32 protein-coding genes, 1 tRNA gene and 1 pseudogene are annotated in these 43,045 nt (G+C 73.5%); 16 read left to right on the top strand and 18 right to left on the bottom strand.

The window, feature by feature from the left end; all coding sequences use genetic code 11:
* Positions 1-155 precede the first annotated feature (155 nt).
* Together ACFWXO_RS19100 and ACFWXO_RS19095 are read right to left on the bottom strand one after the other, a co-directional pair.
* Positions 156-1,031 (bottom strand): alpha/beta fold hydrolase, encoded by an 876-nt coding sequence (locus ACFWXO_RS19100; RefSeq protein ID WP_380398419.1) that lies wholly within the window; start codon positions 1,029-1,031, stop codon positions 156-158.
* Complete coding sequence (locus ACFWXO_RS19095; RefSeq protein WP_380525024.1) at positions 1,028-1,960, bottom strand: DUF998 domain-containing protein; 933 nt, start codon at positions 1,958-1,960, stop codon at positions 1,028-1,030. The genes ACFWXO_RS19100 and ACFWXO_RS19095 overlap by 4 nt, the downstream gene beginning before the upstream one ends.
* Before the next feature lie 124 nt (positions 1,961-2,084).
* Between ACFWXO_RS19095 and ACFWXO_RS19090 the strand changes: the two genes are divergently transcribed.
* From ACFWXO_RS19090 to ACFWXO_RS19080, 3 genes are all read left to right on the top strand, one after another.
* A tRNA-Lys gene (locus tag ACFWXO_RS19090) sits at positions 2,085-2,158 on the top strand.
* Positions 2,159-2,381: 223 nt separating this feature from the next.
* A complete protein-coding gene (locus ACFWXO_RS19085; protein ID WP_380525023.1) occupies positions 2,382-4,775 on the top strand; it encodes a transglycosylase domain-containing protein in 2,394 nt (797 codons plus the stop codon).
* 169 nt (positions 4,776-4,944) lie between these two features.
* Positions 4,945-5,964, top strand: coding sequence for a DMT family transporter (locus tag ACFWXO_RS19080; RefSeq protein WP_380525022.1), 1,020 nt, complete (start codon positions 4,945-4,947; stop codon positions 5,962-5,964).
* On the opposite strand, the gene lepB is transcribed toward ACFWXO_RS19080, so the two are convergent.
* Together lepB and ACFWXO_RS19070 are read right to left on the bottom strand one after the other, a co-directional pair.
* Entirely contained in the window at positions 5,927-6,739 is an 813-nt protein-coding gene (lepB, locus tag ACFWXO_RS19075; RefSeq protein WP_380525021.1) for a signal peptidase I, read from the bottom strand. The two genes, ACFWXO_RS19080 and lepB, sit on opposite strands and share 38 nt — an antisense overlap.
* A 149-nt stretch (positions 6,740-6,888) precedes the next feature.
* The gene (locus tag ACFWXO_RS19070) at positions 6,889-7,224 is read right to left on the bottom strand and encodes a chorismate mutase (RefSeq protein ID WP_375883284.1); all 336 of its coding nucleotides are present in this window, start codon (positions 7,222-7,224) and stop codon (positions 6,889-6,891) included.
* Between the two features lie 239 nt (positions 7,225-7,463).
* On the opposite strand from ACFWXO_RS19070, the gene ACFWXO_RS19065 reads away from it, so the two are divergent.
* Complete coding sequence (locus tag ACFWXO_RS19065; RefSeq protein WP_380525020.1) at positions 7,464-7,889, top strand: OsmC family protein; 426 nt, start codon at positions 7,464-7,466, stop codon at positions 7,887-7,889.
* Positions 7,890-8,443: 554 nt separating this feature from the next.
* Positions 8,444-10,414: a putative bifunctional diguanylate cyclase/phosphodiesterase gene (locus ACFWXO_RS19060; protein WP_380525027.1), complete on the top strand. Its 1,971-nt coding sequence runs from the start codon at positions 8,444-8,446 to the stop codon at positions 10,412-10,414.
* 20 nt (positions 10,415-10,434) lie between these two features.
* Here ACFWXO_RS19060 and ACFWXO_RS19055 read toward each other — a convergent pair whose 3' ends face one another.
* Positions 10,435-11,526, bottom strand: a complete 1,092-nt coding sequence (locus tag ACFWXO_RS19055) for an LLM class flavin-dependent oxidoreductase (protein ID WP_380525019.1) — start codon at positions 11,524-11,526, stop codon at positions 10,435-10,437.
* A 371-nt stretch (positions 11,527-11,897) separates the two neighbouring features.
* On the opposite strand from ACFWXO_RS19055, the gene ACFWXO_RS19050 reads away from it, so the two are divergent.
* Both ACFWXO_RS19050 and ACFWXO_RS19045 read left to right on the top strand, forming a co-directional pair.
* Positions 11,898-12,485 carry a DedA family protein gene (locus ACFWXO_RS19050; protein ID WP_375883467.1) on the top strand — a complete coding sequence of 196 codons (588 nt, stop codon included), beginning with the start codon at positions 11,898-11,900 and terminating at the stop codon, positions 12,483-12,485.
* A gap of 404 nt (positions 12,486-12,889) precedes the next feature.
* Positions 12,890-14,170: a hypothetical protein gene (locus ACFWXO_RS19045; RefSeq protein ID WP_380525018.1), complete on the top strand. Its 1,281-nt coding sequence runs from the start codon at positions 12,890-12,892 to the stop codon at positions 14,168-14,170.
* A 210-nt stretch (positions 14,171-14,380) separates the two neighbouring features.
* On the opposite strand, the gene ACFWXO_RS19040 is transcribed toward ACFWXO_RS19045, so the two are convergent.
* Positions 14,381-15,286 (bottom strand): alpha/beta fold hydrolase, encoded by a 906-nt coding sequence (locus ACFWXO_RS19040; RefSeq protein ID WP_375883276.1) that lies wholly within the window; start codon positions 15,284-15,286, stop codon positions 14,381-14,383.
* 610 nt (positions 15,287-15,896) lie between these two features.
* On the opposite strand from ACFWXO_RS19040, the gene ACFWXO_RS19035 reads away from it, so the two are divergent.
* Positions 15,897-18,113, top strand: a complete 2,217-nt coding sequence (locus tag ACFWXO_RS19035) for a glycosyltransferase family 2 protein (protein ID WP_380525017.1) — start codon at positions 15,897-15,899, stop codon at positions 18,111-18,113.
* A gap of 46 nt (positions 18,114-18,159) precedes the next feature.
* Positions 18,160-20,091 carry a galactose oxidase-like domain-containing protein gene (locus ACFWXO_RS19030; RefSeq protein WP_375883272.1) on the top strand — a complete coding sequence of 644 codons (1,932 nt, stop codon included), beginning with the start codon at positions 18,160-18,162 and terminating at the stop codon, positions 20,089-20,091.
* A gap of 52 nt (positions 20,092-20,143) precedes the next feature.
* On the opposite strand, the gene ACFWXO_RS19025 is transcribed toward ACFWXO_RS19030, so the two are convergent.
* From ACFWXO_RS19025 to ACFWXO_RS18995, 7 genes and pseudogenes are all read right to left on the bottom strand, one after another.
* On the bottom strand, positions 20,144-21,103 hold the full coding sequence (locus ACFWXO_RS19025) for a glycoside hydrolase family 6 protein (protein ID WP_375883269.1): 960 nt from the start codon (positions 21,101-21,103) through the stop codon (positions 20,144-20,146).
* A 295-nt stretch (positions 21,104-21,398) separates the two neighbouring features.
* A complete protein-coding gene (locus tag ACFWXO_RS19020; RefSeq protein WP_375883267.1) occupies positions 21,399-22,127 on the bottom strand; it encodes a uracil-DNA glycosylase in 729 nt (242 codons plus the stop codon).
* 78 nt (positions 22,128-22,205) lie between these two features.
* The gene (locus tag ACFWXO_RS19015; RefSeq protein WP_380525016.1) at positions 22,206-23,480 is read right to left on the bottom strand and encodes a low temperature requirement protein A; all 1,275 of its coding nucleotides are present in this window, start codon (positions 23,478-23,480) and stop codon (positions 22,206-22,208) included.
* Positions 23,481-23,529: 49 nt separating this feature from the next.
* A pseudogene (locus ACFWXO_RS19010) lies at positions 23,530-24,360 on the bottom strand (Wzz/FepE/Etk N-terminal domain-containing protein); the annotation flags it as partial.
* Entirely contained in the window at positions 24,357-25,616 is a 1,260-nt protein-coding gene (locus tag ACFWXO_RS19005) for a glycosyltransferase family 4 protein (RefSeq protein ID WP_380525014.1), read from the bottom strand. The gene ACFWXO_RS19005 and the pseudogene ACFWXO_RS19010, both read right to left, overlap by 4 nt.
* A 4-nt stretch (positions 25,617-25,620) precedes the next feature.
* Entirely contained in the window at positions 25,621-26,937 is a 1,317-nt protein-coding gene (locus ACFWXO_RS19000; RefSeq protein ID WP_380525013.1) for a nucleotide sugar dehydrogenase, read from the bottom strand.
* Positions 26,938-27,016: 79 nt separating this feature from the next.
* A complete protein-coding gene (locus ACFWXO_RS18995; RefSeq protein WP_380525012.1) occupies positions 27,017-28,456 on the bottom strand; it encodes a sugar transferase in 1,440 nt (479 codons plus the stop codon).
* A gap of 783 nt (positions 28,457-29,239) precedes the next feature.
* Between ACFWXO_RS18995 and ACFWXO_RS18990 the strand changes: the two genes are divergently transcribed.
* A complete protein-coding gene (locus ACFWXO_RS18990) occupies positions 29,240-30,934 on the top strand; it encodes an FAD-binding oxidoreductase (protein WP_380525011.1) in 1,695 nt (564 codons plus the stop codon).
* Positions 30,935-31,014: 80 nt separating this feature from the next.
* On the opposite strand, the gene ACFWXO_RS18985 is transcribed toward ACFWXO_RS18990, so the two are convergent.
* The 4 genes from ACFWXO_RS18985 to ACFWXO_RS18970 all read right to left on the bottom strand — a co-directional run bounded on the left by ACFWXO_RS18985 (position 31,015) and on the right by ACFWXO_RS18970 (position 34,571).
* The gene (locus tag ACFWXO_RS18985) at positions 31,015-31,740 is read right to left on the bottom strand and encodes a hypothetical protein (RefSeq protein ID WP_380525010.1); all 726 of its coding nucleotides are present in this window, start codon (positions 31,738-31,740) and stop codon (positions 31,015-31,017) included.
* A 121-nt stretch (positions 31,741-31,861) separates the two neighbouring features.
* Entirely contained in the window at positions 31,862-32,449 is a 588-nt protein-coding gene (locus ACFWXO_RS18980) for a cysteine dioxygenase (RefSeq protein WP_380525008.1), read from the bottom strand.
* A 2-nt stretch (positions 32,450-32,451) separates the two neighbouring features.
* Complete coding sequence (locus ACFWXO_RS18975) at positions 32,452-34,212, bottom strand: cation acetate symporter (protein WP_380525007.1); 1,761 nt, start codon at positions 34,210-34,212, stop codon at positions 32,452-32,454.
* Positions 34,209-34,571 (bottom strand): DUF485 domain-containing protein, encoded by a 363-nt coding sequence (locus tag ACFWXO_RS18970; RefSeq protein ID WP_380525006.1) that lies wholly within the window; start codon positions 34,569-34,571, stop codon positions 34,209-34,211. Before ACFWXO_RS18970 ends, ACFWXO_RS18975 begins: the two co-directional genes overlap by 4 nt.
* A gap of 102 nt (positions 34,572-34,673) precedes the next feature.
* Here ACFWXO_RS18970 and ACFWXO_RS18965 point away from each other — a divergent pair, with 102 nt between their 5' ends.
* Positions 34,674-35,594 (top strand): LysR family transcriptional regulator, encoded by a 921-nt coding sequence (locus tag ACFWXO_RS18965; protein ID WP_380525005.1) that lies wholly within the window; start codon positions 34,674-34,676, stop codon positions 35,592-35,594.
* Between the two features lie 28 nt (positions 35,595-35,622).
* On the opposite strand, the gene ACFWXO_RS18960 is transcribed toward ACFWXO_RS18965, so the two are convergent.
* Positions 35,623-36,690, bottom strand: coding sequence for a polyprenyl synthetase family protein (locus ACFWXO_RS18960; protein WP_380525025.1), 1,068 nt, complete (start codon positions 36,688-36,690; stop codon positions 35,623-35,625).
* Positions 36,691-37,000: 310 nt separating this feature from the next.
* Between ACFWXO_RS18960 and ACFWXO_RS18955 the strand changes: the two genes are divergently transcribed.
* From ACFWXO_RS18955 to ACFWXO_RS18935, 5 genes are all read left to right on the top strand, one after another.
* Positions 37,001-38,860 carry an alpha/beta hydrolase family protein gene (locus ACFWXO_RS18955; RefSeq protein ID WP_380525004.1) on the top strand — a complete coding sequence of 620 codons (1,860 nt, stop codon included), beginning with the start codon at positions 37,001-37,003 and terminating at the stop codon, positions 38,858-38,860.
* Positions 38,857-39,018, top strand: coding sequence for a hypothetical protein (locus ACFWXO_RS18950; RefSeq protein WP_380409779.1), 162 nt, complete (start codon positions 38,857-38,859; stop codon positions 39,016-39,018). Before ACFWXO_RS18955 ends, ACFWXO_RS18950 begins: the two co-directional genes overlap by 4 nt.
* A 106-nt stretch (positions 39,019-39,124) precedes the next feature.
* Complete coding sequence (locus ACFWXO_RS18945; protein ID WP_380525003.1) at positions 39,125-41,059, top strand: RiPP maturation radical SAM C-methyltransferase; 1,935 nt, start codon at positions 39,125-39,127, stop codon at positions 41,057-41,059.
* The gene (locus ACFWXO_RS18940) at positions 41,040-41,729 is read left to right on the top strand and encodes a DUF5825 family protein (protein WP_380525002.1); all 690 of its coding nucleotides are present in this window, start codon (positions 41,040-41,042) and stop codon (positions 41,727-41,729) included. The genes ACFWXO_RS18945 and ACFWXO_RS18940 overlap by 20 nt, the downstream gene beginning before the upstream one ends.
* A gap of 86 nt (positions 41,730-41,815) precedes the next feature.
* Positions 41,816-43,045 (top strand): cytochrome P450 (locus ACFWXO_RS18935; RefSeq protein WP_380525000.1); only part of this gene is annotated, 1,230 nt, incomplete at its 3' end.

Here is a 43,045-nt window from a genome sequence, read left to right as displayed (position 1 = left end):
GAGGTGCTGGGCCCCCCGGGCGGCCCGCGCGGCGGGGCGCGGGCGGGGGCCGCGGGGCGGGGGGGGCCACACGCCGCCGGACCGGCCGGCGCGACGGGCGGTCGCCCTCCGGGCGTTTCCAGGCGTTTCCAGGCGTTTCCGTGCTTCCGGCGCCGTCAGCGGGTGTCGAGGACGGCGGAGGCCACCGCGTCCGGACGGTCGAACATCACCAGGTGCCCGGCCGGCGCCGTGGTCCGGAAGTCCGCCCCGAGCAGCGTCGCGAGCCCCCGCTGGTCGGCCAGCCAGGACTCGGTCCGGCTGGTCCGGCAGCCGTCGTCGGCGGCCAGCACGGTGATCGGCAGGTCCTCGGGCAGCGGCCGGGCCCGGCGCAGCGCGTCCAACTCGGCGGCCATGTCGAGGTAGCGCCCGTTCTCCCGGAGCAGCGCGCGCAGTGCCCGTCCGGTGCGGTAGCAGTGCCGGACCAGCGGCGGCGGGGCCAGGTCCTCCCGGCGGACGGTGGACAACCGGGCGGTCACCCGGCGGGCGGTCGGTCCGAGCAGGTACGGGACGGCGAGGGCGGTCGCGGCACCCGCCACCGCCCGGGCCGCGAGGTCCCGTACGGCCGGTGCCGGGTACGGGCGGGCCGCCGCTTCGACGCTGCCGTCGACCAGGACCAGCCCGGCGGTCCGCTCGGGGTGCAGCCGGGCGAAGGCCTCCGCGTGGAAGCCCGCGAGCGAGTGGCCGACCACCGTGCAGGGCCCGCCCAGCCCGAGGCCGTCCAGCACCGCGCGGATCCGGTCGGCCTCGCCGGCCACCGTCGGGGCGGGCCGCCGCCCGGTGGCCGGTTCTGCGGCGCTGAGCCCGTAACCGGGCCGGTCGAAGCGGACCACGGTGCGGTACGGGGTGAGGAACGGGACGACGAGGTCCCAGTCGAACCAGCTGCTGCCGAGGCCGCCGGTGAGCAGGCAGAGCGGGCCGCTGCCCTCGGTACGGACGTGCAGCGGGACGCCGTCGACGCGCAGGAAGCGGGCGCGGACCGCCGGCGCGCTCACGTCCGTCTCCGGTCGGCGGCCTCCGGCGTGCCCGGCGTGCCCGGCGCGTCCTGGGTGTCCTGGGCCTCCGGGGCGTCCTGGGCCTCCGGGGTGTCCTGGGCCTGCGGGCCGGGCAGCGCCTGCGGGGCGGACGAACGGGCGACGGCCACGGCCAGGACGGCCAGCCAGAGTGCGACTAGCAGCACCTGCAACCGCTGCCCGGCACCGAGCGCCCAGGTGCCTCGACCGGCCTGGAAGGCGGCGATCGCGCCGAGGCTCCAGCCGGTGGCCAGCAGTTCGGCGCCGAGCAGCCAGGGCCCGAGCCGGCGCACCGCCGGCCAGCGGTGCCGGCGGCGGGCGAGGACGGTGAGCGCGACCAGTGCGGTGAGCGCGCCCAGCATGGCGAGGCTGCTGGTGACGGCGTGGGCGGTGTGGGTGGCGGGGACCAGTCCGGCGGTCTCCCGGGCCGCGCACATCTCGTCGCTGGTGGGGGCGCAGCTGAGCGGCAGCCGGGAGTCGGCGGCGGTGGCGGCGCCGAACAGGGCCAGGGCGGACCAGCCGACCAGCGCCCAGCGGTCCCGGCCGGGGGCCGAACGGTCCTGGCCGGGGGCCGCGGCGCGTCGACCGGGTGGCGCGGCGTTCCGGGCCTGCCCGGTGGCGAGGGCGGTGAGGGCGGCGGCGAGCACACTCAGCCCGGCCGCGAGGTCGGTGGCCCGGAAGAGGCCGCCGAGCGGCTGGTCCTCGGCGGCGAGTTCGCTGATGTACGCCTGCACCGGGTCGAGCCCGGTGCTGAGCACGACCTCCAGCACCCACGCGGTGTACGCCACCGCGCTGAGCAGCAGCAGGGCGGCGACCGCGGTCCGCGCGCGCCGGTCCGACGGCCGGCGGCGCCGGGAGGGCGGCCGCGGGTGGGTTCGGGGGCGGGGGTGTCCGGGCGGGGGGCTGGGCACGTTTCCACCCTAACCGGGCAAGAACTCCGCCCCAACCGGGAGGAAACGGTCATCCCGGAGCCCGGCGGAACCGCCGCGGTGCGAGGCACCCCCGGGAACCGTGTATTGTTTTCCAGGTCAGCAGGCGCCGCTAGCTCAGTTGGTTAGAGCAGCTGACTCTTAATCAGCGGGTCCGGGGTTCGAGTCCCTGGCGGCGCACAGACAGTTGGGGAGCCTCTCGCAGCAGCGAGGGGCTCCCCGATTTTTTGGCCCTCGATGTCCGTTTTATGTGTGATGTCGGTCTCGATTGCCGTTCCGGTGGAGCCATGAGGCCCGCCCGGCTCGTCCAGGGCAGTAAACCGGAATCGGGACAAAGGTCCCTAACCGCCGATGTCCCCGTCCGTGCAGGCTGGCCCGGTCCGCCCGCAGGAAAGGCCGCGCCTTGTTCCGAAACGCCCAGAGCGGCCGGCCGCCGATCGGCCTCCCGCCGGTCAAGCGACTCAAGCGCTCCACCCCCACCCCCGGCGGCAAGAAGCCGCGCCGCCCCAAGCGCACCGGCTGGCGCCGGCTGATACCCACCTGGCGGATGACGCTGCTCGGCCTCGCTTCGGCGCTGCTGCTCGGCGTCGGCCTGTTCGCCCTGGGGGTCGCGCTGGTGAAGGTGCCCGACGCGCACGCCGCGGCGACCGCGCAGAGCAACACCTGGCTCTACTCCGACGGCTCGGTGATCACCCGCACCGGCCAGACCAACCGGCAGAACGTCGGCCTGGACAAGGTCTCCCCCGCCGCCCAGCACGCGGCGCTGGCCGCCGAGGACCGCAACTTCTACAACGAGGGCGCCGTCAACGTGCAGGGCCTGGTCCGGGCCGCCCTCAACACCGCCAAGGGCGAGGGCACCCAGGGCGGCTCCACCATCACCCAGCAGTACGTGAAGAACACGTACCTGGACCAGAAGCAGTCCGTCACCCGCAAGGTGAAGGAGCTCTTCATCGCCATCAAGGTGGACGCCACCGAGAGCAAGGACGACGTCCTCTCCGGCTACCTGAACACCTCGTACTACGGCCGCGGCGCCTACGGCATCCAGGCCGCCGCCCAGGCGTACTTCGGCATCGACGCCTCCGCGCTCAGCCCGGCCCAGGGCGCCTACCTGGCGACCCTGCTGAACGCCCCGAGCGCCTACGACGTGGCCACCGCGACCCCGGCGGGCAAGCAGAACGCCGTCAACCGCTGGAACTACGTCATGGACGGCATGGTCAAGGAGGGCTGGCTCGGCGCCGACGAGCGGGCCAAGGCCACCTTCCCGGACGTCAAGGACCCGCAGCCCAACCCGGGCCTGTCCGGCCAGTCCGGCTACCTGGTGAACGCGGCCACCCAGTACCTGACCTCGAACAACATCATCAGCGAGACCGAGCTGGCCAAGGGCGGCTACACGATCAAGCTGAGCATCGACCCGACCCGCCAGCAGGCCCTCCAGGACTCCGTCCAGGCGCAGCTGCACGACACCCTGAACCCGGACAAGCGGAAGAAGGACGCGGCCGCCCAGGCCGGCGCCGTCTCCGTCGACCCGAAGACCGGTGCGGTGGTCGCCCTGTACGGCGGCGTCGACTACGTGAAGCACTACGTGGACAACGCGACCCGGCGCGACTACCAGGCCGGTTCGACCTTCAAGGCGATCGCGCTGGCCGCCGCCTTCGAGAACAACGCCAAGACCCAGGACGGCCGGACCGTCACCCCGCGCACCGTCTACGACGGCACCAGCGGCCGCAAGGTCCGCGGCGGCAAGGGCACCCCGTACGCGCCGCCGAACGAGGGCGACGTCAGCTACGGCCAGATCACCCTGCAGCAGGCCATCGACAAGTCGGTGAACTCGGTGTTCGCCCAGCTCGCGCAGGACACCGGGCTGCAGAAGGTCAAGGACACCGGCATCGCGCTGGGCCTGCCCGCCGGCACCCCGGGCCTGGACCCGGTGCCCTCCATCCCGCTGGGTGCGGCCACCCCGAGCGTGCTCGACATGGCCGGCGTGTACGCCACCCTGGACAACGGCGGCAAGCAGATCACCCCGTGGCTGGTGCAGTCGGTGGACCGCGCCGGCGAGGCCGTGCAGCTGCCCGCGCACAAGACCACCCAGGCGATCAGCGCGGACACCGCCAACCAGGTCACCTCGATGCTCCAGGGCGTCGTGAGCGACCCGGGCGGCACCGGCTTCCGGGCCCAGGCGCTGGGCCGTCCGGTCGCGGGCAAGACCGGCACCACCGACGACCAGAAGTCCGTCTGGTTCGTCGGCTACACGCCCGAGCTGGTCACCTCGGTCGCGCTGTTCGGCCAGGACCCGGGCACCGGCGCCCAGGTCAGCCTGAGCGGCGTCGGCGGGATCAACGGCGCGGCGGGCGGCCAGTTCCCGGCCCAGATCTGGACCGCCTACATGAAGGCCGCGCTCAAGGGCCAGCCGGTCAGCGACTTCCCGACCCCGGCGGACGGCGGCGACTCCGGCGCCTCCGACCTGCCGACGTCCCCGAGCACGCCGAGCAGCACCCCCTCGACCGGCAGCGCCACGCCGACCACCGGCGCGGGCAGCCAGCAGGGCGACGGCTCGGGCACCGGCTCCACCGGCACCGGCTCGGGCGGCGACTCCGGTTCCGGCGGGACGGGCACCGGTCCGACCACCGCCCCCACCACCGCCCCGACCACCCAGCCCACCTCACGGCCCACCGGCCGGCCGACGACCAAGCCGACGCCGACCACCAAGCCGACCACCGACCCCACCGGTCAGCCCACCACCCAGCCCACCGGCGAGGCGGGCGGGGGCACCGGTACGGGGACGGGATCCGGGGGCTGATCGCCGCCCCGCTCCGCCCGCGCCGCGCGCGCATCTCGGCCGGACCACCGACCTCGGGTCGGTGGTCCGGCCGAGGTGCGTCACCGCGCCTCTACGGACAGTTCAGACCAGGACCAAATGCCGAAATGGCGCCTTACCGCGACATCGGTATGACTGTCACAATGCGCCAGTGCACAGATCAACGGCCTCGCCCACCCTCCCTTCGGGCAGAACCCTCGGCCTCGGCCTCGCGCTGGTCTCCGCCTTCGCCTTCGGCGGCTCCGGCACCGCGGCCAAGCCACTGATCGAGGCCGGACTCTCCCCCCTGCACGTGGTGTGGCTCCGGGTCACCGGGGCGGCCGTCGCCCTCCTCCCGATCGCCTACCGGCACCGCGACGCCGTCCTGCGCCGCCCCGGCCTGCTGATCGGCTTCGGCCTGCTCGCCGTGGCCGGCGTCCAGGCCTGCTACTTCGCCGCGATCTCCCGCATCCCGGTCGGCGTCGCCCTGCTCATCGAGTACCTCGGGCCGCCGCTGCTGATCGGCTACGTCAAGTTCGTGCAGCGCAAGCCGATCAGCCGGGGCGCGGCCGTCGGCGCCGGCGTCGCGGTGGCCGGGCTGGCCTGCGTGGTGGAGGTCTGGAACGGCCTGGGCTTCGACGCGCTGGGCGTGCTGTTCGCCCTCGGCGCGGCCTGCTGCCAGGTCGGCTACTTCCTGCTCGCCGACGCCGGCCGCCGGGGCGACCGCCCGGTCGACCCGCTGGCCGTCAGCGCGTTCGGGCTGCTGGTCGGCGCCGTCCTGCTCACCGTCCTCACCCGGCCCTGGCAGGCCGACTGGGGCCTGCTGGGCGGGTCCGTGGTGATGAACGGGCACAGCCTGCCCGCCCTGATCCCCGCCGCCTGGATGGTCCTGATCGCGACCGTGCTCGCCTACCTGACCGGCGTGGTCTCCGTCGGGTACCTCTCGCCGCCGATCGCGGGGGTGGTGGCCAACCTGGAGGCGGTGGTCGCCACCGTGCTGGCCTGGGTCCTGCTCGGCGAGCACCTGGGGCTGCCGCAGGTCGCGGGCGGTCTGCTGGTCCTGGCGGGCGCCTTCGTCGCGCAGACGAGCCGACCGGCGGTGGCGGAGACGGAGGCGGAGGTGCCGGTCGAGGCGGTCGCGACGGCGGCCGGGGTCAGCGGCCGGTCCAGCCGAACCAGTCGAGGTGACTGACCGGCCACACCACGGCCGACACCGGGCCCACCACGTTGCCCACCGGCACGGCGCCGCCGCCCGGTCCCTGCCGGTGCCAGCGCGAGTCCGCCGAGTCGCTGCGGTGGTCGCCCTCGACCCAGATGTAGCCCGAGGGCACCTTCACCGGACCGAAGTCCAGCCCCGCACAGGAGTCGTCGCCGGGGTGGAGGTACGGCTCATCGACCTTCCTGCCGTCCACGGTCAGCGTAGTGCCCGTGCACTGCACGGTCTGGCCGCCGGTCGCGATGACCCGCTTGACCAGGTAGTTGTCGTCCTTCGGCGGCACCAGCCCGACGAAGCTCAGCACCGAGCTCACGGCGTCGGTCAACGGGTTGGTGTCGACCGGCTGCGGCGGCAGCCAGTTCCCCGGGTCCTTGAACACCACCGGCTGCCCCGGCTCCGGCGTCCAACCGGTCAGCGGCGCGAGCTTGTTCACGCCGACCCGGTCGCCGACCCGCAGGGTGTTCTCCATCGAACCGGACGGGATGGTGAAGACCTGGAACAGGCAGGTCTTGATCAGCAGGGCGACCAGCAGGCCGACCGCCGCCATCGCCGGTATCTCGACCCACCACGGCCGGGGACGGCGCCCCGCCCGGCGGGCCTTGCGGCCGCGCGACCCCCCGGCCCGGCGGCGGGCCTCGGCGCGCCCACCGGACGCGCCCGGAGCGGGCGGTCCGTCCTGGACGTCCCGGGCGGCTGGTACGGCGGATCCGCTGGGAGCTCCGCTCGGCGTTTCGGGCAGGTTCACCGCCATCGTCGCTGCTCCACCTCTCCGGCTGGGGAAACCTGCACGCTACGCCAACCGGGGAGCCGCACGAAATCCGGGACTTAGCCGCCTCCGACATCGCGGCGGCACCTCGGAACACGTCCGGAGCAGGTCTGCGGGAGGTCCGTAGCCCGGGTTCAGGCGCGGGCGATGGCCTCGTGGTGCCTGATGACCTCGGCGATGATGAAGTTCAGGAACTTCTCCGCGAAGACCGGGTCGAGCTTGGCCCCGGCGGCCAGCTCCCGCAGCCGCTTGATCTGGTCCCGCTCCCGGGCCGGGTCGGCCGGCGGCAGCTTGTGCTCGGCCTTGAGGCGGCCGACCCGCTGGGTCGCCTTGAAGCGCTCGGCCAGCATGTGGACCACCGCGGCATCGATGTTGTCGATGCTCTCGCGCAGGCTGGTCAGTTCGGCCCGCACCGCGTCGTCGATCCCCTCGGGCGCGCCGGCGGCGGGGGTCGTGGGCTGGTCCGTCATCGGGGCGGCTCCCGGTGTCTGGGGTGGTCACCCGACCGTACGGCGGCCGGGCTCGGACCCCGGCAAATCTAACAGGGCTCCCGCACCGGACCGGCACCGTCCGGGGAACCGTCCAGCATCCGGACGGCGGGAGGAGGCGCCGGCGGCCACCCGGCTCCACGGCGGGGCTTCCCCTAGTCTGGTGCGTGCATGACCGGACGTGACGACTCAGCAGTCCCTCAGCACTGGAGGAACCGATCGTGGCAACCACCCGCACCGCCCGCACGGCCTGGGAGGGCGACCTCCTGCACGGCAAGGGGCAGGTGACCTTCGCCTCCTCCGGGATCGGCGAGTACCCCGTCTCCTGGCCGGCCCGCGCCGAGGAGCCCAACGGCAAGACCAGCCCCGAGGAACTCATCGCGGCCGCCCACTCCGCCTGCTTCTCGATGGCCCTCTCCAACGGCCTCGCCAAGGCCGGCACCCCGCCCACCACGCTGGACACCCAGGCCGACGTCACCTTCCAGCCCGGCACCGGCATCACCGGGATCCACCTGACCGTCACCGGTGCGGTGCCCGGACTGGACGAGGCCGGCTTCGTGAAGGCCGCCGAGGACGCGAAGGCCAACTGCCCGGTCAGCCAGGCCCTGACCGGCACCACCATCACCCTCACCGCCAAGCTGGCCTGACCGCCGCCCCGGCCCGTCCGGGGCGCACTCCGACCCCGCACCCGGCGCGCAACCGGCGTCCGGGGGCGCGCCAGCGGCGCACGCGCTCCCGGTGCACCTCATGTGAGGTGTACCGGGGGCGTCCGAACGTTCCACCACGCATGATCACAAACGGGGCGAATCACCCTGCCGGCGGTCACGGCGCGTTGCCGTCGCGGCCTATGATCGGCCGCAGCGCCCTGTTCTCCACCCGGGTCCCCGCGCGACAGCGCCCCACGGCGGACGCCCCGCAGCGGACCGGCCCCGAGGCCCCGACAGAGTGCGGAGCCGGCCGCCGGGATCCCGACCGGCCAGGCAGACCATCGTCAAGCGTCAGCAGCGGACGGGAGCATGCCGTGCCGGGCCAGAACGAGCGGGCCGACGCACACCACCCAGGCGTGCGACACGAGGAATCGTCACACCACCGCTCGTCCCACCACCGCCTCCTCACCGCGCCGGTCCTCCAACCGGTCGGCCTCGATCAGGTGGGCCTCGAACCGGTGGGCCTCGCCGCACCGGTCGGCGCCTACCCGGAGGTGCGGCTCTGCCCCACCTGCTCGGCCCCGTTGGCCAACGGTGCGCACCCGGGCGGACCGGCCGGCACCGACCGGACGGGCGGCGGGACCGACCGACTGCTGGCGGCCCTCCGGGCCAGCGAGTCCCGCTTCCGGGCCGCCTTCTGCGATGCCGTCATCGGCATGGCCCTGATCGACCCCGAGGACCGGATCATCGAGGTCAACCCCGCCTTCGCCGCCCTGATCGGCCGTGGCGTCGGCGAGCTGGCCCGCATCCACCTGCACGAGATCATCGACCCGGAAGGCCTGCCGCACCGGCTCTTCGACGGGCTCGTCCACGGCGAGCGGGAACGGTTCCGCGTGGAGAAGCAGCTCCGGCACCGCGAGGGCCACACGGTCTGGAGCAAGGTGACGGTCTCGTTGATCCGGGACCCCGCCGGGCAGCCGCTCTACACCCTGGCGCTGGTCGAGGACCTCACCGAGCAGCGCCGGCTCGGGGACCGCCTGGAGTACCAGGCCCTGCACGATCCACTGACCCGGCTGCCCAACCGGACCTCCTTCTTCGAGCGGCTCGACGCCGCCTGCCTGCCGGCCGCCGAGAGGTCCGGCCGAGCCGCGGAAACCGCGGTGGAAGTGCGCCGGGTGGGCGTCTGCTACCTGGACCTCGACGGCTTCGCGGCGATCAACGAGACCCTCGGCCACCACATCGGCGACCAGCTGCTGATCGCCGTCGCCGCCCGGCTCCAGCGCGGACTCACCGGCCCCGCCCACGCCGCCGAGGCTGCCGACACCGCCGGGCAGGACGCCCACCTGGTGGCCCGGATGGGCGGCGACGAGTTCGCCGTCCTGGTCCCCGACAGCGACGGCAGCGAGCAGCTGACCGCCTTGGCCGGGCGGATCCTGGAGCTGCTGGAACGTCCCTTCGACGTCGCCGGGCACCGGCTGGTGATCACCGCCAGCGTCGGCGTCGTCGAACGGTCGGTGCACGAGACCACCCCGACCGACCTGGTCAAGGACGCCGACGCCACCCTCTACTGGTCCAAGGCCGACGGCCGCGCCCGCTGGACCCTCTACGACCCGGACCGCGGAGCCCACCAGCTGACCCGCCAGCTCCTCGCCACCGCACTGCGGCCGGCCCTGGAGCGTGGCGAGTTCACCATCGAGTACCAGCCGCTGGTCGGCCTGGCCGACGGCACGGTGCGAGGCGCCGAGGCGCTCGTCCGCTGGCGCCACCCCCGCTACGGGACCCTCTCCCCCGACCGCTTCATCCCGCTCGCCGAGGAGTCCGGCGCCATCGTGCCGCTCGGCAAGTGGGTGCTGGAGGAGTCCTGCCGCCAGGCCCGGCAGTGGCTCACCGAGTTCCCGGACACCGAGACCTTCGTGAGCGTCAACCTGGCGGCCCGCCAGATCTGGGACTCCGACGTCGTCGCCGACGTCGCCCGCGCCCTCGAAAGCACCGGCCTGCCCGCCCGGCTGCTGCAACTGGAGATCACCGAGAGCGCCCTGCTCGGCCCCGGCGGCCGCCCGCTGCAGGCCCTGCAGGCGCTCGCCGACATGGGCGTGCGGATCGCGATCGACGACTTCGGCACCGGCTACTCCAACCTGGCCTACCTGTCCCGGCTGCCGGTGCACGTCCTGAAACTCGACGGAACGTTCATCGAGGGCTTCCGGGACCCGGCCCCGGCCGCGGTCCTGAGCGCAGCGGCGACGACGGCGGGCACGGCGGCGACGGCGGCCGACCGGTCGGCCGTCCCGGAGCTCCGGTCCCGGCGCAGCGACGCGGACGAGCAGATCGTCGGCGCCATGGTGCAGCTGGCCCACACCCTGGGACTGACCGTCACCGCCGAGGGCATCGAGAGCGCCGCCCAGGCCGAGCGGCTCCGGCTCACCGGCTGCGACACCGCCCAGGGCTGGTACTTCGCCCGGCCGGGCGAGGCCGAACTCGTCGCGGCGATACTCCGTGAGGGCCGCCCCGCCCCGAGCGGCCGCTAGGCCGGGGCGGGGCGGGGCCGTCAGGCCGGTCCCGTCAGGCCGTAGGCCTCGGCGATCAGCCCGTAGGAGCGGAGCCGGGTCTCGTGGCCGTGGATGTGCGAGGTGACCATCAGCTCGTCCACGCCGGTCCGCTTGCGCAGGGCCTCCAGGCCGTCCGCGACGTGGCCCGGGTCGCCCAGCACCACGTTGTCCAGCCAGTTGTCGACGAAGTCCGCCTCGACCGGGCTGTACGGGTACTCCTCGGCCTCCTCCGGGGTGGGGATCGGGCCGGGGTTGCCGCGCCGCAGCCGGAGCATGCCGAGCGCCGCGGAACGGGCGAGGCGGCGGGCGGCGCTCTCGTCCTCGGCGGCGACGGCGCTCACGCCGATCAGCGCGTACGGCTCGCCGAGGACGGCGGACGGGCGGAAGGACGTCCGGTACAGGTCCAGGGCCGGAACGGTGTTGGCGCTGCTGAAGTGGTGGGCGAAGGCGAAGGGGAGGCCGAGGCGGCCCGCCAGCTGGGCGCTGAAGCCGGAGGAACCGAGCAGCCACACCGGCGGGCGGCCCTCGCCCTTGGGCACGGCGGTCAGCCGCTCGTAGGGGTGGCCGGAGGGGAAGTCCCCGTCGAGGAAGTGGGTCAGCTCGGAGAGCTGGAGCGGGAAGTCGTCCGCGCCCTCGGAGACGCCGCGGCGCAGCGCCCGGGCGGTGGCCTGGTCGGTGCCGGGGGCGCGGCCGAGGCCGAGGTCGATCCGGCCGGGGTGCAGGGCCTCCAGCAGGCCGAACTGTTCGGCGATGGCCAGCGGGGCGTGGTTGGGCAGCATGACACCGCCCGAACCGAGGCGCAGCGTGGTGGTGTTGGCCCCGAGGTGGGCGAGCAGGACGGCCGGGGTGGAGCTGGCCACTCCGGGCATGCCGTGGTGCTCGGCGACCCAGAAGCGGTGGTAGCCCCACTGCTCGGCGCGGCGGGCCAGTTCGGTGGTGGCGGCCAGGGCCTCGCTGGGTGTGTGACCGACGCCGACGGTGGCCAGGTCGAGGATCGAGAGCGGGGCGGGAGCCGTGCCGCGGGCGGTGCCCCGGATCGCCTCGTCGGCCGCGGGCCCGGTTCCGTGCTCGTGCTGGTCCTCGGTGGTCATGCCGTCCGCCTCCTGGCTGTCGTGGTCCGGCTCTGCTCCGAGCCGGGCGTCATCGGCGACCGCGGGTCCCGGACGGCCCGGCGGTCGCTGCCGACCGGCGTCAACCACGGCCGGGGGCTCGCTGTTCCCGTACCGACCGTCGGATGTCGGCGTGGTCCGAGGGCGGTGCAGGGACGGCCCGGATGAGATTCGAATGAGATTCGAGCACGTCGGGGGCCGTTCTCCGGGACGGGATCCGCAGGCCGTGGCCGTCCACTGTGACCTCCGGCGCACCGGGGTGCTTCATGGCATGAAAAGTCGAGGCGCTAGCGTTGGCCCCAGAGCCACCTGCTCCACCAGGGCGGCGTGGAGGGAGTAGGGCCTTGAACTTCGTGGCGGCGATCGGATCCTCGTGGATCTGCGCCCTTGCGCTCTTCGCCGTACTCGGCGACGCGCTGCTCCCCTTCATCCCGAGCGGCACGCTGGTCATCCTGGCCGTGCTCAAGACGGCTCAGATCAACGGCGCCCCGGTGCTGCTCGGCCTGGGCGTGGCGGTCGCCTCTTTCCTGGGGGACGTCCTCCTGCTCCACCTGGCCCGGCGCGGGGCCCCGCTGCTGCAGCGCCGGCTCGCCCGGCGCCCGAAACTGGCGGCCAGCGTGACCAGGGTCCAGCAGTCGCTGCTCGAACGCCCGCATGCCGGGGCGGCCGCAATGGTGGTGGTGGCACGGTTCGTGCCAGCCGGGCGGACCGTCCTGGACCTGGCCATCGGCCACTCCCCCGCCCACCCGCACCGCTTCCTGCACTGGTCGGCGCTGGCGGCGCTGGTCTGGGCCGCGTACATCGTGACACTGGGCTGGCTGAACAGCCACTGGTTCAACACCGCCTGGCTGAGCCTGGCGGTCTCCTGCGCGGCGGCCACCGCCGTCAGCACCGCGATCGCGCGGGTAGTGCGCCGCCACCGGCGGCTGGCCGTGCTCTGAGCCGTCCCCGCAACGACCGGTGGCGTCCGACGACGTGCGGACGCGCCCGGGCCGGACCGGGCCGGGGCATGGCCGGGCCGCGGGGGGCTGCCAGGAGCACAATTGTCCCTTACGGGCGAAGCCCCCGACGAGCGCTGACGAACTCTGACCGGTGTCGGCCGAGCGGCGGTACCGTACTCCCCTGACGGCACGCGATGCGAAGCGTCACAGGACCGCAACAGACGACGAATTCCTGCAGCCCGGCCGGGCGCCCCCGGCGTGTTCACTGTCGTCGGAGCCCGGCGACCTTGGAAGCCGCTGCGGCGACATGACATGCTAACGGCGGAATATTCATCAATTGCCCGATTTGACCGGTGCGGCCCGGACCGCCCTCACCACCGGCCGATCGGCACCCAGGGGAGACCATGACCAGCATCTCGCGCAGGACGGTGCTCAGTGCGACCGCCGCGACCGCGGCCCTCGGCGCGGTCTCGGCCTGTTCCAGCAGCGAATCCGGTTCGGGGCAGAACTCCAGCTCACCTTCCTCCGGCGGCAACGCCGACGCCGGCCAGAGCGGCACCACCGACCCGACCCAGGCGGTGGTGCCCAAGGGCGCCCCGATCGGCGACGGGTCCAACGCGGACACCGGTCCGCAGCCGAACCAGCCCAAGCCCGAGAAGCTCAAGCCGGGCGAGCGCCCGCCGCAGTTCGTGGTCTTCTCCTGGGACGGCGCGGGCGGCACCGACGACGGCCAGTTCCCCCGCTTCCTCAAGCTGGCGGAGCAGTACAAGGCCACCATGACCTTCTTCCTCTCCGGCATCTACGCCCTGCCCAAGGGCAAGTCGCAGCTGTACCACCCGCCGAAGCACGCGGTCGGCGCCTCCGACATCCCGTACCTGTCGGACGGCGCGGTCAAGAGCACCCTCAAGCTGATCAGCCAGGCCTGGCTCGCCGGGCACGAGATAGGCACCCACTTCAACGGGCACTTCTGCTCCAGCCGCCCGGACAAGAACGGGGTCAACATGTGGACCCCGGACGACTGGCAGAGCGAGATCGACCAGGCGGTCTCCTTCGTCACCCAGTGGCGGACCAACACCGGCTTCACCGACGTCGACCCGCTGCCCTTCGACTACAAGAAGGAGCTCATCGGCGGCCGCACCCCGTGCCTGGAGGGCCAGAAGGCGCTGCTGCCGACCATCGCGAAGCTGGGCTGGAAGTACGACGCGAGCTCCTCCGGCGGGCTGCAGATATGGCCGCAGAAGGTGCAGGACGGCAAGATCTGGGACTTCCCGCTCCAGTCCATACCCTTCCCCGGACACACCTTCCAGGTCCTGTCGATGGACTACAACATCCTGGCCAACCAGTCCAGCGGCAGCACCAAGGGCGACCCGTCCAAGTACAACGACTGGCGCACCCAGGCGACCAACTCCTACCTGGCCGGGTTCGACCGCGCCTACAACAGCAACCGCGCGCCGTTCTTCGTCGGCAACCACTTCGAGCAGTGGAACGGCGGCATCTACATGGACGCCGTCGAGGAGGCCCTCAAGTCGATCGCGGGCAAGCCCGACGTCCGGCTGGTCTCCTTCAAGCAGCTGGTCGAATGGCTGGAGGTGCAGGACCAGTCGACCCTGCGCAAGCTGCGCACCCTCAACGTCGGCCAGGCGCCGTCCGGCGGCTGGGAGAGCTTCCTCGGCGCGGCGGGCTGACGGGCCGGGCCGGGCCGGACCCGGGCGGCAGGACGTCCCTCCGGGCCTAGGGCCTGTCCGGCGGATCTTGGCAGATCAGCGCGCGGCGTTGGGCGCCCGGCTGGGCGTGCGCCCGAGTCGGCCTCGTACTGGACGTACTTGGGCGATTCGGGCGTGCGTCCAGGCGGGATGCCCGGCGTCGCGCGCCTGGCAAGATCCGCCGGACAGGCCCTAGCCGGCCGCGGGGACGTCCGCGAGCAGCTTGCGGGCGATGAGCCCGGCCCCGGCCCCGCCCCAGAGGATCGAGTAGTGGTTGGTGTCCGGCACGGGCGAGGCCGGCACCCGTTCCCGGTCCAGCCCGGACAGTCCGATCCGCTGCCGGTCGTAGAGGCCCTGCGGCTCGTCGAGCAGGCCGCGTTCCGCCCAGAGCAGTTCGGCCGGGCAGGGCAGCCGGTGCACGGCCCCGGCCGCCTCGCCGTCCAGCAGGACCTGGGCGCCGTCGGTCTGTACGGCCTCCAGGACGCAGGAGGAGCGCAGTTCGGGCTCGGCGCCGACCAGGTCGCGCTGGGTGTAGGCGTCGACGCCGTCGGACCAGCCGCCGCCGAAGGCCGGGTGGCGCTGCCAGAACTCCCGGTAGGCGGCGCGGTCCGGGAAGGTCATCGACAGCCGGGCCAACGCGGGGCCGAGCACCCCGGCCAGGGCGTCCTCCTCGCGGACGCCCTCGGGGAGCGGGAAGCTCAGCGCCCCGTCCACCAGCAGGACCCGGCGGACGAGTCCGGGGTGCCGGACGGCGGCCAGGGCGGTGACCCAGGCGCCCATCGAGTGGCCGACCACCGTGACGGGTCCGGCACCGAGGCCGGTGATCAGCGCGGCCACGTCGTCGGCGTGCCGGGCCAGCCCGTACGGTCCGGCGACCGACCGGCTGGCGCCGCGCCCCCGCAGGTCGGGCGCGAGCAGGGTGACCCGCCCGGCGAGCCGGCGGGCGACCTCGTACCAGGCGAGGCCGTTGGCGGTGATCCCGTGCACCGCCACGACCGTCGGGGCCCCCGGCCGGTCGGCGGGCCAGCGCAGGACGGCCAGGTCCCCGCCGGGTACGGGGACGGTCGACTCCTCGGGCTGCAAGGGGAACTGGCTCACGCGGGAGTACCTCCGGTGGGGCGGGCCGGGCGCCCGCAGGGTGGACGTCGGAACCGTAGGTGTGCGGTGGGACCGGCGACATGTGGCCGGGCGACGCAGCGACGCACCCCGCTGTGGCTCCGGTCGACATACCGCGGGCCCGCCGCCGTCCCCCGGTGGCCCGGCCCGGCCTCCGCACCCGGCCGGACCGCACCTGGGACGACAACTCCTCTCGGCGGTCCGGCCGTTCGCATACCCGCTGTGGCACCGTCCACTCACCGTCGTGCCGAATTCCCCCGCATTAGCACCATCGCGAGCCACCGTGGCCGGGAATCGTGGCATCTTGACGCCTGAGCAGCGATCGTCGTGTGGAACTGTTGCGATCGGCGTTACGCTCCAGGAGAGTTGAGCAAGCCACGGATCCCGTCACGCCCGGTGGGGAAGCTGGACGGTGCGCCGGGATCCCGCATTCGAAGCCGTCGTGCCGGCCCGCAACCAATCCGGTCGCACACACTCCACGTATCGGGTTCCCGGTACGGGATTCCCGGTATCGCGTTCTGCCCGGGCGGCTCCGGGGCGAGGCGAGCGCCGCCGAGCACAGCAAGCCGCAGAACTCCGGGGGGAGCACGTCATGACCGACCCGTCCACGCGACGGAGGGGTGCCGGAACGGCCCGCGAGGACCGATCGGGCCGAAGCCGCCGCCGGGGCGCGGGGCAGCTCGACGAGGCCGCGCTGCGCACCGAGCCGGTGCCCGAAGCGCCGTACGACTACGGCCATTTCAGCCGTCTGGCGGGCCCGGCCGTCGATCCGGACGAGGACCGGGAGCTCGGTGGCGGCGTGTACCGGCCGGAGCCGGACGGTGCGCGGGCGTCCGCAGCCGCGCAGCCGGGTACGGACGAGGGCGCGCGGCCGGACACCCCGTACCGGGTCCAGTACCGGAGCCTGCTGCGGCACGATCCGCACCGGTTACGGGCCGCCCTGCTGCTGGTGGCGGCCCCGCTGGTGGAGGTGGTCCTGCTGGTCTGGCTGCTGCTGCCGGAGCACTGGCCGGAACGCCCGGACGAGACCGATGTCCTGGTGCTGCTCGGGGACAAGGTGATGATCGGCATCATCGCGGTGGTCGAGCTGTTCCGGCTGGTCAACGTGGTGTCCAACACCCACGCCACCCTGGTGGCCCGGGACCCGATACCGGTGACGCCGGAGTCCGGCACCCGGGTCGCGTTCCTCACCACCTGCGTGCCCGGCAAGGAGCCGCCGGAGATGGTGCGGGCCACGCTGGTGGCGGCGCGCGACGTCCGGCACGAAGGACCGTACGACGTCTGGCTGTTGGACGAGGGAAACGATCCTGCAATGCGCGCCCTCTGCACCGAGCTGGGCGTCCACCACTTCACCCGTTCCGGCCGGCCGCACTGGAACCGGCCGAAGGGGCGGTTCCGCGCCCGGTCGAAGCACGGCAACTACAACGCCTGGCTCCAGGCCCACGGCGACGACTACGACTTCTGGGTGTCCGTCGACACCGACCACGTCCCGCTGCCCGACTTCTGCGAGCGCATGCTCGGCTACTTCCGCGATCCGGACGTGGCATTCGTGGTCGGACCTCAGGTGTACGGGAACTACCGCAGCTCGGGTTCGGCCGTCACCAAATTCTCCGAGAGCCAGCAGTACCTCTTCCACGCACTCATCCAGCGCGCCGGAAACCGTTACGGCGCACCGATGTTCGTCGGCACCAACAACGCCGTCCGAATCCACGCGCTCCGGTCGATCGGCGGGTTGTACGACTCCGTCACGGAGGACATGGCGACCGGTCTGGAGTTCCACCGCAACCGGAACCCGGAGACCGGGGAGAACTGGAAGTCCGTGTACACCCCGGACGTCCTCGCCGTCGGCGAGGGCCCGTCCTCCTGGACCGACTTCTTCTCCCAGCAACTGCGCTGGAGCCGCGGCACCTACGAGACCCTGCTCACCCAGTACTGGCGGGTGCTCTGGCGGCTGTCGCCCGGCCGGCTGCTCAACTACACGCTGATGGTGGGCTTCTACCCGATGGCGGCGCTCACCTGGCTGCTCGGCGGGGTGTCCAGCGTGCTCTACCTGGGCTTCGGCGCCTCCGGCGTGCACGTCTCCTCGGAGCTCTGGATGATGCTCTACAGCGACGCCGCCGCGCTCCAACTCCTGCTCTACACCTGGAACCGCAAGCACAACGTGAGCCCGCACGAGCCGGCCGGATCCTCCGGGGTCGCGGGCATGGTGATGTCGGCACTCTGCGGCCCGGTGTACGCGGCCTCGCTGCTCCAGACGCTGGTGCGCCGCCGCGGCGGCTTCGTGGTGACGCCCAAGGGCCGGGAGGCCAGCGCCGACCGGCTCGGCACCTTCCGCTACCACCTGTTCTGGGCGGTGGTGTTCGGCGGCGCCGTCGCCGCGTCCTTCCACACCGGCTACGACCACGTGGCGATGCGCACCTGGGCCTGCATCGCCCTGGGGCTGACCGTACTGCCGCTGCTGATCTCGGCGGGCGACGCCGTCCGCCGGCTGCGCACCCGGCCCACCGCCACCCTGACCGTGACCGGCGACCCGACGGCGGCCCCCAAGGTCCTGCTGGAGAAGCGCCGCCCGCGCCACGCCCTCGGCCGCACCGGACCGGCGGCGGCAGCAGGGGCAGGGGCAGCGGCACCGGCGCCACCCCGGCCCGACGCGCTCGACAGCCCGACCCTCACCCTCCGAGCGCCCGCGCCCGACGCCCCGACGGTCACGCTCCGCCTCGTCCGGCCCGACGACCCGGCGCCCGACCGCGTCGAGAGGGCCGACCACGTCGAGAGCCCCGAGAGCGCCGAGAGCACACCCACCCGCTGAGCCGCCCCGCCCCCGACCCGCCCGCCTCCTGAGGGGACCACCCACCGTGAAGATCCACAAGACCGGCCGCACCAAGCGCTTCGCCCTCGGCAGCACCGTCGCGCTGACCGTCGCCGGGATGAACGCCCCGGCCGTCCTCGGCTTCGCCGGCGACCAGTACCACCAGTACGTGATCAACCGCCCCGAGTACAAGGCGCAGTACGGCCACTGGCAGACCCTGTCGCTGCCCGCCGCGTTCCGGGTCAACGCCGTCCACGCCACCCTGCTGCGCACCGGCAAGGTGCTGATCGTGGCCGGTTCCGGCAACGACGAGAAGCAGTTCAACGCGGGCACCTTCAAGAGCCTGCTCTGGGATCCGGCGAAGAACAGCTACAAGCTGATACCCACCCCCGCCGACATGTTCTGCGGCGGCCACGCCTCCCTCCCGGACGGCCGGGTGCTGGTGGCCGGCGGCACCCAGCGGTACGAGAAGCTGGACGGCGCGGTGAAGAAGGCGGCAGGCGTGATGCGGGTGCGCAACGAGAGCCCGGAGCGCGACCGCACCTTCCCCAAGGGCACCGTGTTCGTCGCCCCGAACGGCCGGGAGTACGCCAGCACCGTCCAGGTGACCGTCCCCGCCGCGACCAAGACCGGTGCCGGGAAGCAGACCGTCGTCACGGCCGGCGAGCAGCACGTGTTCGTCGAGGCGGTCGGCGAGGGCCGGGACTACGTGAGCGACTCCCCCGCCCAGTACCGGATCAAGGGGCTGACCGGCGTCGACGCCCACAACCTGTACGGGCAGAGCGAGAAGCTGACCCTGGACAAGCAGGACTACCAGGGCATCCGCTCCGCCTTCGAGTTCAACCCGGACACCGAGCTCTACGAGCAGGTCACCGACATGGCGCACGCCCGCTGGTACCCGACCCTGACCGGGCTGGGCGACGGCCGGGTGGTCACCGTCTCCGGCCTGGACGACACCGGGCTGATCCTCAACGGCAACGACAACGAGGTCTACGACCCCAAGTCCAGGACCTGGGCCAAGGCCCCCGACCGCTACTTCCCGACCTACCCGTCGATCTTCCTGACCGCGAGCGGCAAGCTCTTCTACTCCGGTTCCAACGCGGGCTACGGCCCCGCCGACAAGGGCCGCGAGCCGGGCCTCTGGGACCTCTCGACCAACGGCTTCCGGCCCGTCCCCGGCCTGCGCGACCCGAACCTGACCGAGACCTCCGCCTCGGTGCTGCTGCCGCCCGCGCAGGCCCAGAAGGTCATGGTGCTGGGCGGCGGCGGGGTGGGCGAGTCCCCGCTGTCCACGGCCCGCACGGACATCGTCGACCTGTCCGCGCCCGAGCCCGCCTTCGTCCCGGGCCCGGACCTGCCGGCCGGCGGGACCCGCTACCTCAACAGCGTGGTCCTCCCGGACGACACCGTGTTCACCACCGGCGGCTCCAGCGGCTACCGCGGCCGGGGCGACAGCGACCTGCTCAAGGCCCAGGTGTACCACCCGGATTCCCGGACGTTCAGCACCGCCGCCGAGCCCACCGTCGGCCGCGACTACCACTCCGAGGCGCTGCTGCTGCCGGACGGCCGGGTCGCCGTCCTGGGCTCCAACCCGCTGTTCGCCGACAAGGCCGAGACCCAGCCCGGCGGCTTCGAGCAGCGCATCGAGATCTACACCCCGCCGTACCTGTACCACGGCGACCGCCCCGAGGTGACGGCCGCGCCCGCGGCGGCGAAGCTCGGCGGCACCGTCCGGATCGGCACCGCCCGGCCGGACGCGGTGACCACCGCCAAGCTGATCCGGCCCAGTTCGGTGACCCACGTGACCGACGTCGAGCAGCGCTCGGTCGCGCTGGACATCACCGGACGCACCGCCGACGGGCTCTCGCTCACCCTCCCGGGCAACCCGAACCTGCTGCCGCCCGGCTGGTACATGCTGTTCCTGACGGACGCGGCCGGCACCCCGTCGGTCGCCCGCTGGGTCCAGGTCGGCGGCTGAGCGGACAGCCCGCGCCGGGCGCCGCCGGACCGGGCCGGGCGCGCGGCTCCGCTCAGCGCGCCGCCTGCGCCAGCCCGAGCGCGTACGGCAGCCAGAACTCGCCCGCCCGGGGCTCGCCGCGGCCGCACTCGCCGTCCGACTCCCCCGGGTTCTTGATCCACAGGTAGGCGTCGACCCCGGGCCGCCCGGTCTCGGTGGTCGGCGCCTCGCCGAGGGCCCGGCCGGGCGGGTTGCACCAGGACTCGGCGCCCGCCGAGCCGTTGCCGCTGCGGCTGGTGTCGATGACGAAGTGCTTGCCGCCGAGGGCGGCGGAGAGCCGGTTGCCGTAGTCCGCGTTCCGGTCGGTCGGGTAGAAGTTGGCGACGTTGACGGCGAAGCCGTCCGCCGCCGCGATGCCGGACTTGCGCAGCGCCGCGGCCATCTCGTCCGGGTCCTGGGCCCAGCCCGGGTTGCCCGCGTCCAGGTAGACCCGGACGTTCGGACGCTTCTTCAACTCCTGCACGGCGAAGGCCAGCAGGCCGTACCGCTCGGCGGCCAGGTCGCCCTTGATCCCGCAGGTGTCCAGGGTGTGGGCGACGGCGTCCGGCTCCAGCACCACCCAGGCCTTGCGGTCGCCGAGGGCCCCGGCGACGCCGGTGATCCAGGAACGGTACGCGGCCGCGTCGGCGGCGCCGCCGGCCGAGTACTGGCCGCAGTCCCGGTGCGGGATGTCGTACGCGACGAAGACGGCCGTCCGGCCCGCCTCGGTGGCCCGGCGGCTCACCTGGTCGGCGATCTCCCGGGCGCTCTGTTCACCGAGCCACTGGGAGGAGGGCTGGGCGGCGATCCGCAGCAGGGTGTCGGCCTCGGCCGCACGGCCCTGGCCGCGCAGCGCCGCGACCTGCTGGGCGGCGTTGGTGCGGTCGGAGACGTAGAAGGCCTGCCCGGGAAGCTGGTTGAGGCCCGTGGCGCCGGCCGCCGGAGTCCCGGCGGAGCCTCCGGGGGCCCCGGGCGCTCCGGATGCCCCGGACACCGCGGAGGCTCCGGGTCCGTTCACCCCGCCCCCGCTACCGCACCCGGCGACCGCCAGCAGCGCCAGACCCGCCGCCAGCCCGACCCACCGCATCGTTCCTGCCCGTCCCACCCCGCGCACGTACCGCCCCTTCGAGCCGACTCCCACCCCCGTCGAACCGGTCCGGCGACCGGTCGCCACCAGCTAAGCACACCCGGCCCCGGCCGACGGCCGCCACCGGTGAACGACAAGTGGCCGTGGGCGGACGGGAATCCGAACCCCGCCCGGCCACGGCCGCCTACGGCACGATCGTGCGTCAGCCCTGCTTGAGGTCCGGCACCCGCCAGTCGATCGGCTCGCCGCCGAAGCCGTCCAGCGCCGAGTCGATCTGCGAGAACGGGCGGCTGCCGAAGAACAGCTTGGCGGACAGCGGCGACGGGTGCGCGCCCTGGACCACCACGTGCTTCTCGGTGTCGATCAGCGGCAGCTTCTTCTTGGCGTAGTTGCCCCACAGCACGAAGACCACCGGCTCCTCGCGCTCGCTCACCGCCTTGATCACCGCGTCGGTGAACTTCTCCCAGCCCTTCGCCTTGTGCGAGTTGGCCTCGTGGGCGCGGACCGTGAGCACCGCGTTGAGCAGCAGCACGCCCTGCTCGGCCCAGTGCATCAGGTAGCCGTTGTCGGGGGCCGGGATGCCGAGGTCGGCGTCCAGCTCCTTGAAGATGTTGCGCAGCGAGGGCGGCGTCTTCGTCCCGGGCAGCACCGAGAAGCTCATGCCGTGGGCCTGGCCGTTGTCGTGGTACGGGTCCTGGCCGAGGACCAGCACCCGGACCTTCTCGTACGGAGTGGCCTGCAGCGCGGCGAACTCCTGGCCGCTCGGCGGGAACACCTCGTGCTCCGCGCGCTGGGCCGCCACGAAGGCCGCCAGCTCCGCGAAGTACGGCTTCTCCGTCTCGGCACCGAGCACCGCGCGCCAGGACTCGGGCAGCTCCAGCCCGCCGCCCTCGCCGGCCTCGACCACGCCCGCCTCGACCGTGTCCGTCACGACATCTACCTCCCACACCGCGGCTGCTGCGCCGCCCGCCCTCTTACACCCCGAACGCTACACAGCCCCACCGACAACTCACTCCACGGGCGCCGGGGCGGACACCGTCGCGGCGGCCGAATCCGAAGCAGTGGCCGGGTCCGAGGGGGAGACCGGGTCCGAGGGGGAAACCGGGTCCGAGGGGGAAACCGGGGCCGCAGCGCCGCCCGCGGCCGCCCGCCCCACCCGCACGTGCTCCACCCCGTTGAGCGCCACCAGCAGCACGGCCAGCACCACCAGCACCACCAGGGCCGGCAGCCGCACCATCGCGGGCAGCAGCCCCAGCACCACCACCGCCGCGACGATCCGGGTGGTCGAGACCAGCCGGAACATCATCCAGCGGGTGTACCCGAAGGTCAGCAGGTACAGCCCGCAGCCGCCGTAGAGCAGCCCCACCGGTCCGGCGCCGAGCGCCCGCCACGGGTCCGCGACCGTCTCCGCGAAGCCGACCGCGACCCCGATCACCCCGGCCGCCAGGGCCAGGTGCCCGTACTGGAAGACCCGCCGGATCACGTCCCGCCGGGAGTCGGCGACCTCCACGGCGTGCCGCATCGCGTCCGCCGCGAACACGAAGTACTGCCACCACAGCCCGGCCGAGATGGTGAACGCGGCTGCCACGGCGGCCAGTTCGGCAGCGTCCAGCCGGGCTGCGGCGGCCGAGCCGCCGATCCCGACCACCGATTCGCCGAGCGCCACCAGCAGGAACAGCGCGAACCGCTCCGGCATGTGCGACGGGTGGTAGGCCACCTTGGCGAGCCGCCGCCGGAACACCAGCGGTGCGGCCAGGTCGCAGAGCGCGGCCGCCGCCCACAGCACCAGCCGCGGCCCGTCCGGCAGCAGCCCGCCGGCCAGCAGCAGCGGTCCGCTGACCAGCACGCCCGCCCCGTACGGACCGCGCCACACCCCCGGGACGCGCACCAGCAGGAGCAGCAGCACCACCCGGGCCAGCCAGTACGCGGCGCCCAGCAGCACGCCCCGGCCGCCGTACGCGCCCGGGACGGCGAGCGCCATGAACAGGCCGGCCAGTCCGACCAGCAGGATGCCCAGGCGGTCGCGTGGGTTGTCCACGTCGCGGATGTTGGCCTGCACGGTGGTGCCGACCCAGCACCAGTACACCGGCACGAACACCACCAGGGCCCGGACCAGACCGGTCAGGTCGTGCTGGTGGTGCAGCAGTCCGGAGACCTGGGTGATCGCGAAGACGAAGACCAGGTCGAAGTACAGCTCCGCCCAGGTGACCCGCTTCTCCGGCTCCTCCCCGGCCTCGAACTCCCCGGCCGTGCCCCCGGCCGTCGTTTCCCCCGCCGTGCTCATCCGCCCGGTCCTCCCCACGCGTACGGAACGAGCCCCGGCCCCCCCCCCCGCCGGGGACGTCGACGGTGCCGAGCAGTTCGGTGCCCAGCGCGGCGGCGATCTCCGGTTCGGTGCGCAGCCGACGGCTCATCCGGGCGGCCGTGAGGTGCCCGACCACCCCGAGCAGGAGGAACACCAGCGCGCCGGCGGCGACGAGTTGGACCCGGGTCGGCGGTGCCTGGCCGGTCGGCCGGGCCGCCGTGCCCATGACGACCATGTTGGCCTTGTTGGCGGCCAGGTCGACCTGGTCCAGCTTCTTGACGGCGTCCTGCAGCGCGGTGCGCAGCTTCTCCAGCTCGGTACGGACCTGCACGCTCTCCACGGTCTGCCCCGGCCCGACCGAGTTGGCCAGGTCGGTGATGCGCTGGCCGGTCTGGACGACCAGCTGGCGCAGCTGCTCGGGCTGGGCCGCCTCGGGGTCGGTGCCGTCGCCCGCCATCCGCGCGGCGAAGCCGACGAACTGCTTGGCCATCTGGTCGGCGAGCTGCTGGGCGCGTTCCGGGGTCTCCGCGGTGCCGGAGATCTTGATGATGTTCCCGTCCGCGGCGGTGGCGCTCACCCGGCTCTGCAGCTTGCCGCCGTTGACCCCGCTCCACTTGAGCGCGGCGGCCGCCCGGTCGACCACCACCGAACTGGTCGCGATCTCCGCCTGGGTCATCAGCTCGCGCTCCTGCCAGACCCCCGGCAGCAGCACGGACGACGAGGTGGTGTAGCTCGGCGGGAACAGCAGTGAGCTGCCGTAGCCGACCAGCGCCCCCAGGACGGTGAGGACGGCGAGCAGCCGCCACCGCCGACGGAGGATCCGGCCGATCGTGACCAGGCGGATCGTGTCCTCGCTCAACGGCGCTGCCTTCTCCCCGCCCTGCCCCGGCCGCCCGCCGCCGGGGCGCCGTCACCGCAGGCGGCGGCGTAGGCGGCGAGCAGGGCCCGCTGGGAGTTCCGCCAGGCGAGCGGCCCGTTGATCCGCTCCTGGCCGACCTTGCCCATCAGGGCCCGCCGCTCCGGGTCGTCCATCAGCTGCGCGACCAGCCGGGCGAACTCGGACTCGTCGTTGGCGGGCGCGTAGAGGGCGGCGTCACCGGCGGAGACCCGGGCCTCCCGGAGGTCGAAGGAGACCATCGGCCGGCCCATCACCATGTACTCCAGGACCTTGTTCATGGTCGACACGTCGTTGAGCGGGTTGCGCGGGTCCGGGGAGAGGCAGACGTCCGCGGTGGACAGGTAGCGCGCCAGGTCGGCGTCGGACACCCGGCCGGTGAACTGCACCCGGTCGGCGAGTCCGAGCCGCCGGGACAGTTCGACCATCGCGTCGAAGGTGTCGCCGCCGCCCACGAACACCGCGTGCCAGTCGGTCCGGCCCTGCTCGTCGCGCAGCTTCGCCAGCGCCCGCAGGGCGTAGTCGACACCGTCCTGCGGCCCCATCACGCCCAGGTAGCACAGCAGATGGGGCTGCCCGCGCTTGAGCTCCGGCTCGGGCGGCACCGGGCGGAAACGGGCGGTGTCGGGCGCGCTGCGCACCACGAAGACGGACTCCGGCCGCTTGCCGCCACGGCGCAGCGCGACGTCCCGGTAGCTCTCGTTGGTGGCGAGCACGACGTCCGCGGCCCGGTAGGTCATCCGCTCCAGCGCGCACACGCCCCGGTAGAGCAGGTCCTCGCCGCGGTCGAAGCGGGAGAGGTACAGCTCCGGCACCAGGTCGTGCTGGTCGAAGACGAACCGCGCACCGCGCCGTTTCAGCCACAACGCGGGCAGGAACAGCAGGTCGGGCGGGTTGCAGGCGTGCACGACGTCGACCGGGCCGACCTTGCGGGCCAGCCGGGCGGTGTGCCAGAGCGCGCTCCCGTACTCCCGCAGGTAGCCGGCCGGGCCGCCGGTGGCCGCCCGGAGCGGGTAGCGGTGGATCCGCACCCCGTCGATCACGGCCTCCGGCTCGGTGTCCCGCTTGCTGCCCTGCGGGCAGATGACGTCCACCCGCCAGCCCGCGTCGCGCAGGGTGGTGCACTCCTGCCACACCCGCCGGTCGAACGGCACCGACAGGTTCTCCACCAGGATCAGCGCGCGGCGTCCCCGCCCGTCGCCGACCGCTTCATCGAACATCGCGTCACCAGGCAAGGCCCACGTACCCCGGTTCGGTCCGGCGCCGCTCGGCGTCCGGAAGGCGGACGAGGTCGACGATCACCGCTCCGTCGCCCTGCGGCAGGGCCGACAGCACGGCCTCGTCCCTGGTGCCGACCACGCACACCTCGGCGTGCTCCAGCACCTCGGCGACGGAGGGCACCAGCAGCTGCGCGAGGTGCGGCAGCCGGGTCTCGATGTACTCCCGGTTCGCCCCGAGCAGCCGGGAGAGGTGCACGTTGGGGTCGTAGATCCGCAGGTCGTAGCCCTTGCCGAAGAGCCGCTCGGCGAGTTCGACCAGCGGGCTCTCCCGGAGGTCGTCGGTGCCGGGCTTGAAGGACAGGCCGAACAGGCCCACCCGGCGCTTGCCGGTGCGCTCGACCAGCTCCACCGCGCGCTGGAGGTGGTCGGCGTTGGAGGCCAGCACGTGCGAGAGGATCGGCACCGAGACGTCGGCCCGGTGCGCGGCGTGCACCAGGCTGCGCAGGTCCTTGGGCAGGCAGGAGCCGCCGAAGGCGAAGCCGGGCCGCAGGTAGGCGGGGCTGATGTTGAGCTTGCGGTCGGCCAGGAAGACGTCGACCACCTGGTGCGAGTCCACCCCGAGCGCCTGGCAGACCGCGCCCAGCTCGTTGGCGAAGCCGATCTTGAGGCCGTGGAAGGCGTTGTCCGCGTACTTGATCGCCTCGGCCACCGGGACGGGCACCCGGAACACCTCGCCCGGCAGGCCCTCGTAGAGCGCCGCGACCACGTCGCCGCTGGCCGCGTCGAGCTCGCCGATCACCGTCTTCGGCGGGTCGAAGAAGTCCCGCACGCTGGTGCCCTCGCGCAGGAACTCCGGGTTGACCGCGACCCCGACGTCCACCCCGGCGGTGCCGCCGAGGTGCTTCTCCAGGATCGGCACCAGCAGGTCGAGGCAGGTGCCCGGGAGCATGGTGCTGCGGAACACGACGGTGTGCCGCCCGCCCTTCTCGGCCGCCGCCGCACCGATCTGCTCGGTGACCCGCTCCAGGTAGGTGGTGCACAGGCTGCCGTTGGCCGCCGAGGGCGTGCCCACGCAGACCAGCGACACGTCGCTGCCCAGGACCGCCTCGCGGACGTCCGCGGTGGCGCGCAGCGCCCCGGACCGCACCATCTCGGCGGTCAGCTCGCCGATCCGCTCCTCGACCACCGGGGCCCTGCCCTCGTTGACCAGGTCGACCTTCACCTGGTTGACGTCCACGCCGATGACCTCGTGACCGAGGCTGGCCAGGCACGCGGCCGACACGCAGCCCACGTAGCCGAGCCCCAGGACGCTGACCCTCATGACCCGTTCCTCCCCTCGGGCCGGCCCTCACGGCCGACCGTCCGCGCGTCGTCGCGACGACGCCCCCCAGCAATGGCCATCAGTACGCCCCCTGCCCCTGGAGCACCGCACGCAGCGTCTTCCAGAGGATCACCGTGTCCAGGGCGAGCGACCAGTCCTCCACGTACCGCAGGTCCAGTCGGACCGCCTCCTCCCAGGGCAGGTCGCTGCGCCCGCTGATCTGCCACAGGCCGGTGAGCCCGGGCTTGACGAGCAGTCGCCGCCGGATGTCCGGGCCGTACGCGGCGGACTCCTCCGGCAGCGGCGGGCGCGGGCCGACCAGCGACATCGAGCCGGCCAGCACGTTGAGCAGCTGCGGCAGCTCGTCCAGCGAGTACCGGCGCAGCACTCCGCCGACCCTGGTCACCCGGGGGTCCCGGCGGAGCTTGAACAGCAGGCCGGCGCCCTCGTTGCGGTCGGCCAGCCCGGCCTTGGCCCGGTCGGCCCCGGCCACCATGGTGCGGAACTTGACCAGGGTGAACTGGCGGCCGTCCTTGCCGACCCGGTGCTGCCGGTAGAGCACCCCGCCGCGGCTGTCCAGCGCGACGAGCAGTCCGACGCACAGCATCAGCGGCGAGAGCAGCACCAGCAGGACCGCGGCGCCCAGCCGGTCGACGACCGCCTTGACCGCCCGGGGCCCGCCGGTGAAGGCGGGCATGCTGACCCGCAGCATCGGGATGCCGAGCACCGCGTCGACGTGCAGCCGCGGTCCCGCCACCTCCATCAGCACCGGCGCCACCACCATCTCGGCGTCGCCGCCCTCCAGGTTCCAGGCCAGCCGTTGCAGCCGGTCCGGCGACCAGTGCGGGTCCGGCGTGATCGCGACCACCCGGTAGCCGTCCCGCCGGACGTGGTTGGCGACGTCCGCCAGCCGGCCGACCACCGGCACGCCGTCCAGCCGGTCGCCGTCGGGGCCCAGCGCGTACGGCGTGCAGACCGCCTCCACCCGCCAGCCCAGGTGCGGGAACTTGCGGGTCCGGGCGATCAGGTCGCGCACGGTGGCCGGGCTCCCGGCGGCGAGCACCGGACGCAGGCACCGCCCCCGGTTGCGCTGCTCGTGCAGCCACAGCCGCAGCAGGTAGCGCTCCGTCATGGTGACGACCGTGATCGCCGGGATCGCGACGAAGATCCAGAGCCTGATGTTGTGCGAGGAGAGGGCGATCCCGCCGAGCGCCAGGACGACGGCGGCCGTGAACAGCGAACGGCCGAGTCGGCGGAATTCCTCCGCCCCCTGGCCGAGAACCGCCGGTGCCCACGCCCGGGTCGTCCCGAGCGCCCCCAGCACCAACAGTTCGGTGCCGAAGGCCAGAATTCCCCATTTCTCGTGCCAGTTGGCCGCGTCCCGGACCCCGAAGAAGCCGCCGATGGCCGCCACCACGAAGGCGGTGGCCACCGTATCGCTGATGATCACGGTACGGCGGTACTGCTGCTCCCAATCGCGCTCGGGCCGGCCGAATTTCCCGCTCCCCGGATGGCTCACCCGGGTCGGCGCGAACCGGCCGACTAATTCCCCCTCCTTCTGCTCGACCGCTCCTGCTCCCGCCCCCGCCAGGCCGTCAGTGGGTTCGACGTGCTCGCTCCACACGGTTCCTCCCCCCGGGAGGCGGCTGCCTCCCGCACCTGATTCCTCCCCCCGGGAGGCCCTGCCTCCCGTGTCGCGCCGTTCCTGGCCGCGCACGGCAACGCCCCCGGAAATGGCGGATCCGCCATTGCGGCGCTACGCGGACTTCCCACCGGGCACCGGCAGACCGGTACGTCCTGCCGAATTCCCGGAGTGCGCGGAAAAACGTCGACGGTTGCTCTCCACACTCAGAACCTCTGCTCGGGCGTCGAGAATGGGACACCCCCCCGCCCGCCGCCGGAAAACGCGACTACCGGCGGTCCGCAACGACCGATCCGTAGATCATCACGTGTCACCCCTCACGCCCGATCGTGCGGCACGAAAATCAATGTAGAGCATCCGGGGCGCCCGATGAGGGGGATGTGTGAAACAGGTGCTCGAGATTTGAAATCATCCCCAACTACCGGTGCCCGGCAGGGGGTTGCCGGACACCCCGGACCCCTGCCGTGACCTGTGCCGACGTACCTGCGACGCACCCCCGGCGAGCCCCGGCGGGCCGCCCCGGACCGGGGGCCGGGCGGGCCCGCAGGCGCCACTTCCGGCCGTCCGGCCACACCCCTGGGCACGGGCCGGTGGGTACGGGCATGCTGAGGGGACGACCTGCCCGTGGGGCAATCCGGCTTCACCGTACGGGGGCTGACGATGAGTCACAGTGAGGAACCTGCCGCGCGGCCGACCCGCCGCACCCTGCTCACCACGGCCGGGGGCCTGGCCGCCGGACTCGCCGGGGCGGCCGCCACCGGCGCCGGGGCGACGGAGGCCGCGGCAGAACCGGCGGAGGCGGCCGCGGAGGCGGCCGCACGCCGGGGCCCGACACCCTTCGGCCCGGCCGCCGTGCACCCCGGCGACCCGCGCTACGAGAGCCTGGTGAAGGGCGACAACCAGCGCTTCGTCGGCCGCCCGGAGGAGATCCGGGTGGTCGGCAGCACCGAGCAGGTGGTGCAGGCCGTCCAGGACGCGGTCCGCGACGGCCGGCGGATCGGCGTGCGCAGCGGCGGCCACTGCTTCGAGGACTTCACCGCCGACCCGGCGATCCGGCTGCTGCTGGACCTCTCACCCCTGGACGCGGTGGGCTACGACCCCGTGCACCGGGCCTTCGAGGTGCAGCCGGGGGCCACCCTGGGCCGGGTGTACCGGACGCTGTTCAAGGGCTGGGGCGTCACCGTGCCGGCCGGCGGCTGCCCGGAGGTCGGCGCCGGCGGGCACCTGGTCGGCGGCGGGTACGGGCCGCTCTCCCGGCGCTACGGCTCGGTGGTGGACCACCTGTACGGCGTCGAGGTGGTGGTCGTCGACCGCGACGGCACCGCCCGCACCGTGGTGGCCACCCGCGAGCCGGACGACCCGAACCGCGAACTGTGGTGGGCGCACACCGGCGGGGGCGGCGGCAACTTCGGCGTGGTCACCCGGTACTGGCTGCGCTCGCCGCGGGCCGACGCCGAGGCCCGCGCGGCGGCGCCCGACCCGTGCCGCCTGCTGCCACCGGCGCCCGCCGAGATGCTGGAGGCGCTGGTGGAGTGGACCTGGGACGAGGAGCGCACCACCGAGCGGGCGTTCACCACCCTGCTGCGCAACTTCTGCACCTGGCACGAACGCCACAGCGATCCTGGCGCGCCCGAGGCGGGCCTGTACGCCGTCCTGGAACTCACCCACCGCTCGGCGGCCAAGTTCTCCATGGTGGTCCAGATCGACGCCGGGCTCCCCGGCGCGGCCGACCTGGTCAAGGACTTCGTCGGCCAGGTGAACGCCGGCACCGGCCTGGACCTCGGCGGCGGCAGCGCGACCGTCCCCTGGCTCTACCCGATGACCTGGCCGGGCAACGGCGAGGCCGGCGACATCGTCACCCGCCGCTACAAGGGAAAGGCCGGCTACCTCAGACGCTCCTTCACCGACGACCAACTCTCAACGGTCTACCGCCACTTGACCAATGACACCGGCACTTCCGGGTGCGGCATGCTGGTGGTCGGCTACGGCGGCCAGGTCCGCGCGGTGGAGCCGGGCGCCACCGCGGTGGCCCAGCGCGACGTGGTGATGAAGGCCGTCTACCACAGCGTCTGGGCCGAGGAGAAGGACGACGACGCCCACCTGTCCTGGGTGCGCGCGCTCTACCGCGAGGTCTACCGGGACACCGGCGGCGTGCCCGTCCCCGGCGCGGTGAGCGACGGCTCGTACATCAACTACCCGGACGCCGACCTCGCCGACCCGGCCTGGAACACCTCCGGAGTCCCCTGGCACACCCTCTACTACCAGGGCGGCTACCCGCGCCTGCAACGGGCCAAGGCCCGCTGGGACCCGCGCAACGTGTTCCGGCACGCCCTCTCGGTGGAACTCCCGGAGTAGCCGGACTCGCGGAGTGGCCGGACTGGCGAAGTGGCCGGACTCCCGGAGCGGCCGTCGGGCCCGGCCGGAGCACGCCCCCGTCACGCGCTGGGCGGGTTCCGCGCCAGGTAGCGCAGGCCCTGCTTGAGGTAGGCCCGCGGGTTGGTGGTCAGGTGCCGGGCCCAGTCGGGCCCGGTCTCGCCGCGCCGGTGGGCGTAGCAGGCCAGCGCGTAGCCGAGCATCCGCTCGGACAGGTAGCCGAGCCGCGAGGACGACCAGCCGCGGTCGCTCCGGCGGAACTCGAAGGCGGAGTTGGCGGTGAAGACGCCGAGGCCGAAGTGCACCGTCAGCAGGTCGGTGAGCGGTTCGTGGTCGCGCCGGTCCCGGGAGATCCGCTGCTCGTCCAGGAGCCGGACGTGGCCCAACTCGTGGGCGACCGTGGCGACCAGGGCGACGGGACGGGCGGCCTGGCGCTGATCGACGGCGATCACCGGGCGCCCGTTCTCCCGCCGGTAGTGCCCGGCGGCGGAGCGGGAGCTGTGGTTGAGCCGGAGTTGGTCGACCATCGCCTGCTCGCCGTCGTCCGGCTCGATCTCGATGGTCAGCCGGTTGGGCGGCACGTCCAGGTAGCCGCAGATCTGGGCGATCACCCCCCGGACGTCCTCCGCGGACCCCCGGTACGGCCCGGGGAAGAAGTCCGCCGTCGGCAGCACCGGGGCACGGTCCAGCACCCCGCGGCCGAACTCGGCCGCCAGCCAGGCCATCGACTCCTCGATCCAGACCCGTTCGTCCGGCTCCACCGGACACTTCGGCGCGAACAACGCCATCACACCCCCCGCATGATCACGGACATGATGCACCAGGGTGGTGAACGGCGAGCGCCGGGGCCGTCCGGAGTGGACGGCCACCGGCGCACGGGCACGGGGTGGGTCAGGGGTGGCTCAGGGATCAGGGGGCGAGGACCTCCGGGCTCCGCCAACTCACCAGCCGGGCCCCGTCCGGTGGACGGTCCACGACCTCCTGTCCGAACACCCGGTTGATCGAGGTGCCCAGGTTCTGCGAGATGTCCGTGCCGTAGACGTGCAGGGAGACCGCGCGCCCGGTACCGGCGTTGGACACCCGGTGGATGTCCTCGTCGGGCGGCACCAGGAACTGCACCCGGCCGGGCGAGCAGGTCGTCCGGGCGTACGGCGCCAGCACCTTGCGGCCGGACCTGGGGAGCCGCCACAGCCGGAAGGCCTCGTCCACCTCGACGCCCTCCAGCACGCCCGACACGCACCAGGCGACGTGGTCGTGGATCGGGGTCGACTGCCCGGGCAGCCAGGTCAGGGCTACCACGGAGTGGGTGCGTTCGGCGTGCAGCAGCCGCTGGCTGTAGCCCCCGGTGTCACCGGCGCACAGGTCCTCGGGGACGATCAGCCCGGCGCGCAGGTACTTGCGCAGGGTGTCCGCGGTGAGCTCCGCGGTCAGCACGTCGGCGGCGGCGTAGCGCGCGAGGTCGGCGAGGAACTCGTCGAGGTTGGATCCGGTGGCCACGGCTACCTCCCCACCCCGGTGAGCGCACGGACCTCCAGCTCGGCGAAGCCGCGCCCGTCCGCGTCCTCGTCCCGGCGGCGGCGACCGCCGGCCAGCGAGCCGAGGACGGCGGCCGCGAACCCGATCGGGATGGAGAGGACGCCCGGGTTCTGCAGGGGCACCGGCGCCGCGGCGGTGCAGGAGATCAGCGCCGTGGCGTTGCCGACCCGCTGGTCCCCGGCGTCCACCCCGCAGTCCTTCGCCTGGGCGGCCGTCAGCTTCACGGCGGGGACGGTGCTGCTCGCGCCGCCCCAGCAGATCGGCGAGAGCAGCACCAGACCGATCGAGGCGACCAGCCCCGCGTAGATGCCGCACTTGGCGCCGAAGGTGGTGAAGCGCCTCCAGAACAGGGTCAGCAGGATCGCCGGCAGGTTGGCCGAGGCGGCGATGGCGAAGGCCAGGGCCACCAGGAACGCCACGTTGAGGTCCCTGGCGACGATCGACAGGGCGGCCGCGACCGCGCCGATCACCACGGCGGCGACCTTCGCGGTGACCAGTTCCTGCCGTTCGGTGGCCCGGCCCTTGCGGATCACGCTGGCGTACAGGTCATGGGCGAAGGAGGACGAGGAGGTCAGGGTGAGCCCGGCGACCACCGCGAGGATGGTGGCGAAGGCCACCGCCGCGATGAACGCCAGCATCAGGGAGCCCCCGGTGGTGCCCGCGCCCCCGCCGAGGTGCTCGGCCAGCAGGGTGGCGGCGGTGTTGCCGGACGGGTCCTTCGCCTTGATCGTCGCCGTGCCGACCAGCGCGGCCGCGCCGAAGCCGAGCACCAGGGTCATCAGGTAGAAGACCCCGATGATGCCGATCGCCCAGTTCACCGACTTCCGCGCGTCGCGGCCGGTCGGCACGGTGTAGAAGCGCACCAGCACGTGCGGCAGCGCCGCGGTGCCCAGCACCAGGGCCACGCCGAGGCTGACCAGGTCGAGCTTCGACCAGCCGTCCGTCGCCCCGTACTTGAGGCCGGGCCGCAGGAACGCCTCGCCCTTCTTCGACGCCGAGGCGGCGTCCCCCAGCAGGTGGCCGAGGTCGAAGCCGTACTTCGCCAGCACCCACACGGTCATCACGGCCGCGCCGGCGATCAGCAGCCCGGCCTTGACGATCTGCACCCAGGTGGTGCCCTTCATCCCGCCGACCACGACGTAGACGATCATCAGGGCGCCGACCCCGACGATGGTCCAGATCTGCGCGGAGGCGCCCTTGACGTCGAGCAGCTGGCCGACGATCGTCGCCGCACCGACCATCTGCGCGATCAGGTAGAAGATCGACACCACGATGGTCGACACCCCGGCCGCGGTCCGCATCGGCCCGCTGCGCAGCCGCGCCGCCAGCACGTCCGCCATGGTGAACCGGCCGGTGTTGCGCAGCAGTTCGGCCACCATCAGCAGCGCGACCAGCCAGGCCACCAGGAAGCCGATGGAGTAGAGGAAGCCGTCGTACCCGGAGAGCGCGATGATCCCCGCGATGCCGAGGAAGGACGCTGCGGACAGGTAGTCGCCCGAGATCGCGATGCCGTTCTGCAGCGCGGAGAACTGGCCGCCGCCGGTGTAGAAGCCGCCGGTGCCCCGGGTGCTCCGCCGCGCCCAGAGGGTGATCACCAGGGTCACCGCCACCAGGGCGACGAACAGGCCGACGGTCAGGCCCTGGTGCGAGGCCTCCTGCGCCGTGGTGGTGGCGGCGGTGGTGGCGGTGGGGGCGGCAGCGGCGAGGGGAAGGTGCTGTGTCATGCCAGGCTCCCCGTCGACTCGTGCTCGTCGCCGGCCCGGGCGGCCGCCGTCCGGCGCAGCTCCTCGGCCAGCGGGTCCAGGCGCCGGGCGGCGAACCGGCCGTAGGCCAGGGCGATGCCGAAGGTGGAAGCGAACTGGAGCAGCCCGAAGACCAGCGCCACGTTGATGTTCCCGACGACCTCGGCCGCCATGAAGCCGCGGGCGTAGGCCGAGCAGAGCACGTACGCCAGGAACCAGAGCAGGAACGCCGCCGTCACCGGGAGGACGAACCTGCGGTATCTGGCGCGCAGGAGGGCGAAGCGCGGATCGTCGCCGATCCAGGGGGTGTCACCGCGCGACGGCGCGGCCGGGTCGATCATGGGAATCCTTCTGAGCGGTACGGAACGGGTCGAACGCGCCGACCGTAGGATCCCCCGGTAGACGAGCGATCAACGCGCGTCCGGCTCAGGGGGGATCCACCGGTGGACCTGCACACGCTCACCCAGTTCCTGGCGGTGGCGCGGCTGGAGCACCTGAGCCGGGCGGCACGGGAACTGCGCGTCGCCCAGCCGTCGTTGAGCCGCTCGGTCGCCCGGCTGGAGGCCGAACTGGGCACGCCGCTGTTCGAGCGGGGCGGAAGGCTTCGGCTGAACGAGGCCGGCCACCTGTTCCGCGGCTACGTCGAGCGCGCCCTCGGCGAACTGGAGGCGGGCCGGCGGGCCGTCGCCGAGGCGACCGGGGAGGGGCTGGGCACGGTCCGGCTCGCCTCGGAGACCTTCCTGGCCTTCAGCGGCCCGCTGGCGGCGTTCAAACGCGCGCACCCCGGCGTGGAGATCGAACTGCACCAGCTGACCGCCGTCGAGATGGCCCGGCAGCTGCGAGCCCAGGACGTCGACCTGGCCGTCGCCTCCCAGCCGATCGCCGTCGAGGGCCTGGAGTCGGTCCGGCTCCTCGACGAGGAGGTGGGACTGGCCGTGCCGCTCGGCCACCCCCTGGCCGGACGCGCCGCGGTGGGCGTCGAGGAACTCGCCGACCAGCCCTTCATCGCCGCCCGCCCCGGGCACTGGCAGCGCCGGCTGCTGGACCGCCTGTTCGCCGGACAGGGCCTGGTGCCCCGGATCGTCTGCGAGGGCGACGAGGCCGGCGCCATCGCCGAACTGATCAGCGCGGGCCTGGGCATCGGCCTGGTGCCCGCCCTCGCCCGGCGCACCGCCACCCGCCTCCCGCTGGCGTGGGTCGACGTCGACAGCCCCGACTGCCGCCGCGCCCTCACCCTGCACTGGCCCCGCGGCGGACGCCTGCCCACCGCCGCCCGGCTGCTGCGCGACGCCGTCGCGGACTGGGACTGGACGGCGGGCGAGGCCGACGGGCCCGGGCTCCCGGGGGTTCCGGGGGTGTTCTGATCACGCCTGCGGGATCACGTTCCCGCGATCACGTTCCCGCGATCACGTTCGACAGCGGCAGGCCCTCGAAGAAGGCCACCGCCTCCTCCCGCCAGTACAGCCGCCAGCCCTGGGCTTCCCTACGGGCCGCCTCCGCGCAGCGGCGCATGTCGGCGCGGAGCTTCCCGTCCACGCCCAGCAGCCGGGCCAGTTCGCGGACCCGCTCGACCGTGGCGGCCGGGCACTGCGGGTCGCCGAGCGCGGACTCCACCACGGCCCGCTGCCCCTCGTCCGCCGCGGCGAGCAGGGCGGTCACCGCGTAACTGCGGCGCCCCGCACGGAGGTCCGCGCCGGTCGACTTGCCGGTGGCGCCCTCCTCCCCGAACAGGTCGAGGTAGTCGTCGCGCAGCTGGCCGCCGATGCCGACCAGGGTCGCGTACCGGCGCAGCCGCGCGTCGTGGCGGGCCACGTCCTCGCCGGCGGCCAGCAGCCCCAGCCGCAGCGGGGCGAGCACGGAGTACCGGGTGGACTTGTACTCGCAGACGGTGTGCAGGAACTCCTCGTCCGGGAGCGGCCGGAAGTCGCGTTCGAGGTCCACGATCTGGCCGGCGACCGTCTCGGCACCCGCGTTCAACTGGACCTCCAGCAGCGCCTGGCGCAGCTCGGCGGGTACGTCCGCCTCCAGCAGGACCCGCATCGCGAGGAAGGCGGCGAGGTCCCCGGCCAGGACGGCCAGGCCGAGCGCGGTCCGCTCGGAGTCCGGGAACTCCCGGCGGTAGGCGTAGTAGGTGGAGGGTCCGCCGCGGCGCACGGCCGCGTCGTCGATGATGTCGTCGTGGACGAGTCCGTGCGTCTGGAGCAGTTCGATGCTCAGCGCGGCCTCGGCCAGGCCGGGCACCGGGTCGGTGGTCACGAGTCGGGCGGCCTCGTACAGCAGGGCGACCCGCAGGCGCTTGCCGCCGCGCAGCGAGAGCTCGCGCAGCAGCTCCAGGCAGCGCGGGGTGAAGCGGCTGAGCGGCGGGGTGTCGAGGCGCTGCGGCAGGGCGTCGAAGTAGGCCTCGAAGCGGAGGTCGAAGCGGCGCCGGTGTCCGGCGGCCCGTTCGCGGGCGGCTGCCATGATCGTCTCGTTCACGCCGCCCACCTTCGCATCCACCCGGGACCGCCCCCACCGCCGGGGTCGGCGCGGACCGGCATGCGGACGGCCGACGGATTCATCTCAGCTGCATTTCGGCCATCTGTGCGAAAGGTCTGGTCGTGACCGCGACACCCTCCTAGAGTGGCCGCGATCCTCCGCAAGTGACCGTTTCTTCACACTGGTTCACCTTGCCTTCACACCGGCGTGCCGGCTCCGGCACGTTCAGCGCGCTCCGTCCCACCGCTCCCACCGCTCCCACCGCTCCCGCCGTCGAACCGAAAGGGCCGGGTCCGTGACGCAGGCGTTCCAGTCACCCGGCTTCGCCGCCCTGGCGGCCGACCGCGCGGTCGAGACGCGGCTCGTCGAGGAGCGCTGGCAGGCGGTCGCCTGGGACCGGCGGACGGACCGGCGCCGGGTGGTCACCGACCGGCCCGAAGGCGTCCACCTGAGCGAGATCGAACCGGACGGCGAGGCCATCTGGTGGTTCGACTCCGACGGCGCCGGGGAGGGCCGGTGGTGGCGCGAGCCGTTCATGGGCGGTGCGCGCGGCCCGGCACTGCACGGCGTGCCGCCCGGCCGGGCCTACGGCGTGGCCTTCGACCGGACCGGCGCCCTCGCGGCGGTGGCCGTGGGGACCGGCGACGCCTCGCACTGCTACGTCGGCCCGCCCGCGGGCGAGGCCCGGCCGATCGGTTCGGCGCCGGGGTACCTGGGCCTGGCCGACCTGTCGCCGGACGGCCGGCTGCTCGCCCTCGCCGGACGCCCCGACGGTGACGACGCGGTACTCCTGTGGCCGACGGACAGCACGCCGCCCGGTGCACCGGACAGCGCACCGGAGGGTGCCACGCGGCTCGCCGGGAGCTCCCGACTGCGGCTCTGGCCGATCGAGTTCAACCCCCTCGCCGTCCACGAACCGGAGCTCCTCCTGGTGATCGAGGAGGACGAGCGGTACTCCGTCGCGACCTGGCGGGCGGCCTCGGGCCTGCGAAGACACCCCGAGCTGTCCTTCGACTCGCAGATCTCGGCCGGCTGGTACGGGGGGCCGCACGGGGTGCTGATCCAGCACGAGCGGGCCGGGCGGAGCCGACTGCTCCTCGCCGACCTCGGCCCGCCGGTGGAACCGTCCTCGCCCGCGCCCGCCCGGGAGATCGGCACACCCGGCGGCACCATCCACGACCTGTCCTGCGCCCCGGACGGCACCCTGCACTGCGTCTGGAGCCGGGAGTCGACCCCGCCCCGCCCCCTGGTCCTGCGCCCGGGCGCCGAGGAACCGCACCACCACGCCCCGGACCACGCCCCGGAGCCCGCCGACGACACCCGCCGCAGCAGGCGGTGGACGCCCCGGCCGTACGGGCGGATCCACAGCTTCGTCACCACCCCGGCCGGCCCCGGCCCGTGGCCGACCCTCTTCCTGGTCCACGGCGGCCCCGCCACCCACGACCGGGACTCCTACGACCCCCGGGTGAACGCCCTGGTGGGCCACGGCTACGCGGTGGTGCGCACCAACTACCGCGGCTCCACCGGCTACGGCCCCGGCTGGCAGCACGACTACGGCCACCGGGTCGGACTGGCCCAGATCGAGGACCTGGCCGCCGTCCGCGCCGAACTGGTCGCCGACGGTACGGCGCGCGCGGACCGCACCGGCCTCTGCGGATTCTCGTGGGGCGGCTACCTGACCCTCCTCGCGCTGGGCGCGCAGCCCGAGCTGTGGACGCTCGGCATGGCCGCCCAGCCGATCGCGGACTACCCCGCCACCTACCGCACCACCACCCCCGCCCTGCGCGAGGTCGACCGCCAGCTCTTCGGCGGGACCCCGGACGAGGTCCCCGAGCGCTACCGCGCGGCCGATCCGCGGTCGTACGTGCACCGGGTCCGCTCGCCCGTCCTGCTGGTCGCCTCGCGGACCGACGAGCGCTGCCCGCCCGAACAGGTCGCCGGGTACGCCGCGGACCTGCACCGGCTGGCGGTGCCGCACGAACTGCTCTGGGTGGACGGCGGCCACTACAGCCGCCGGACCGCCGACCACCGATCGGTGCTGGAGGCCATGGTCCGCTTCGCCGGACTCGCCTGGCCGGCACCGCTCCCCCGGACACCCCGGGGCGGCCGCCCCGGGGCACCCACCGATCCGATGGAAGGAGGTGAACAGCCATGAAGCGACGCAGCATCCAGAACGACCCGATCGGCACCCCGGAGCGTGACCGGGGCGCCGTGGTGGTCCAGAACTTCTCGCTCGACATCACCAAGGCCGCAGCGGTCGCGCCTGCCCTCAAGGGGCAGCCGAAGCCGAAGCCGGAGACCAAGGTCAAGTGACCCACCGTCGTGCCGGGGCGCCCGCGGGTGCCCCGGAGCGACACCCCGCCGACCAACCGCGACCGCCCACCCTGACCGCCGACCTCGACCGACAGAAGTGGCCACCATGCGTATCGTCCTGCTGCACATGCCCTGGGGTGCGATCGACGTGCCCTCGCTGGCCCTCGGGATCCTGCACACGGCCGCTGCCCGGGCCGGGCACGTGACCGAAGTACGATACGCCAACCTGGACTTCGTGGACTGGGCCGCCGGGGCCGCCGGCCTCGGCGTGGACGACTACCAGTACTTCTCCGAGAAGTCGTACTTCCAGGGCGCGGGCGACTGGGCCTTCGCCGGCGCGCTGTACGGCGACGACGACGAGGATCCCGGCGGCGCCCACGACGGCTCCGCCGACTACTTCGCGTACCTGGCCGCCGCCGGTGCGAGCCCGCAGGAGATCGCCCTGACCCGGTCCGTCCGGGCCCTCGCCCCCGCGTTCATCACCAGGCTGGTCGACGAACTCGCCGCCGACCCACCGGACCTGGTCGGCTTCACCACCACCTTCCAGCAGAACACGGCCAGCCTCGCCGCCGCGAAACTGCTCAAGCAGCGCTGCCCGCAGGTGCGCACGGTCTTCGGCGGCGCGAACTGCGACGGTCCGCAGGGCGCCGCGCTGCACCGCAACTTCCCCTTCCTGGACTACGTGGTGCGCGGCGAGGGCGAGGCCGCCTTCCCTGCGCTGCTGGCGGGCGACGACCCCGCCACCGTCCCCGGCCTGTGCTGGCGCGACGCCGCCGGGAGGTCGACGGCCAACCCGATGGCCGAGCGGCCGCTGCCGCCCGCCGCGATCCTGACGCCGCGCTACGACGGCTTCTTCGAGCGGCTCGACACCTCCGTCGCGGCCGGCTGGGTCGACCCCAAGCTGGTCCTCGAAGGTTCCCGCGGCTGCTGGTGGGGCGAGAAGCACCACTGCACCTTCTGCGGGCTCAACGGGTCCTCGATGGCGTTCCGCTCCAAGCCGCCGGCCGACTTCCTCGCCGAGGTGCTCACCCTCGCCGAGCGCCACCAGCTGCTCGACGTCTACGTGGTCGACAACATCCTGGACATGGGCTACTTCGACACCGTCCTCAAGTCGCTGGCCGAGCTCCCGGTCGACCTGCGGCTGCACTTCGAGATCAAGGCCAACCTGCGCCGCCACCAGTTCCAACTGCTCGGCGACTCGGGCGCGGCCCAGGTGCAGCCCGGCATCGAGAACCTGAGCACCCGGGTCCTGCGGATCATGGACAAGGGGGTGACCGGCTGCCAGAACGTCCGCGCGCTGCGGGACGCGCAGAGCGCCGGGGTCTCGGTGACCTGGAACTACCTCTACGGCTTCCCGGGCGAACAGCCGGAGGACTACGAGTCGGTGATCCGCCAACTGCCGGTGCTGCACCACCTCGACCCGCCGACCGGGGCGGGCCGGATCGCCATCGAGCGGTTCAGCCCGTACTTCGACCGCCCCGAGCTGGGCTTCGCGATCACCCGGCCGGCCCTCCAGTACCGCGCGACCTACCGCCTCCCGGAGAGCGAACTCAACGAGCTGGCCTACGTGTTCAGCGCGCCGCCGCGCGGGATCGGCGGCGGCCTCGCGGAGCGGCTGGGCGCGGCGGTGGACACCTGGCTCGCGCGGTTCCCCGACAGCCGGCTCAGCTACCGGGACGCGGGCGCGCGGGTCGTGCTCGTCAACACCCGCCCCGGGTACGACTGGCGGGCGGTCGAGCTGACCGATCCCGTGGAGCTCGCCGTCTTCCGGCTGCTCGACCGGCCCCGGTCGGCCGCCGCGCTGGCCGCCAAGGTCCCCGGCGGCGCGGCGGCGGTCGAGCCGGTGCTGGAGCGCTTCACCGCGCTGGGCCTGCTGTTCCACGACGGCGACGGCTACCTCCAGGTCGCCGTCGAGTCCGACAACCAGGTGCTGATGCGGATGCGGCACCGGCACGGTGCCGAAGGCGCCGCCGGCCCCGACACCCCTGCCCGTCCCGGTACCCGCAGCGAGGAGGTGCCCGATGCCGTCGCGATCGGCTGAACGGACCGGGCGGCACGACGGTGCCGCCGCCTGGCGCGAGGCCGCGCCGGAGGTCGAGCTCTGGCTCGACTACGACCCCGCCGTACGGGAGTTGCCGGGCTTCGCACTCGGCCGCCGCACCCTGACCGGCCCGGCGCAGGCCGAGGTCACCGGACTGCACCGGGCCGGGGTCCGCTGCCTGCGGCTGACCGAGCCGGTGCGGTTGTGCGCGGACGCGCCGGCGGCCTCGGCCCGGGCGCTGATGCTGCTGCGCGAGGCGACCGGACAGGGGCTGGCCGTGCTCTGGCGGGCGGTCTGCCCGGACGGCTGCGCGGCGCAGCGCCGGTTCCACCACCTGTACCCGCCCGAGCAGTTGACCGGTGGTGGCGCACCGGACGTGCTCGCCGACTGGCGCGCCACCTACTTCCCGAGCAAGTGCGTGCTCCGGCGCGGCCCCGGCTTCGTCGAGGTGCGGGACCGCCGGTTCGGGACGCTGGAGCTGTTCACCATCGACGAGCCGGGCCACCTGGCACAGCTGGAGGCGCTGTCCGAGGGCGTCGAGGTCGACCGGCTGCCGGACGCCGTCCGCCGGGACTTCGCCGAGGCCGGTCTGATCGCCGAACAGGCCGGCCGCGCCTGGTTCCTGCCGATGCGGGTGCGCCGCTGGCCGTTCCCGTCGCTGACGGTCTGACGGCCTTCCCCGCGGCACGGCCGCCCAGCTGCCCGGCCGACCGGCCGACCGGCCCGCACGAGTTCCGAGCCCGAGGAGAGAGACCCATGACCACCGCGGTCGACGACGACGCCGCAGCCCGGATGGCCGCCTTCATCCGCGACCCCTACCCCACGCTCGCCCGGATCCGTGAGGCCGGCGCGGTCTCCGTCGTGGAGTTCGGCGAGGGGCTGCCGGTCTACCTGGTGACCCGCTACCAGGACGTCCGGGCCGCGTTGACGGATCCGCGCTTCGGGCAGGACGTCCGCCGCAGCCAGGCCATCGCGAGCGGACGCGGCGCCGGGCTGACGCTCGGTTCCGAGGTCGTCCACATGCTCAACAGCGATCCGCCGGACCACACCCGGCTGCGCCGCCTGATCCAGGGCGTCTTCACCCGCCGACGGGTCGACGAGATGCGGCCGCTGGTCGAGCGCACCGCCGACGGCCTGCTGGACGGGCTGCGCGGGCGCGGGACCGCCGACCTGATCACGGACTTCGCCTTCCCGCTGCCCATCATGGTCATCTGCGAGCTGCTCGGCTTCCCCCCGGAGGACATGCAGGCCTTCCGCACCTGGTCGACGGCGATCCTCACCCAGGGCGGCGACCTGTCCTTCGCCCAGGCGACCGAGGAACTGAACGACTACCTGCGGGAGTTGATGGCGGCCCGGCGGACGTCGCCGAAGGCCGACATCCTCACCGACCTGGTGCAGGCCCGGGACGCCGGCGAACTCACCGAGCGGGAGGTGTTCTCGATGGTCTTCCTGCTGCTGATCGGCGGCCACGAGACCACCGTCAACCTGCTCGGCACCGCCACCCTGGCACTGCTCCACCACCCCGACCAACTCGCCCTGCTGCGCGCCGACCCGGCGTCGATGCCGGTCGCCGTCGACGAGTTCCTCCGCTACGAATCCCCGGTCAGCATGGCCACGTTGAGGTTCACCAACGCCGATGTGACGGTCGACGACGTCGAGATCCCGGCGGACGAACTGGTGCTGCTCTCGCTCGGCGCAGCCAACCGGGACCCGGCCCGCTTCACCGACCCCGACCGGCTGCTCCTGGACCGGGGCGACCCCGGCCACCTGGCCTTCGGACAGGGCCTGCACCGCTGCCTCGGCTCCTTCCTCGGCCGACTGGAGAGCGAGGTCGCGCTCACCGGGCTGCTGTCGCGCTTCACCCGGATCGAGCTGGCGGCCGCGGAGGAGACCCTGCCCTGGCGCAACACCATCATGCTGCGCGGCCTGGAGTCGCGGGCGGTGTGGCTCGATTGGGATCGGCCCCGGCCCCCGGTCCGGCGGGCG

Origin of the sequence: Kitasatospora sp. NPDC059088, from assembly GCF_042738155.1 — a bacterium.
GTDB lineage: Bacteria > Actinomycetota > Actinomycetes > Streptomycetales > Streptomycetaceae > Kitasatospora.
This window is presented reverse-complemented; position numbering and strand designations above follow the sequence as displayed.

What these genes read in the sequence shown, in the direction of transcription:
- lepB (WP_380525021.1), bottom strand. Translation starts at nt 6,739, where the DNA reads ATGGCGGTGAACCTGCCCGAAACGCCGAGCGGAGCTCCCAGCGGATCC.
- ACFWXO_RS19070 (WP_375883284.1), bottom strand. Translation starts at nt 7,224, where the DNA reads ATGACGGACCAGCCCACGACCCCCGCCGCCGGCGCGCCCGAGGGGATC.
- ACFWXO_RS19055 (WP_380525019.1), bottom strand. Translation starts at nt 11,526, where the DNA reads ATGACCACCGAGGACCAGCACGAGCACGGAACCGGGCCCGCGGCCGAC.
- ACFWXO_RS19045 (WP_380525018.1), top strand. Translation starts at nt 12,890, where the DNA reads ATGACCAGCATCTCGCGCAGGACGGTGCTCAGTGCGACCGCCGCGACC.
- ACFWXO_RS19035 (WP_380525017.1), top strand. Translation starts at nt 15,897, where the DNA reads ATGACCGACCCGTCCACGCGACGGAGGGGTGCCGGAACGGCCCGCGAG.
- ACFWXO_RS19015 (WP_380525016.1), bottom strand. Translation starts at nt 23,480, where the DNA reads ATGAGCACGGCGGGGGAAACGACGGCCGGGGGCACGGCCGGGGAGTTC.
- ACFWXO_RS19005 (WP_380525014.1), bottom strand. Translation starts at nt 25,616, where the DNA reads ATGTTCGATGAAGCGGTCGGCGACGGGCGGGGACGCCGCGCGCTGATC.
- ACFWXO_RS19000 (WP_380525013.1), bottom strand. Translation starts at nt 26,937, where the DNA reads ATGAGGGTCAGCGTCCTGGGGCTCGGCTACGTGGGCTGCGTGTCGGCC.
- ACFWXO_RS18990 (WP_380525011.1), top strand. Translation starts at nt 29,240, where the DNA reads ATGAGTCACAGTGAGGAACCTGCCGCGCGGCCGACCCGCCGCACCCTG.
- ACFWXO_RS18985 (WP_380525010.1), bottom strand. Translation starts at nt 31,740, where the DNA reads ATGGCGTTGTTCGCGCCGAAGTGTCCGGTGGAGCCGGACGAACGGGTC.
- ACFWXO_RS18975 (WP_380525007.1), bottom strand. Translation starts at nt 34,212, where the DNA reads ATGACACAGCACCTTCCCCTCGCCGCTGCCGCCCCCACCGCCACCACC.
- ACFWXO_RS18970 (WP_380525006.1), bottom strand. Translation starts at nt 34,571, where the DNA reads ATGATCGACCCGGCCGCGCCGTCGCGCGGTGACACCCCCTGGATCGGC.
- ACFWXO_RS18960 (WP_380525025.1), bottom strand. Translation starts at nt 36,690, where the DNA reads ATGGCAGCCGCCCGCGAACGGGCCGCCGGACACCGGCGCCGCTTCGAC.
- ACFWXO_RS18950 (WP_380409779.1), top strand. Translation starts at nt 38,857, where the DNA reads ATGAAGCGACGCAGCATCCAGAACGACCCGATCGGCACCCCGGAGCGT.
- ACFWXO_RS18945 (WP_380525003.1), top strand. Translation starts at nt 39,125, where the DNA reads ATGCGTATCGTCCTGCTGCACATGCCCTGGGGTGCGATCGACGTGCCC.
- ACFWXO_RS18940 (WP_380525002.1), top strand. Translation starts at nt 41,040, where the DNA reads ATGCCGTCGCGATCGGCTGAACGGACCGGGCGGCACGACGGTGCCGCC.